The organism is Pleionea sp. WD8-19, from assembly GCF_055326765.1.
In genome coordinates, this window is record NZ_JBUZOU010000013.1 from 1 (window position 1) to 57,671 (window position 57,671).

56 protein-coding genes and 1 rRNA gene (1 of these 57 running past the window's edge) are annotated in these 57,671 nt (G+C 43.4%); 29 read left to right on the forward strand and 28 right to left on the reverse strand.

Annotated features, from left to right (window positions below; genetic code table 11):
- A 16S ribosomal RNA gene (locus tag ACTUJY_RS14655) occupies positions 1-112 on the reverse strand; the annotation flags it as partial.
- A gap of 71 nt (positions 113-183) precedes the next feature.
- Complete coding sequence (locus ACTUJY_RS14660) at positions 184-342, reverse strand: hypothetical protein (protein ID WP_463616857.1); 159 nt, start codon at positions 340-342, stop codon at positions 184-186.
- Positions 343-709: 367 nt separating this feature from the next.
- Here ACTUJY_RS14660 and ACTUJY_RS14665 point away from each other — a divergent pair, with 367 nt between their 5' ends.
- The gene (locus ACTUJY_RS14665; protein WP_463616858.1) at positions 710-1,150 is read left to right on the forward strand and encodes a hypothetical protein; all 441 of its coding nucleotides are present in this window, start codon (positions 710-712) and stop codon (positions 1,148-1,150) included.
- A 1-nt stretch (position 1,151) separates the two neighbouring features.
- On the opposite strand, the gene ACTUJY_RS14670 is transcribed toward ACTUJY_RS14665, so the two are convergent.
- The 3 genes from ACTUJY_RS14670 to ACTUJY_RS14680 form a co-directional block, all read right to left on the reverse strand.
- Complete coding sequence (locus ACTUJY_RS14670; protein ID WP_463616859.1) at positions 1,152-3,086, reverse strand: TonB-dependent receptor; 1,935 nt, start codon at positions 3,084-3,086, stop codon at positions 1,152-1,154.
- A gap of 842 nt (positions 3,087-3,928) precedes the next feature.
- A complete protein-coding gene (locus ACTUJY_RS14675) occupies positions 3,929-6,478 on the reverse strand; it encodes a pre-peptidase C-terminal domain-containing protein (RefSeq protein ID WP_463616860.1) in 2,550 nt (849 codons plus the stop codon).
- Between the two features lie 403 nt (positions 6,479-6,881).
- On the reverse strand, positions 6,882-7,781 hold the full coding sequence (locus ACTUJY_RS14680; protein WP_463616861.1) for a DUF4097 family beta strand repeat-containing protein: 900 nt from the start codon (positions 7,779-7,781) through the stop codon (positions 6,882-6,884).
- Between the two features lie 195 nt (positions 7,782-7,976).
- Here ACTUJY_RS14680 and ACTUJY_RS14685 point away from each other — a divergent pair, with 195 nt between their 5' ends.
- Positions 7,977-8,723 (forward strand): peptidylprolyl isomerase, encoded by a 747-nt coding sequence (locus tag ACTUJY_RS14685; protein WP_463616862.1) that lies wholly within the window; start codon positions 7,977-7,979, stop codon positions 8,721-8,723.
- Between the two features lies 1 nt (position 8,724).
- On the opposite strand, the gene ACTUJY_RS14690 is transcribed toward ACTUJY_RS14685, so the two are convergent.
- Genes ACTUJY_RS14690 through ACTUJY_RS14705 form a run of 4 tightly spaced genes read right to left on the reverse strand, consistent with a single transcriptional unit; the run spans position 8,725 to position 12,500 of the window.
- On the reverse strand, positions 8,725-9,243 hold the full coding sequence (locus ACTUJY_RS14690) for a hypothetical protein (protein ID WP_463616863.1): 519 nt from the start codon (positions 9,241-9,243) through the stop codon (positions 8,725-8,727).
- Positions 9,218-10,597 (reverse strand): sigma 54-interacting transcriptional regulator, encoded by a 1,380-nt coding sequence (locus tag ACTUJY_RS14695; protein WP_463616864.1) that lies wholly within the window; start codon positions 10,595-10,597, stop codon positions 9,218-9,220. The genes ACTUJY_RS14690 and ACTUJY_RS14695 overlap by 26 nt, the downstream gene beginning before the upstream one ends.
- The gene (locus ACTUJY_RS14700) at positions 10,597-11,073 is read right to left on the reverse strand and encodes a hypothetical protein (RefSeq protein ID WP_463616865.1); all 477 of its coding nucleotides are present in this window, start codon (positions 11,071-11,073) and stop codon (positions 10,597-10,599) included. The genes ACTUJY_RS14695 and ACTUJY_RS14700 overlap by 1 nt, the downstream gene beginning before the upstream one ends.
- Positions 11,070-12,500 carry a sensor histidine kinase gene (locus tag ACTUJY_RS14705; protein ID WP_463616866.1) on the reverse strand — a complete coding sequence of 477 codons (1,431 nt, stop codon included), beginning with the start codon at positions 12,498-12,500 and terminating at the stop codon, positions 11,070-11,072. The genes ACTUJY_RS14700 and ACTUJY_RS14705 overlap by 4 nt, the downstream gene beginning before the upstream one ends.
- 285 nt (positions 12,501-12,785) lie before the next feature.
- On the opposite strand from ACTUJY_RS14705, the gene ACTUJY_RS14710 reads away from it, so the two are divergent.
- From ACTUJY_RS14710 to ACTUJY_RS14725, 4 genes are all read left to right on the forward strand, one after another.
- A complete protein-coding gene (locus tag ACTUJY_RS14710) occupies positions 12,786-13,043 on the forward strand; it encodes an EF-hand domain-containing protein (RefSeq protein ID WP_463616867.1) in 258 nt (85 codons plus the stop codon).
- 71 nt (positions 13,044-13,114) lie between these two features.
- Complete coding sequence (locus ACTUJY_RS14715; RefSeq protein ID WP_463616868.1) at positions 13,115-13,462, forward strand: hypothetical protein; 348 nt, start codon at positions 13,115-13,117, stop codon at positions 13,460-13,462.
- A gap of 31 nt (positions 13,463-13,493) precedes the next feature.
- On the forward strand, positions 13,494-14,042 hold the full coding sequence (locus ACTUJY_RS14720; protein ID WP_463616869.1) for an OmpA family protein: 549 nt from the start codon (positions 13,494-13,496) through the stop codon (positions 14,040-14,042).
- A 175-nt stretch (positions 14,043-14,217) separates the two neighbouring features.
- Positions 14,218-15,870, forward strand: coding sequence for an acyl-CoA dehydrogenase family protein (locus tag ACTUJY_RS14725; RefSeq protein WP_463616870.1), 1,653 nt, complete (start codon positions 14,218-14,220; stop codon positions 15,868-15,870).
- Between the two features lie 58 nt (positions 15,871-15,928).
- On the opposite strand, the gene ACTUJY_RS14730 is transcribed toward ACTUJY_RS14725, so the two are convergent.
- Entirely contained in the window at positions 15,929-16,501 is a 573-nt protein-coding gene (locus tag ACTUJY_RS14730; protein WP_463616871.1) for an outer membrane beta-barrel protein, read from the reverse strand.
- Between the two features lie 240 nt (positions 16,502-16,741).
- Here ACTUJY_RS14730 and ACTUJY_RS14735 point away from each other — a divergent pair, with 240 nt between their 5' ends.
- Entirely contained in the window at positions 16,742-17,347 is a 606-nt protein-coding gene (locus tag ACTUJY_RS14735; RefSeq protein WP_463616872.1) for a CC0125/CC1285 family lipoprotein, read from the forward strand.
- 80 nt (positions 17,348-17,427) lie between these two features.
- Here ACTUJY_RS14735 and tyrS read toward each other — a convergent pair whose 3' ends face one another.
- Positions 17,428-18,645, reverse strand: a complete 1,218-nt coding sequence (gene tyrS / locus ACTUJY_RS14740) for a tyrosine--tRNA ligase (RefSeq protein ID WP_463616873.1) — start codon at positions 18,643-18,645, stop codon at positions 17,428-17,430.
- Between the two features lie 207 nt (positions 18,646-18,852).
- On the opposite strand from tyrS, the gene ACTUJY_RS14745 reads away from it, so the two are divergent.
- Together ACTUJY_RS14745 and ACTUJY_RS14750 are read left to right on the forward strand one after the other, a co-directional pair.
- Entirely contained in the window at positions 18,853-20,295 is a 1,443-nt protein-coding gene (locus ACTUJY_RS14745) for a peptidoglycan DD-metalloendopeptidase family protein (RefSeq protein ID WP_463616874.1), read from the forward strand.
- Positions 20,295-21,416, forward strand: a complete 1,122-nt coding sequence (locus tag ACTUJY_RS14750; protein WP_463616875.1) for an anhydro-N-acetylmuramic acid kinase — start codon at positions 20,295-20,297, stop codon at positions 21,414-21,416. The genes ACTUJY_RS14745 and ACTUJY_RS14750 overlap by 1 nt, the downstream gene beginning before the upstream one ends.
- Before the next feature lie 49 nt (positions 21,417-21,465).
- Here ACTUJY_RS14750 and ACTUJY_RS14755 read toward each other — a convergent pair whose 3' ends face one another.
- From ACTUJY_RS14755 to ACTUJY_RS14775, 5 genes are all read right to left on the reverse strand, one after another.
- Positions 21,466-24,615, reverse strand: a complete 3,150-nt coding sequence (locus ACTUJY_RS14755; RefSeq protein WP_463616876.1) for an efflux RND transporter permease subunit — start codon at positions 24,613-24,615, stop codon at positions 21,466-21,468.
- A gap of 18 nt (positions 24,616-24,633) precedes the next feature.
- Complete coding sequence (locus ACTUJY_RS14760; protein ID WP_463616877.1) at positions 24,634-25,782, reverse strand: efflux RND transporter periplasmic adaptor subunit; 1,149 nt, start codon at positions 25,780-25,782, stop codon at positions 24,634-24,636.
- 188 nt (positions 25,783-25,970) lie between these two features.
- Entirely contained in the window at positions 25,971-26,312 is a 342-nt protein-coding gene (gene erpA / locus ACTUJY_RS14765; RefSeq protein ID WP_463616878.1) for an iron-sulfur cluster insertion protein ErpA, read from the reverse strand.
- Positions 26,313-26,511: 199 nt separating this feature from the next.
- Complete coding sequence (locus ACTUJY_RS14770; protein ID WP_463616879.1) at positions 26,512-26,982, reverse strand: bactofilin family protein; 471 nt, start codon at positions 26,980-26,982, stop codon at positions 26,512-26,514.
- A 91-nt stretch (positions 26,983-27,073) separates the two neighbouring features.
- Entirely contained in the window at positions 27,074-27,775 is a 702-nt protein-coding gene (locus tag ACTUJY_RS14775) for a DUF6776 family protein (RefSeq protein ID WP_463616880.1), read from the reverse strand.
- Between the two features lie 504 nt (positions 27,776-28,279).
- Here ACTUJY_RS14775 and ACTUJY_RS14780 point away from each other — a divergent pair.
- From ACTUJY_RS14780 to hemL, 7 genes are all read left to right on the forward strand, one after another.
- Entirely contained in the window at positions 28,280-30,043 is a 1,764-nt protein-coding gene (locus ACTUJY_RS14780) for a chloride channel protein (protein ID WP_463616881.1), read from the forward strand.
- A 20-nt stretch (positions 30,044-30,063) separates the two neighbouring features.
- Positions 30,064-30,486, forward strand: a complete 423-nt coding sequence (gene hemJ / locus ACTUJY_RS14785; RefSeq protein ID WP_463616882.1) for a protoporphyrinogen oxidase HemJ — start codon at positions 30,064-30,066, stop codon at positions 30,484-30,486.
- Positions 30,487-30,561: 75 nt separating this feature from the next.
- Complete coding sequence (locus ACTUJY_RS14790) at positions 30,562-31,623, forward strand: DUF3179 domain-containing protein (RefSeq protein ID WP_463616883.1); 1,062 nt, start codon at positions 30,562-30,564, stop codon at positions 31,621-31,623.
- A gap of 13 nt (positions 31,624-31,636) precedes the next feature.
- Positions 31,637-32,563 carry a transporter family protein gene (locus ACTUJY_RS14795; RefSeq protein ID WP_463616884.1) on the forward strand — a complete coding sequence of 309 codons (927 nt, stop codon included), beginning with the start codon at positions 31,637-31,639 and terminating at the stop codon, positions 32,561-32,563.
- Positions 32,564-32,571: 8 nt separating this feature from the next.
- Positions 32,572-33,087 (forward strand): TlpA family protein disulfide reductase, encoded by a 516-nt coding sequence (locus ACTUJY_RS14800; RefSeq protein ID WP_463616885.1) that lies wholly within the window; start codon positions 32,572-32,574, stop codon positions 33,085-33,087.
- A gap of 45 nt (positions 33,088-33,132) precedes the next feature.
- Positions 33,133-34,155, forward strand: coding sequence for an aspartate carbamoyltransferase (locus ACTUJY_RS14805; protein ID WP_463616886.1), 1,023 nt, complete (start codon positions 33,133-33,135; stop codon positions 34,153-34,155).
- A gap of 136 nt (positions 34,156-34,291) precedes the next feature.
- The gene (hemL, locus tag ACTUJY_RS14810; RefSeq protein ID WP_463616887.1) at positions 34,292-35,572 is read left to right on the forward strand and encodes a glutamate-1-semialdehyde 2,1-aminomutase; all 1,281 of its coding nucleotides are present in this window, start codon (positions 34,292-34,294) and stop codon (positions 35,570-35,572) included.
- Positions 35,573-35,697: 125 nt separating this feature from the next.
- Here the strand turns inward: hemL and ACTUJY_RS14815 are convergent, their stop codons facing one another.
- Positions 35,698-36,138, reverse strand: a complete 441-nt coding sequence (locus ACTUJY_RS14815) for a helix-turn-helix domain-containing protein (protein WP_463616888.1) — start codon at positions 36,136-36,138, stop codon at positions 35,698-35,700.
- A gap of 77 nt (positions 36,139-36,215) precedes the next feature.
- Here ACTUJY_RS14815 and ACTUJY_RS14820 point away from each other — a divergent pair, with 77 nt between their 5' ends.
- From ACTUJY_RS14820 to ACTUJY_RS14830, 3 genes are all read left to right on the forward strand, one after another.
- Positions 36,216-36,707, forward strand: coding sequence for a DUF2938 domain-containing protein (locus tag ACTUJY_RS14820; RefSeq protein WP_463616889.1), 492 nt, complete (start codon positions 36,216-36,218; stop codon positions 36,705-36,707).
- Positions 36,708-36,760: 53 nt separating this feature from the next.
- Entirely contained in the window at positions 36,761-36,982 is a 222-nt protein-coding gene (locus tag ACTUJY_RS14825; protein ID WP_463616890.1) for a DUF2798 domain-containing protein, read from the forward strand.
- A 224-nt stretch (positions 36,983-37,206) separates the two neighbouring features.
- Positions 37,207-38,415: a M12 family metallopeptidase gene (locus ACTUJY_RS14830; RefSeq protein ID WP_463616891.1), complete on the forward strand. Its 1,209-nt coding sequence runs from the start codon at positions 37,207-37,209 to the stop codon at positions 38,413-38,415.
- Positions 38,416-38,755: 340 nt separating this feature from the next.
- On the opposite strand, the gene ACTUJY_RS14835 is transcribed toward ACTUJY_RS14830, so the two are convergent.
- Positions 38,756-39,994 (reverse strand): hypothetical protein, encoded by a 1,239-nt coding sequence (locus ACTUJY_RS14835; RefSeq protein WP_463616892.1) that lies wholly within the window; start codon positions 39,992-39,994, stop codon positions 38,756-38,758.
- Positions 39,995-40,296: 302 nt separating this feature from the next.
- Positions 40,297-40,584 (reverse strand): hypothetical protein, encoded by a 288-nt coding sequence (locus ACTUJY_RS14840; protein ID WP_463616893.1) that lies wholly within the window; start codon positions 40,582-40,584, stop codon positions 40,297-40,299.
- Between the two features lie 348 nt (positions 40,585-40,932).
- Between ACTUJY_RS14840 and ACTUJY_RS14845 the strand changes: the two genes are divergently transcribed.
- The 3 genes from ACTUJY_RS14845 (at position 40,933) to ACTUJY_RS14855 (ending at position 44,528) form a co-directional block, all read left to right on the forward strand.
- Positions 40,933-41,724 (forward strand): SDR family oxidoreductase, encoded by a 792-nt coding sequence (locus tag ACTUJY_RS14845; protein WP_463616894.1) that lies wholly within the window; start codon positions 40,933-40,935, stop codon positions 41,722-41,724.
- A gap of 115 nt (positions 41,725-41,839) precedes the next feature.
- On the forward strand, positions 41,840-43,282 hold the full coding sequence (locus ACTUJY_RS14850) for an aldehyde dehydrogenase (protein WP_463616895.1): 1,443 nt from the start codon (positions 41,840-41,842) through the stop codon (positions 43,280-43,282).
- Between the two features lie 157 nt (positions 43,283-43,439).
- Positions 43,440-44,528, forward strand: coding sequence for a GGDEF domain-containing protein (locus tag ACTUJY_RS14855; protein WP_463616896.1), 1,089 nt, complete (start codon positions 43,440-43,442; stop codon positions 44,526-44,528).
- A 50-nt stretch (positions 44,529-44,578) separates the two neighbouring features.
- Here the strand turns inward: ACTUJY_RS14855 and ACTUJY_RS14860 are convergent, their stop codons facing one another.
- Positions 44,579-46,474, reverse strand: coding sequence for a DUF885 domain-containing protein (locus ACTUJY_RS14860; RefSeq protein ID WP_463616897.1), 1,896 nt, complete (start codon positions 46,472-46,474; stop codon positions 44,579-44,581).
- Positions 46,475-46,662: 188 nt separating this feature from the next.
- Here ACTUJY_RS14860 and ACTUJY_RS14865 point away from each other — a divergent pair, with 188 nt between their 5' ends.
- The 4 genes from ACTUJY_RS14865 to ACTUJY_RS14880 all read left to right on the forward strand — a co-directional run bounded on the left by ACTUJY_RS14865 (position 46,663) and on the right by ACTUJY_RS14880 (position 49,923).
- Positions 46,663-47,145: a YajQ family cyclic di-GMP-binding protein gene (locus tag ACTUJY_RS14865; protein ID WP_463616898.1), complete on the forward strand. Its 483-nt coding sequence runs from the start codon at positions 46,663-46,665 to the stop codon at positions 47,143-47,145.
- 365 nt (positions 47,146-47,510) lie between these two features.
- A complete protein-coding gene (rimK, locus tag ACTUJY_RS14870) occupies positions 47,511-48,416 on the forward strand; it encodes a 30S ribosomal protein S6--L-glutamate ligase (RefSeq protein WP_463616899.1) in 906 nt (301 codons plus the stop codon).
- An 8-nt stretch (positions 48,417-48,424) separates the two neighbouring features.
- Positions 48,425-49,441, forward strand: coding sequence for a succinylglutamate desuccinylase/aspartoacylase family protein (locus tag ACTUJY_RS14875; RefSeq protein ID WP_463616900.1), 1,017 nt, complete (start codon positions 48,425-48,427; stop codon positions 49,439-49,441).
- Positions 49,442-49,485: 44 nt separating this feature from the next.
- Positions 49,486-49,923, forward strand: a complete 438-nt coding sequence (locus tag ACTUJY_RS14880) for an ATP-dependent zinc protease family protein (RefSeq protein WP_463616901.1) — start codon at positions 49,486-49,488, stop codon at positions 49,921-49,923.
- Between the two features lie 46 nt (positions 49,924-49,969).
- Here the strand turns inward: ACTUJY_RS14880 and ACTUJY_RS14885 are convergent, their stop codons facing one another.
- Both ACTUJY_RS14885 and ACTUJY_RS14890 read right to left on the reverse strand, forming a co-directional pair.
- Positions 49,970-50,344, reverse strand: a complete 375-nt coding sequence (locus ACTUJY_RS14885; RefSeq protein WP_463616902.1) for a MaoP family protein — start codon at positions 50,342-50,344, stop codon at positions 49,970-49,972.
- A gap of 133 nt (positions 50,345-50,477) precedes the next feature.
- Entirely contained in the window at positions 50,478-50,816 is a 339-nt protein-coding gene (locus ACTUJY_RS14890; RefSeq protein WP_463616903.1) for a hypothetical protein, read from the reverse strand.
- 100 nt (positions 50,817-50,916) lie between these two features.
- Between ACTUJY_RS14890 and ACTUJY_RS14895 the strand changes: the two genes are divergently transcribed.
- Entirely contained in the window at positions 50,917-51,771 is an 855-nt protein-coding gene (locus ACTUJY_RS14895) for a LysR family transcriptional regulator (RefSeq protein WP_463616904.1), read from the forward strand.
- 7 nt (positions 51,772-51,778) lie between these two features.
- Here the strand turns inward: ACTUJY_RS14895 and ACTUJY_RS14900 are convergent, their stop codons facing one another.
- Genes ACTUJY_RS14900 through ACTUJY_RS14910 form a run of 3 tightly spaced genes read right to left on the reverse strand, consistent with a single transcriptional unit; the run spans position 51,779 to position 53,054 of the window.
- A complete protein-coding gene (locus tag ACTUJY_RS14900) occupies positions 51,779-52,108 on the reverse strand; it encodes a YbjQ family protein (RefSeq protein ID WP_463616905.1) in 330 nt (109 codons plus the stop codon).
- Entirely contained in the window at positions 52,105-52,545 is a 441-nt protein-coding gene (locus ACTUJY_RS14905) for an anti-sigma factor family protein (protein ID WP_463616906.1), read from the reverse strand. Before ACTUJY_RS14905 ends, ACTUJY_RS14900 begins: the two co-directional genes overlap by 4 nt.
- A 2-nt stretch (positions 52,546-52,547) precedes the next feature.
- Positions 52,548-53,054, reverse strand: coding sequence for an RNA polymerase sigma factor (locus ACTUJY_RS14910; protein WP_463616907.1), 507 nt, complete (start codon positions 53,052-53,054; stop codon positions 52,548-52,550).
- Between the two features lie 193 nt (positions 53,055-53,247).
- Here ACTUJY_RS14910 and ACTUJY_RS14915 point away from each other — a divergent pair, with 193 nt between their 5' ends.
- A complete protein-coding gene (locus ACTUJY_RS14915; RefSeq protein ID WP_463616908.1) occupies positions 53,248-53,538 on the forward strand; it encodes a hypothetical protein in 291 nt (96 codons plus the stop codon).
- Between the two features lie 175 nt (positions 53,539-53,713).
- Here ACTUJY_RS14915 and ACTUJY_RS14920 read toward each other — a convergent pair whose 3' ends face one another.
- Positions 53,714-54,154, reverse strand: coding sequence for a nuclear transport factor 2 family protein (locus tag ACTUJY_RS14920; protein ID WP_463616909.1), 441 nt, complete (start codon positions 54,152-54,154; stop codon positions 53,714-53,716).
- 108 nt (positions 54,155-54,262) lie between these two features.
- The gene (locus ACTUJY_RS14925; protein ID WP_463616910.1) at positions 54,263-55,060 is read right to left on the reverse strand and encodes a BPSS1780 family membrane protein; all 798 of its coding nucleotides are present in this window, start codon (positions 55,058-55,060) and stop codon (positions 54,263-54,265) included.
- A gap of 408 nt (positions 55,061-55,468) precedes the next feature.
- On the opposite strand from ACTUJY_RS14925, the gene ACTUJY_RS14930 reads away from it, so the two are divergent.
- On the forward strand, positions 55,469-56,542 hold the full coding sequence (locus tag ACTUJY_RS14930; protein ID WP_463616911.1) for a WD40/YVTN/BNR-like repeat-containing protein: 1,074 nt from the start codon (positions 55,469-55,471) through the stop codon (positions 56,540-56,542).
- 3 nt (positions 56,543-56,545) lie between these two features.
- Here ACTUJY_RS14930 and ACTUJY_RS14935 read toward each other — a convergent pair whose 3' ends face one another.
- A protein-coding gene (locus ACTUJY_RS14935) for a glycosyltransferase family 2 protein (RefSeq protein ID WP_463616912.1) crosses the window boundary here: on the reverse strand, positions 56,546-57,671 show its 3' portion. It continues 224 nt past the right edge of the window; the window shows 1,126 of its 1,350 coding nt (coding positions 225-1,350); its start codon lies off the right edge, out of view; it ends in the stop codon at positions 56,546-56,548.

The window sequence follows — 57,671 nt, forward strand, 5'->3', positions numbered from 1 at the left end:
ACCCGTCCGCCACTCGTCAGCAAAGAGCAAGCTCTTTCTGTTACCGTTCGACTTGCATGTGTTAGGCCTGCCGCCAGCGTTCAATCTGAGCCATGATCAAACTCTTCAGTTCAAAGTGTTTCGCATCCGAAGATACTAAATCTTGCTCGATTGGTTTCGTGAATCAAAGTTCAAAATGAATCTTTAGTTCAGGTCACTCAATCGATAATGTCGTTGATTGACTTTATCGCTCTGAGTGCCCACACAGATTACTTCATCTTTCTTTTTAAAGAACATGTTGCCAGGAACCCGCCTTTGCAACTCAACGTGTTTCTCAACGTTGGGGCGCGAATTATACGCCACTCGATTTCCCTGTCAACACCTTTTCTTAAAAAATCTTTTCGATTTTTGTGAATGAAAAGGTTTCCATTCAAAACAACCAGAAACTCAAAAAGAAATACTTATTTATCAAGTAGTTAGCCATTTTGTTTTCCAGCCTTTACTTCAGTGTTTTGGGCTGTGCCCCTGAAGTGGATGCGCATTATATAGAGGTTTTGATGGTTGGCAAGCATTAATTGAAACTTTTTTACTTTTTTTTTGAACTTAACGCTTAGCTGAATAATTATAGAACAATTTGATTAAAAGTAGACCCGACACTCATTAAAAATGATTGTTTTTCGTTCATTTCACTAAAAATGCTACAGTTAAATAGGTCAGCTTGGGGTAATTTATGACTTTTCGGATTTGGGCCTGTTTAATAGCCCTAATAACAATGGCCTGTACGCAGCAGCAAGAGACCGCCACTGTATCAAAGCCAATAGAGCAACTTACTGAGCTAGAAGCAGAAAGCTTAATCATGAACTGTTTTCAAGAGACACATCAAGAGCAAGAAGTATTCGTTGAAAAAGAAAACGGTCAATTTGGAATCATCGATCGAAACAGTCCCGAAAATTACCGAGCACCACTTGGATCGAAGAGCTATCAAACAATGGATCAAAGACTCAGGTTTTTCAAACGCTATCGGTCGTTAAATTTAAACTTTGGATATTGGGGATCCGTGCCAGATCCCCAAGGTAATTATTATCGATATGTCATTACTCGATATTGTCTAACAAACGGCACTTCAATTACCGGAACTGCAAAATCAAGTTTAATAAAGTTGGCTTTCTGATCTAAAAATCATTCCACTCAAAATTGATACCGATATTACGCCCAGTAGCAAAAGTGTCTAAATCGTCATTTGAGGGAATATAAAGCTCATCCAATACATTGTTTATCGATAAACCGAGTTTCCATTGTGCATTCATCTGCCAAGAGAGTTTTAACGATAGTAAATCAAAACCTGGGCTTTCCACTTCGCCGTTTCCAAACTCTGACTTTGCAAAGCGACGAGACCAATTCCCTTGTAAAGTCCAATCCCCCCAATCTTTAGCGTATCCCAGATTTAATTTTTGAGCGGGAATGTCTGACAGCGAGTTACCTTGTTCGTCATAACCCATATAACGAGTATACGAAGCATCAAAACTGGAGTGGTTAAACCGATAGCGGTAACTCAATTCACTGCCGTTTATTTTTCCTTTATCAAGATTGATATAACTCTGTCTGCCAGAGTCCAGCGTTATGCGTTCAATATAATTTTCCACTTGCATAAAGAAGCGGCGCACACTCAGGTGGTGTCCTTTAAAGTCCCAACGAAAACCAAAATCAATGTTAGAAGAACGTTCCGTATCCAGATCGACTACCGCTTCGACTTCGCCACGTGCCGTAGTGCCAGTAAAAAAACGCTCAGTAAATGAGGGAAACCGAAACCCAGTGGCCAGATTCACAAAACCTCGCCAATTGTCATTAAAGCTCAGTTCCGTACCGGCAAAGCCGCTAAACGCATCATCGGTGACCGCACCACTGGCCATCGCACTTTGTTGTTGCCAGTTATAACGTGCACCCAAATGAATCTTTGCGATACCGGCTTCGATAAGTCCGGATAGAAAAACGCCCACATCATCCAATTCGCCACCAGTCAGGATCAACGAATGCTCGAAACGGTTATCAGCAAAAGTCCATTGCTTTTCATGTGCCTTCACATCGCGACGAGCAAACCAGTCAACACCCCATTGCCAGCTCGCTTGTTTGGTATTTAACCATTGCTGCTGCCAGCTAGCCCCTATATCATTGGAACGATTGAATGTACGATTTAAACGACTGTTGACTCGAATATTATCGCTGGTTAATTGATTAGGATGAAAATACAGCGACCATCTCCAGCCGTTACTGTTTTGTGCAGAAAAATTGAGCAAATGATGCTTTTCTTTTGGGTAAATCGTAATGCGACTGTCCGGGTATCGTAAATTAGACTTGCCTATATCTTTCGCTAGCGAGCCCAACCACGAAATACGGTATTCGGTACCTTGGCTCTGCCACTCATGACTGAAATAAAGGTTAGTCAACTGGAATTCGTCATTCAACTCCTGACCATTTGCCGCCTCAGTTTTCCCCATATTTCTTTGCGAAAACCCAAAATCTGTTTTCTCACTACCCGAGAGCATCGATAAATACTGACCATTTCCTTGAGTTTGAACTCCAAATCGAGCCAAAGACTGCTCACTTCGCGGCAGGTAAATATTAACCACACCGCCAAGTGCACCACTTCCATAAAATGTAGAAACCGGACCACTGACAACATCGATCGATTCGATCAACATAGGATCAATAAAAGATGCCGAGATCCCGGCGCGGCGCTCAGTAACAATAGGAACACCGCTAACCAAAGTCTTGATCCTGTGTTTGGCTACACCGCGGATGGAGTAGGTTTGAAATAATCCACCTTGGCCATTGGCTGAGACACTGGGCGCACTTTCAACCAGACTTAAAATATCGTCGGGCTGTACAGAAGTGTCTTTAATAGAAAGATTGATCGCGGCAATGGTTTCCGGAGCCTGTGTTAAAAAAGGATCTCGATACGCTGAAATCACCATGCGGTTTTCTTTTTCATTGCCTGAACTTTGCGACTCTTTCGATGGTTCGTTTTTGACTTGCAAAACGGCTTCTTCCGATGCGAAAGCCAACGATTGCAATACCAGCAAGCTGCCGGCGATAAAATAAGTTCCCATTAAAATCTTCCCCTAAACTATTTTCGGTACTCATGTCGACCGCAGTGTTTTAACTGAAACGTGCGACTGATTAATATTTGAATACCAAAGTGAACGTGCTCAATGCTGACGCTCGTGTTTAAATGCCCACCAGGCATGTTGTATCACCAATTCAGGTATTAAAGTCTCACTCTCAGATGCAGAATATGACAACGATGCGAACGACTTCGCTTGACAGTAAATACGACGAGTAAACGCCGTTTAATTAAAAGTATCCTGCGCAGTTGACTCATACCTTGCCTACGTAATCGTTTGACTTTCCGATTAGACTCAGAATGATCGCCGTTGGAAGCGGCAATCAAGTCATCCCATAAAAAGTAGCCAAATAAGAATTTAAGCATTCGGTACGGCAACGGGAGCCTGCGGGTGCCACTGTTACCTTGATCCGAGAACCATTGATTAAACCAAGCTCAAAGTATCGATGCTGTATAGCACGTGTTTTACATAGGCTGGATTTTAACTTGAATCAGGTGCAGAACAAGGGATCGCCATTTGTGAATATCACCATGTGACCGCAATATATTAAAGCGGAGCCCATACTCGCTCAATAATGAGCGCGCATCTTCCATCAAACTCACAGCTTTCGTCAATGCGCTAGCGAATACGCAATTGTAAGAAAATGCTGACACACTCACATTATTCTCAGAACCATCTTTTGTTAACAAATGAACAATAGCCAACTCAAGTCCTAAATCAGGAAGAGCTTGATTACTCTCAAGTAGCGCATCCGATGACTAAGTTTATTACAATAAAAAAACCCGGTTTAAACCGGGCTTTTTATTTGATCAGATAAAGAATCGCGATCAGGGCTTCCACTCTGCATTGATATCCACGCCAGAATAAGAGGAGTAGCCTCTTACACTAATATACCAAGTGCCCGCAGTTGGATTACTAAAGCTACAGGACTCATTATTACCGTAACGATAAGGGCGACAGTCATAGCTACCCGTTGTGGGTTGCGCACCTCTGCGTACGTACAAATCAGCGTCACCGCTTCCACCCGACATATTAATCGTAAAAGAAGACATACCGGCAGGAATATCGACGGTGAAATGTTGCCAAGAACGTCGTGAACCGGACAGATCGTTTTGTGTGAAAGTACCACCGATACAATCGGTACAAGGCTCATCAAACGATCCTGTTAAACTCACTCCCGAGTATGAACTGTAAGCACGTAACATGACATGATAGGTGCCTGCCTGGACGTTACTGATGGAACAAGTTTCTTCATTTCCATTCAGATACGGACGGCAATCATAGCTGGAAGTTGTGGGTTGTGATCCAAAACGAACATAAAGATCCGCATCACCCGAACCACCTGTCATAACAAACTTAAGATTCGTTGCGCCCTCTGGAACACTCATCGTAAAGAACTGTGTATCACCAGTGCTACCCGAGAGGCCCGTTTTAGCAACACCATTTTGCAACACATTATCAACAGGCCCACTGACCGTTACCGTTTTCGAAGTGGTACCCGTGGCGCCTTCATTATCGGTTACCGTTAATTGCACGGTGTAACTTCCTGAACTGGCATACGTATGTGAAGCGTTTACACCACTACCAGTATTACCATCACCAAAATTCCAACTGTAACTGGTAATGCTTCCGTTTGAGTCACTACTGGCACTCGCATTGAAACTGCAGCTTAAGTCGGTACAACTTTCAGTGAATGAAGCCGTTGGTGGAGGATTACTCACATCACCACCACAGCTGTCAAATTTAAAGCTGGAAATATGTGTGCCCCATTGACCACTGGACTTACCGTACTCATTAGTAAACCAGAAGGTACAGCCGTCAACTGGATCCAGCGCAAGGTGAGAATAATCACCAAAACGGTTACTGGAAATTCCGGAAGTTCCGTTTACCAAAATGGTTTCTGGTTGCCCCATACTTCCAGAGGCATCGGTGGCCAGACGACCGGTATATCGAAGGCTTGGATAATCAGAGCTGCTGCCCCAACTGTAAGCTAAAGCGATGTTGCCATCTTTATCCATAGCGATGGAACCCATCCAGCGGTTTTTGCTATCGGGTGCGTAGGTTCCTTCTTGATGCAAGGCCCAGTTACCTGAGTTACCACCACTGCGACGAAGTTCGAACCAGCGAATACCACCGCGATCATTACCATTAACATCCGTAACAAAGTTACCGACGATCGTTTCATAACTTCCGAAGTTACGATATTGAGCACGGAACATTACCACTTCACGCAATGGGTCCAAATTAGAAGAAGAACCCGCTTGTGGGAAACAGGAAAATGAGGTTAAACCACACAGTGAAGAATCAAACTCAGCCACCGCAATATCCGCCACTTTGCTGAAACTCGAATTGCTGGTGTTATTGAAATCGGCATTAAACTGCCAAAGCTCAACATAATCTTGAGCAGGATTATTGCTACTAGAATTATGAACTTCGTCGTCCCGATGTCGTAAGAAGTAACCTGGCGTACCCGCTACCGGTGCATTTGCGCCATCGAAATCCGCAGGTGTCATCATTTGGAAACCAAAGCCGCTCAAGTTTGATGTCGTCAATCGAACAAAATTCGCAGAATTACCCGCCAACATCGCCGAACGATTTAATGCGTACATAGTAGGTGAGCTTTCGTTTGTGCCTACGTAGTATGCATCATGCCATACACCGTACTTAGGATAATCTGGAAAAGTCGGAGATTGGAACGCGTAGTTATACCAGCCGCCGGATACCGGATCAGATGTTTTGGAAACGTACACGCAAAGGTAATTACCACTGGATGAAAACTCTGAAAGTAACCAGCGTTGTGCCATTTCATCAAACAGAACGATGGGATCACCTTTACCACTCGCACAATTGCCACTGCCCAAATTATCCATTGCAGTAGGACCGGCTACTTTATTGCCCGTATTTTTATCGTAAATAGAAAAAATAGAACCGCCAGAACCGTTTATCGATTGTATGTAATAGTTCAAACCAACATCACCCGTAGGATCTGGAGGGTTCACACCGGTAAAACCTTCACCATCGAAATTTTGCTCAACAACGCGATTGTTCGTAGTGGCTTTCGACATTACATCCATTTGTTTGGAAACCAAAGGATCGTTTTTATCGAGTACTGCATTTTTGGGTTGCCCAGGTTGGACATAGTTAGGGTTAAATCGTCGACGTGGCATGTCTTTAACATCCATGCCTGGTACCCAATCGTTTACCGTAGGTAGACTGCGTAAATCACCATCGAATTTTTTCGGCGCAATTTTTTGCGAGGCCCAAAGTTGATGGTCGGAAGATTTAGCCAACACGCTGGATGTAATACCTGCGGTAGCCAACAAACAAGAAACAGCAGTCACTTTTTTAAGCGACCACTTGATTGTATTTGTTTTCATATGTTTACCCGTAAATTGTAGTTATTAGAAATTGGGGAAAACGTAATACTTTTGCATCACCCTATCTGTGGTGTGCAACATCGTTCTATTAATACTGCCTTTATCGAACCTTCAAATCAGCAACTCACCGTCGTCACTTTTTTCCGGCTATGTGCCGAACCACTTCCGAAGTTTTTTGATTATTTAATAGCTACCCCGCATGTCGGTATACTACAGAGCGGCTTGAGATATACAGGTAATATTACCAATCTGGATAAACTAACGGTGACTTTCGTATTGAAAATAAGAAGTAACTTCAGCTTTACTAAAAATTATTCTAAAAGTTGTATAACAGTAAATAGGATCTAAAAAAATAAAAAGGCGCGTTTTTCGCGCCTTTTTATTTTAGTCATTCGATATTAAATCATTTATTATTTGTACGTCGGTCTTCTCGTTCAACTATTGGATCGCCAGGCATCCATTTTTTCACAATGGGCAGTTGTCTGATATCAACATCACGGCTAACTGGCTTAACGGATGTCACTAATTCGGGTGGTTTAACCACTTCAATAGCAATACTTCCTTTAATTGAATTAAGCAAAACTTGTGAAGTTTTCTCGCCCTGCAATAATTGAAACGGCTTTTTGTTTACTGATTCTCCCTGACTAAAGAGCTGTCCACCTGTGTCGGCAGTTAAAGTCAGATCCATATCTTCGAACACTTCAGCCTTTATTTTTCCGCTGTGTGTTTTAACAATGGCATTGCCAGCCGATTTAAAACCACGAAGCTTTACCGTTACATTCCCACTTTGCGACTCCGCATGCAATAACCCTGTCGTCGCCAATTTAATATCGCCTGAATTACTGAAAGCAGAAACAACACTCGCCGTTTTATCAATCTTAATTAATCCAAAGTCGGTTTCAGCATAGATCTTGACATCGTCCGGGAATAATATGGCCATATCCACTCGCGCTTTTAATTGCCCGTTTTTACCAACAATGCTTTCCGGGTATTCCACTTCAATAATCAATTCTTGTGCGGTCGTGCGAGTTTTAAACTGCGGTTTGGCTTTAAACTCACCAATGTTTTGAATGGTGGCATGAAATATTACTTTTTCTTCGCTGTGATTACGTGAACGAATGCTGCCATATCGATTTATCAGAATGACTTGGCGACCTTTAGGAATAACGCCACTCCAATCGTAACTGGTAATTTTCACTGGTGTTTCTTTTTTGAGCTCTTGAGTTGTCGGCTCATTTGCCGAAATAGAGAAAGGTATAAAAGTTAAAATGAATATCGCAATGACCGATTGTCTAATAGGCATAAAAAAACTCCTCTTATTCTTTTGTCGTTGAGGTAGTGGGATCAGCAAATTATCACTAAACACCAACAAACGGAAACTGCTCTGGCAATAATACCGAGAATTGACTAAATATCACTCAGCAATAAGCGCTGGATCTGTCTCGTTATTTGCTTTAGTCTTCTTGCTTTATCCGAAAACTACAGCATTAAACTGACCATGAAACCAAGACTGCTTCTCTGTTTGCTCGCATTTACGAGCTCGCTTAGCCTACACGCTACGATTGTTGAGTTTCAAACCACTCAAGGTAACTTTCGTATTAACTTGTTTGATCAAGATACGCCGGAAACTGTGGCTAACTTTCTCGAATATGTGCATAACGGCGCATACAATAACTCGGTCATTCACCGCTCGGTGCCCGGCTTTGTAATTCAAGGGGGTGGTCTTTACCTTGAAAATGACGAGCTCCCCCTTGCTAATATAGTGACCAACCCAGCGGTAAAAAATGAACCTGTTTTCTCCAACGTGCGAGGCACAATTGCCATGGCAAAAATCAGTGGTGATGCAAACAGTGCCACCAGCCAATGGTATATCAACCTGGAAGATAACAGCGAGAGCCTTGATCCTCAAAACGGTGGTTTTACAGTATTTGGTCAAATTATCGAAGATGGTATGTCGAGTGTTGATACGATAGCTGCGCTTGATGTGTTTAACTTTGGTGGTACCGTAAGCGAAATTCCTCTTGATAACTATACGGATGACGACAAAACCAATGAAGTACCCGTAGTTAAAGAAAACCTGGTATTAATCACCAGAGTTGAAATTATAGATGAAGCGGTTGATACAGCAGCCAATCTAAACCCAACGCCCAATACATTAATCAACCAAGATAGCTCGAGTGGCTCACTGTGGCTTTTACTGCCTATACTCGGTTTATTCGGACTGCGCCGAAAAGTCAAAAATTAATTCAGCTTGATGCAGAAGAGGAGTCATCCTCTTCTGCATTTTTCTTTTGCCGCTTTTTCACAATTGTCAACGTTTTTTCCAAAGCCCCTTTTGCTTTTGCAGAAAGCTCTCCATCTTTATATTCCTTAACAATAATATCTTCGACCTGCTCAATTAAAGTGTCTACCGTATGTACACGTGTTCTGCGCCCATCATGTTGATTAAATAAGTTTATACGCCGCTCGGTGCGGCGTCCAAACGCCAGCAGTTTTTCGAAATGCTTTTGCTTCGCAGGATCTTTTTCAAATACATCCATGAATGTCAATAAAATGGATAATGGGCTGAGCAAAATATCGCGCAGTGCATCGATTGCCAGCTTTAACTGAAAGATACCCAATCGCTTTAACTTTTTCACAACGCCTTGACTTCTCACTTGAGGTAACGGATTACCAGGCTTGTCTTCTACATTGAACTTCATAACCGTTAAAAACAATACACGATAAATTTGAGTTAGTTTAACCGTCGCTATAAGAAATTTCACTACTCAAACGATAATGTTCGCTATCAATGTTATGGCGACGAATAATCTTGTGAAAATCCGATCGGTTTCGCTGAGCTAACGCGGCGGCATCGGAAATATTGCCTCCAGTAATTTTAAGCAGATGTTTCACGTAATTTTTTTCAAACTCTTGCTTAGCTTCAGTTAACGGGGTGATGCTTTGCTGCTCACTTGGTAAACTTGAACGAACTAACGATTCAGTGATCATTCTCGTAGGACTCAAAGCCACCACTTTTTCCACCAGGTTTTGTAACTGTCGAATATTACCAGGCCAATGATATTGGGTAACAAGCTTCATTGCTTCTTTCGCGAACCGTTTAGGTTCATGATTGTTTTTTTCGGCGTTTTGCATTAAAAAGTGGTTCACTAATAGGGGAATATCCTCACGTCGTTCTCTCAGTGGCGGCATTTCCAAGCTCACCACATTCAATCGATAATAAAGGTCTTCTCTGAACTCGCCAGCGCTTATAGCGTTTTCAAGTTGCCGATGAGTCGCTGCGATTATGCGAACATCAATATCCCGAGATTCAGTGGCACCGAGTTGTCGAATTGTCCCTTCTTGCAATACTCTGAGCAACTTAACTTGTAAAGCCAACGGCATGTCACCAATTTCATCCAAAAATAATGTTCCAGAATCGGCGGAAAGAAAAAGCCCTTTAAAATCATGATTGGCTCCAGTAAATGCGCCCTTTTTAAAACCAAACAATTCGGATTCCAGTAAGTCGGGTGGTATCGCTCCGCAATTAATGGGTACAAAAGCATTTTTACTGCGTTCACTCGCATTGTGAATGGCCTGAGCCATAAGCTCCTTCCCGGTACCGCTTTCACCTAATATCAATACACTCACATTACTTTTAGCGACCATTTTTGCTCGCTCTAACAATTCGTACATCGCCGCACTACGCGTTAAAATAGGTTCCGCCCAATTCAAGCTTTCTACATGTGCAATATTGCTTAATTCACACGCTCTTTCTAATGTTGCGAACAACTCTTGTTTATTAATGGGCTTCGTTAAGAAGGCAAATACACCTTGCTGTGCAGCGAGTACCGCATCCGGAATGGAACCATGAGCAGTTAATATAATCACAGGTAAAGTTGGACGAAGACGATGAATCTTTTGTAATAACTCCAATCCATCCATTCCATCCATTTTTAAATCCGAAATGACCGCTTGAGGAGACAATTGCTCAAGCAATTCAATGGCCCGTTTTCCAGACTCTGCACAATGTGCTCGATAACCTTGAGCTTCTAATCGCATTGCAATAAGCTGAAGTAGATCTTTATCATCATCGACCACTAAAACAGATGGTGTTTTACTCTTAATTCGTTCAGACATTATTGAGCTCTCGAATCTAATGCGTGTTCAATTCTGGTTAATGCTTCAATTGAGCGATTCAGCTCATCTATTATTTTCTGTTGATGAAAGCTTACTCGTTCCATTGCTCGGAGCTGATCCTCCACCAAATGCAGAAGTGCCAAGTAGCTTTTTGGCCAAACCGGGTTGGCTTTCATCAATTGAATCTCATTTTTTAATACCCCGGGTGTTTTGCTTGGTTCGCAAGTCGATAAAATAAATCGTTCTAATTGAATGGCGTTATTCAGCGTGCTTTTATACTTTACTAACAGTTGGTGACGTATTTCCAACGTTTGAGAGCACATAAATTGACGATGCGTCAATAAACGTTCCAAACTTGGAGGATGCTCCTCCATTATCGGACTTAAAGACGCCGGCCTTTCTTTTGGCTCGTTGTTTCGATGCCCCCCACAAGCTTGCAATATCAAAAAACTCAGGACCATACTAAAAATCTTCATTTTGCTCCCCGAACATCGTTAAACTCGATATTAAATCGTGTCCCCTTATTAACGTGGGAAAGGACTGAAATATTCCCATTTAACGATGCAACACTCTGCTTCACAATCGCTAATCCAATTCCGCTGCCTTTAATCGCGCCATTGCGCTTTATCCTTCCCTGATAAAATGGCTCAAAAATACTGCCTATATCGTTTGACTCAATTCCGAAACCATTATCTTCAATAAACAATAACCAGCCATTATCGATGGACTCCCAACCAACCTCTATTGTGACTTCTTCTCGCGAATAATGAATGGCATTAGTTAACAAGTTTTTTAAAACCATCGATAAACGTGACGGATCACTCATTACTTGCAACGGAGACTTACACAATATCCAGTGAACTTTCTTAGTATCCAGAGAAAATTCGTCAATAATTTGACTCACAAAGGTACGAACTTCAACCCTTTGTAAAAGTAAAGGGGGTTTTACAAGCAATGTATTAAAACTTAACATTTGCTGGATCAACTCGTTTAAATTATCCGCATTGGTTTGCAAAATAGTTAATACACGTTGTTGTTGTGGGTTCACTTTGCCTGGCACTTGATCCAGCAGCAACGAACAAGCTTCCATAATGGCAGCCAAAGGCGTTTTAAGTTCATGCGTCACATGCTGTAAAAACACCTTTTTTTGCTCTTCTCCACTGCTCAATTTTTTTCGCATCCATTCCAACCGCTTTCCCAAAAGCGTTAAATCTGCAGGACCTTCTATTTTGATCGGCTTTTCCCATAAACCTCGTCCGAGCTGATTGATCGCTAAACTCAAAGAACTCAATGGTGCAGTAATGGTTCGTATACTTATCAAGATTAAAATAGCAGAAAGAGGAATGACCAGTCCTCCGAGCGACAATAGCAGGAGCTCGGCATCTTTCAATTGTTGCTTGCTTTGACTTAAACCAGTCTCTATGGTTTTGTCGATCGACAAATTAATTTGTTCAAAGAGTGAATAACTTTCATTCAAGTGTTGTTCAATGGTCTGATCGTTTTGCACCGCTTTCCGAATCTCAGCAATATTTTGATTGATGCGGCCGAATAAAATCGAGACTTGACTTAACGAGGTAACATCGAATACAGCATTGAGCAATAACCGACTTTGTTGATCTTTAAATTGGGATATTCGCCGGTCAAAAAGCTTGATTAACTCATTGTCTTTTAATATTTGAATTTGTCGGGCCACTCGTTCCAGACCACTCAAACTTTGACGTAATACCAAACTGTTTTGATTTAAAGCCAACGCTTGTTGCGCTGTTTGATACTGGTGACGACTTTGTTTATTCATCGTCCATATCGCGAATACAACCGATATCAATAATGGCAACAAAGAAAGGGCGAACGAAATCATCCATCGTTGCAAAATAGACAACCGTTTGAACTTGCTTTTATTCATAGCCCCCTCTTAATTTAAATGGCGTTTTAGCCAGTGAATGTTTCCATTTGGCAACACCCTATCACACTGAATTCAATAGTTTTTTTAATAAACAAACAAAAGGCGTTGCTAATTTGCAACACTTTTTAAGTTTGAGAATGAGTATTTTCGTAGTTCTCACTAAAACGTGCGTTGACCTACGTCTAACTATTTGATTTAAATCAAATTTAATAACTTGGCACGAAAAGTGTCTTTATTATCGTGAACCACTTAATACAACCAATCTTAAATCCTAAGGAGAAAGACATGAAAAAACTAGTGATCAGTACATTGTTCTTAACGGCTGCAGTAGGTATATCCGCAGGAGATAAAGTTGCAAAGCTGGATGAAAAAAAGCAAACAATAGACTTTGCTCAAGCCGATAAAAATACCGATGGATTTATTAGCGCCGACGAAGCCATCGAATTCCCAACATTAAAGTCCAACTTTGCAAAAATTGACACGGACAGGAATTCTAAAATAGACAAAAACGAACTTCAGGCATTTTTAAAAGAAGCTCAATAATCGAAAACCGAATAGGGAGGCAAAGCTCGTCTCCCATTCTTTAAAGTCATTCTGTTTTGGGTAATTCAGTGATGCACCAAGCCAATTTAACCAGTCAATACAATTGTCACGTTCAGGTACATATTAAAGGCCATTTGGCTATTGTCATTGGCGTCGTTGAAAATGAGCAGCAAAAAGACCAAATTATAGAATCCATTTTACGATTAAACGGCATTTGCTCAATTAAAAACTATTTATGTGTCATCACACGTTTCAACTCTTTGTCTGTCGTTTCGATAAAAAATAGAGCCTTCGATGCCTCTAAAGATGTGCTGGTAACGGTGACACAATTTATGCATCCAGAGGACGAACACGGACACGTTGTATTTCACGATTCACTGGGAAATGCTGCGGACTATTTCGAACAGACACACAATTAATCAAGAAACGATAAGCAATAGGAGCAGTTAGATGTATAAACACACTTTAATCCTTATAACAACATTTAGCATTTTGACCGGTTGTTCTTCGCTAACCACTCACGAATCAGCAAGCGAATTGTCAGCACCAATTGCAAACGACACGCCTTCCAACCCGGAAGTCATTGTTGAAATGCCAAAAGAAAATATCCACTTTGAATTTGATTCCTACGCCATCGATCAACAACAACGTCAAGTACTGCAACAGTGGGCTGATTATTTCAATGCCATCAACGCAAAACAGGTAGCACTACACGCTCATACCGATAAAGTTGGTAGTGAAACCTACAACTTTGAACTCTCAAAAAAGCGGGCTCAATCGGTGCTAACCACTTTGAAAAATTACCTGTCAACAAATACCGATATTCAACTGCACGCTTACGGTGAGACGCGCCCACTAAACAATAATGAAAATGAGATACAAAGACGCTTGAATCGCCGCGTCGAAATCGAATTAAAAACAGCTGAGCCAATTGAGGAGGTTTCGAGCCTTATCGATTCATCAATACCAACAGATAACTCAAGCGCACCCAAACGATAGGATGTCAAACCGCCTCGTACGCGGCCTCTTATCAAATGACTCAAGGATGAGTCGACCTTCAAATATTTCAAAGCCTTATTGAACCATCGATTAAATGCTCAAACAAATGCCGTGTTTCTACTATTTGCTAAAACGATGATATAGTCATCGTACCAGTGAGATAAAGAGAGCGAACATGATTGAGCTACCCAAGAATCAAGAGACGCATACCGTGTTCAACCAGCCTACACCTTTGGAAAACTACAATGCATTTACCAGCAACTTAGTGCTGCAACATTATGTTGTCCGTTTTAACGGAGAGTGGGGACACTCACATTTGATGAATTACGGAAACCAGGTAGGACACGAATTGCTTACTGCCGGATTCGATGCCAATCATTTTAAGCCAGAGTTTGATACGCACGATCGATTTGGTTATCGCATTGATCAGGTCAATTATCATCCGAGTTACCATCAATTGCTGAAAGCCGCTATCGAAGCCCGTCATCACAATTTACCTTGGGTAGAATCACAAAAAGGCGCGCATGTGGTTCGTGCCGGTATCGAGTACTTACACACACAAGCGGATCCGGGCAGTGGGTGTCCGTTAACCATGACATTTGCTTCTGTTCCGGCATTGAAACATCAACCCGACGTTGCTGCAGAATGGTTACCGAAAATACTCAGCAACGAATATGATCACCGAAACATTCCTTACTTTGAGAAAAATGGCTTGACTATTGGCATGGCGATGACTGAAAAACAGGGAGGTTCCGATGTTCGCGCCAATACTACGCGAGCCACCCCTGTCGGCGTCGGTGGTCCCGGAAAAGAATACGCAATAACGGGGCATAAATGGTTTTGTTCCGCCCCCATGTGCGATGCGTTTCTGGTGTTAGCTTATACCGACGGTGGTTTATCTTGCTTTTTGTTACCTCGCTGGCGACCCGACGGCACTAAAAATGCCATGTACATTCAGCGCATTAAAAACAAAATGGGGAATGTGTCTAATGCTTCATCCGAAGTGGAGTATCGCGATGCTTTCGCCTGGATGATTGGAGAAGAAGGCCGCGGTGTTCGCACCATTTTAGAAATGGTGGCCATGACTCGTTTTGATTGCATGATTGGCTCGTCATCTCTGATGGGGTTGGCTACCGCACAGGCGATTCACCATACCGGTGGTCGAGAAGTGTTCGGCAAAAACTTACATCAGCAACCGCTAATGCAAAATGTGTTGGCGGATTTGGCTCTGGAGTCGGAAGCCGCAATAGCAATCAGTATGCGACTTGCCAACTCGCTCGATAATTTTGAAAGCGACTCTGAAAAACTTCTGTTTCGATTAGGTACCGCAATCGGAAAATACTGGGTTTGCAAACGCACCGCAGCACATACCGTAGAAGCGATGGAATGCATCGGTGGCGTGGCCGTCGTAGAAGACAACGTACTGCCACGTTTATATCGTGAAGCACCCGTCAATGCGATTTGGGAAGGTTCGGGTAACGTGCAATGCTTAGATGTCGCCCGCGCCATGACCAAAGAACCGCAAGTCGTCGACGCCTTTTTACAAGAATTGAATCAGTCAAAAGGAGAGTACTCCATTTACGATCAGCAACTCAAACAACTGACACAAGTTCTTGCATCAGGCAACTTACCAGAATCACAATTACGACGATTGGTTGAAAATATGGCATTGCTCTGGCAGGCATCTACTTTGATTCAACATTCAACGAGTGAAATCGCCGATGCGTTTATTGACAGTCGACTAGCCGACCGACATTTGATGTTTGGTTCGCTTGGTGAGCGTATGAAGCTGGACTTTATAATTCAACGGAGTGGTCCGAATATTTGAAGAATGCTGTGATCAGGGATCTGCATTTTATTGCAGCCCCTGACATGAACATGATGATTTAGAAATTTGTACCTAGTGACAACATAATTAAATCAGAGTCATAACTGGTATTTGCAAAAAGAGGATCATCTGCTTCAGGAAATACCATGTAATTTAACTCAAGTGTAAACCCTTCGACTTTCATGCCTGCTCCTGCTCCATACGAAAGCCCCATTGAACTTTTGGTTTCATCTTCGTAACCACCCGAAGTATATGTAAATCGAGAAGACGCGAATCCAATGCGTCCTTTCGCATAAAACTCACCTGATGATTGTGCCGTGAAATAAGCACCAAGAGCACTGAATTCTGTTTCTACTTTTTGCCCCATGTAGTTAGACATTATTTCATCCCTGTCTCCATTGGTAGAAAACGACATGAAAAGTTCACTCGCAAAGTTCTCGGTGAATTTATAACCAAAAGCTATCCCCATTGATAAATAGGAAAATTCTTGAGACCCTTGGTTCAAGCTGGTATTGGTTTGTCCGGTATGAAGCTCTCCGTACCATTTAGGTTGAAATAGAGTGCTTTCTTCTGCAAACGCTAAAGATGATAATAAAGCGGAAATGGCTAAAACCGACTTAATTGCTTTCATAATGATCCCCTAATAAAATTAATTTCATGTTTACACCTAAAAATAAAGGCGAGCAATCCTATCAAAATTTAGATAACAAATTAAGCAATTTAGATACTTGTATTTTACTCTTTTTACGCTGGTAAATATGACACAAACTGGCGCTTCTTTTATCGCGTCTCTTTGAAGTTCAGATCAAATTGATATAATCGCGCCTTTTTTAAAAAACACATTTTGGAACTAATACTCCTGGGAAACAGCATGAAAAAAACACTCATCATTTTTGCAACTCTACTACTTTCCGCGTGCGCAACAAGTTATGGTCCCTACGGGTTTACAGGTGGTTATAAAGAACGAAAACTAAGTGATAATAGTTATATCGTTTCATTTTTTGGCAATGGCAATACTCATGAGCAAATCGTATGGAATTACTGGATGTATCGTTGTGCAGAGCTCACTGTTTTAAAAGGCTATACTTACTTTGAACTGGCACCTTCTGCTGAACATGCAGAAAAGACTCACTCTATAGAAGAAAAACCTTTTCAGTTCGAAATGTTACCGCATGTGCAGGATGAGCAGCCTGCTTTCACTCCGGCTTACTACTACTATACAACGGTAACAACTTACTCTTCAAAAGCCATCGTTAACATGTTTAACGACCCTGTTCCCGACAGTGCCGGTATGATTTTAGATGCTAAAACGATTCTTGAAACTCTTAAACATTATGTAGTGAGTCGAGGAAAAGACAAAATCGAAAACCGCCAGGATCTGATGCTTAGAAGTGCTATTGAAGCAGCGATTCGATCAAAGCGAATCAAAGACAGTCAGGCTGATGCTTTTCGAGATTTTCTGAAAACCAAAATTTAAGTGATCAATCAAAGAAGCCCTTTTGAACGGGCCTCTCTGAATTTACATATCTTTAACTTGAAGCTCATCGATTTCTACTATTATGCACAAATACTAACGCGAGCAATTTTCTTTTTACCCGCTTGTATCACATATTCACCAGCAGGTAACATCAATGAAGGCTCCACGACTTTCCAGTCCACTTTTACACGTCCATTTTTCAACATGTCTTTCGCCTGTGCGGAATTTGTCGCAAGGTTTGATTGATTCAAAATACGTCCGATGGGTAATGAATCCACGCCATCAAGTGCAATTGAAACCTCGGGACAGTCTTCAGGAATTTCGCCATCTTTTACGATATTGCCAGCGCCTTTGTGCGCACTGGCAGCCGCTTCTTCACCATGAAAACGCGCGACGATTTCCTTTGCGAATTCAATTTTCACATCGCGAGGGTTGGCGCCGTTTTCAACGTCGGTTTTTAATTGCTCTATTTCAGAGAACGGTCGGAACGATAACAACTCAAAATAACGCCACATGAGCGAGTCGGGTATGGAAACCAACTTCTGGAACATGGCACCGGGAGCGTCTGTAATTCCAATATAATTACCCAAAGACTTCGACATTTTTTGAACGCCGTCTAAACCTTCTAGCAGTGGCATGGTGATCACAACTTGTGGTTTCTGGCCGTGATCTTTTTGCAGCTCGCGTCCCATTAACAGGTTGAATTTTTGATCGGTTCCACCCAGCTCTACATCACATTCTAATGCGACAGAATCATACCCTTGCACTAACGGATACATAAATTCATGGATGGCAATTGATTGGCCGTTAGCGTAACGCTTTTTGAAATCGTCACGCTCCAACATACGCGCCACCGTTTGATGCGAAGCCAGCTTTAACATGCCCGCCGCACCAAGTTTTTCACACCATTCCGAGTTAAAAGCGATGGTTGTTTTTTGCGGGTCGAGAATTTTAAAAATTTGGTCTTTGTACGTTTTGGCGTTCTCTTCAATTTGCTCACGAGTGAGAGGGGGTCTTGTCGCGCTTTTTCCAGTAGGGTCACCTATCATGCCGGTAAAGTCACCTATCAGAAACACGACCTGATGCCCCATTTGTTGAAATTGGCGCATTTTGTTAATGAGTACAGTGTGCCCTAAATGAAGATCGGGTGCGGTCGGATCGAAACCGGCTTTAATTTTTAACGGCCGGTCGAGTTTCAACAGCTCTTCCAGCTCGTGCTCTACCAAAATTTCATCGGTTCCACGTTTTAATTCCGCCACCGCTTCGCTGTGGCTCAGTGGTTGACCAGTTTCACTCATTGTATTCTCCACACACTTCACTTTCTGCTGAAAAAAACACCAGCAACAAGTTGAAATCTTTAGTATTTACCGAGGTCCAAGTTATCCATTATCGACCAATTTAGGTTACACTTAGCAATAACTTGCCTCGAAGGGCTAACAAAAGCCGCTATTTTAACGGCAAGTAAGGCAAAGTTGTATTCCCAAAAGGCTGTAACACCAAAAACCATGATTAGACAGGACTATAAACCCGCCAAACAGCAGCGGTATCAACAAATAGCGCAGCTTATCCACCATTTGAAATTACGATGGGGGGAAATGCTGGCAGTCGCACTCGGTGTCACACTTTTGGCATTTGCGTTGTCAACGGGAGATGATACCGAGCTTGAAACCACTGCTACAGCCCACCGTGGCGAAATCATTTTAGGTGAAGTCACAAATGACGAAGCGATAACCTCCAAGCCTCAAGTGTTCGATCCGGATAGCACTCGTTATAGATTACCACTGGAATGGGAAAGCGAAGCGACAACACTGGAATCAGAATTGCCACCTCCTTCTATCTCCGAGTCTTCGATTAATCGTGAAATGACCATCAAATCAGGCGATACCCTCTCTTCAATATTTAAAAAACAGGGGTTCAGCGCCCGCGATGTGTTTCAAGTCACTCAGGATAAAACCGCAGCTGAAATCCTTCGCAATATTCGGCCAGGCAAACAACTGATATTTAAAGTCGATGAACAGCAACGTCTTATTGGCCTGCATTACGAAATTGCCGTAAATCAGACGCTTCAAGTTAAAAAGTTAGGAGATAAGTTTCAAGCGGAAGTGTTCGAACGCCCCATTGAAGTTCGACAAGCTTTTGCGTCGGGCACTATTCAGGACTCCTTGTTTAATGCAGGAAAAGCCGCTGGTCTTACCGACAACTTGATCGTTAAACTGGCCAATATTTTCGGGTGGGATATCGACTTTGTACTCGATGTACGCGAAAACGACAGTTTTGCCCTGATTTTTGAAGAAAAATACTTAGATGGTGACTTTATTGGTCATGGTGAAATTCTTGCGGCACAGTTTATTAATCAGGGAGAAGTGTTTGAGGCCGTACGATACAGCGATATCAATGGAAACGAGAATTTTTATACTCCCAAAGGCGACAGCATGCGGAAAGCCTTTTTACGCGCGCCATTAAATTTTATGTACATCAGCTCTAACTTTAATCCGCGCCGATTTCACCCTATTTTAAAGCGCTATAAAGCGCACCGAGGCATCGACTATCGCGCACCGACCGGCACACCTGTGTTCGCGGCGGGTGATGGTAAAGTAATTGCCTCTTCCTACAACAAATACAATGGCAAATACGTTTATATTCAACACGGCAATAATATCGTTACGAAATACCTGCACCTTTCGCGCCGCGCCACCAGCTACGGCAAACGGGTGAAGCAAGGCCAAGTCATTGGCTATGTCGGCTCCACAGGCATGTCTGAAGCACCGCATTTACATTACGAATTTTTGGTCGGCGGCGTGCATCGCAATCCACGCACCGTGAAGTTACCGCAAGCGCAACCGATAAATACAAACGAACGCGAGCGATTTATGCAGCAGACCTCACCCTTGCTGGCCAGCTTGCAGGCTCGTCAAAAGTTCTCAACCTTTACTGTAGGTGGGCATTAATGAGCGAACTTTATATCGGATTGATCTCCGGTACCTCTGCTGATGGTATTGATGCCGTTGTGATGGACTTTTCCGAAGCAAAACCAAGCGTATTGGCCGAGCAGACGTTCCCCTATGATGTAACTGTACGTGACGAAATTTTAAGTCTGTCACAGCCGCTTCAGGATAACGGTGCTCATCGCATCGATCGACTCGGCCATCTTGACCACCGCATTGGGCAGCTTTTCGCAGAAGCAGCCGATGCCATATGCCGGGCAGCCAAAATTACTTATCAAGACATACGCGCAATTGGCAGTCACGGTCAGACCATTCGACACCGGCCGCAAACTTCCACGCATTTTTCATTGCAGATTGGCGATCCCAATGTCATTGCGTTTAACACTGGCTGCACAACGGTGGCCGACTTTCGTCGCATGGACATAGCCGCTGGCGGGCAGGGAGCCCCTTTGGTGCCTCTGTTCCATCAGCAACTGTTTCAAAGCAACGACTTCAATCGAGTGATATTAAACCTGGGTGGTATTGCCAATGTCAGTTGGCTGCCTAAAGACAGCTCTCGCGTGATTGGTTTTGATACAGGCCCGGCTAATGCCTTAAGTGATCATTGGATCAAACAACAACGAAACTTGAGTTACGACAAAAACGGTGAATGGGCAGCGAATGGACGTGTAAGTGAAGAGTTATTGAAACACATGATGGCTGATCCCTATTTTACGCTCGCTCCACCCAAAAGTACTGGGCGCGAATATTTCGATGCGCAATGGTTGCAACAAAAATTAAAAGGTGTCGACCCGTTATCTCCTGAGGATGTGCAAGCCACTCTGGTAGAGCTCACGGCTAAATCTATTGCACAACAGTTAAACAAGTTACCGCAAAATTGCGAACAAGTATTCGTTTGTGGTGGCGGAGCACATAACGGCTATTTGCTACAACGGTTACAACACTTTCTCCCAAGTAATATCCCGTTAAAGCCACTCCGTTCGCTCGGCTTTAACAGTGACTTTATTGAAGCCGCCACATTTGCCTGGTTAGCAAAACAGCGACTGGATAGAAACCGCGTCGATTATTCATCGGTAACCGGAGCCCGTACTGCCGTATTACTGGGTGGAATTTATCAGAAATAGTTGGCGGGATAACGTTCTCCCGTCAGCTATCTCTTCAAATATTTACCTGCTATCCAGTCAACTCCCCCTCAACCAATCGATTAACGGACTTCACCTGTTTACGCGTTCGCCAACGTAAACTCACCTTTTCACCAATCATCAACATACTGGGGGTTACTACCAAGGTCAGCAACGTGGCAAAAGTTAATCCACCAGCAACCGCAGTTGCCAATTGTACCCACCAGGCGGTAGAAGGTGCTCCATAAGAAACGGAGCGCGCCATTAGATCAATATTAAGCTGCAATACCATGGGCATTAACCCCAGAATCGTGGTCACAGTGGTTAACAATACCGGCCTTAATCGCTGCGCACCGGTGCGAATAATAGCTTCTTGCACCGCCATCCCTTGTTTACGCAAATGATTGTAGGTATCGATTAGAACAATGTTGTTATTAACAACGATTCCTGCGAGAGAGATAACCCCAATTCCCGACATCACAATGCCAAAGGGTTGTTGCAGTACCAACAGACCGATAAACACACCCGTGGTGGAAAACACAATGGCGGTTAGAATAAGAGAAGCTTGGTAGAGGCTATTGAATTGCGCTACCAATATAATAAAAATGATTGCCGCTGCCACCTTAAACGCCTGCTGTAAAAAGTCTTCCGATTGTTGCTGCTCTTCTTTTTGACCTTTGAATTGGAAGTTAACGCGTGGATCTAAATTAAGCTCTGGCAAACGCGATTGAATCGCCGTTAACTTTTCAACAAAATTAACACCTGGTTCCATCGAGGCCGAAAGTACATTCGCTCTTTGTCCTTCTATACGACGGATCACATCCACTTTTTGCGCCGGCACCCGCTTCACAAAGTTTGACACCGGTATCAGTCCTTTCGCGGTATTAATACGCAATTGATCCAATTGTGCCAAGTTACGCATTTCCAACGGATAACGAATACGAATATCAACTTCTTCATCTGTATCATCTGGGCGATATTCTGCTACTTTAATACCATTGGTAACCAATTGAACCACCGAACCGACAGACGCAACATCGGCACCAAACCGAGCAGCTTGTTCGCGATCAACCTCCAGTCGCCACTCAATCCCCGGCAGCGATCGATCATCGGAAATATCCATAAACCCTCCCTCTGCTTCCATCGCCGCCCGAATTTTATCGATCGAGTCTCCCACCAATTCCGGAAAGCGAGAGCTCACTTGCAACTGAAAAGGCTTTCCGCCGCCACCGGGACCGTTTTGATCTTGTCGAATAGTTACTTTAATGCCAGAGATATCCTGCGTCAGACGATTGATATCCTGATAAATATCACGAGCTGGCCGACGCTTATCCCAGTCTTTAAACGTTAACCGGATCGAGCCAATACGCTCACCATTGCCGCCGACGTTGGTACGAAAAGTTTTTACATCAGCACTCAGTTGAAAGAGCCGGTTTTCAACTTGGCGCACCAGTTGATCTTTTTCATAAACAGAAAGATCACCACGAGCTAAAACCTGAACGGTCGTTCCCATCGGTTCAGTATCCGGGAAAAACTCCACACCTTTGCCATAAATGCTGTATCCGGCAATGGAAGCGACTAACAACATCAAGGCGCCGCAAGCCACTTTTAAAGGGTGCAGAGTAGCCCAGCGCACCAATTTAATATAACGTCCGGTAAACCCAGTTACCTTATCCAAATCGCCGTTTTCCGCTTCAAGCATATTAGCGCGCGTTTTCTCACTGACGTATCGCGATTTACCAAAAACGCCCCCCAGAGTAGGCACAAATATCAACGCCATAAATAAGGATGCGCCCAACACGGCTATCAATGTCATCGGCAAATATTTCATAAACTCGCCCATGATATCTGGCCAAAACAACAGCGGTGCAAACGCAGCTAAAGTGGTTAAGGTGGAAGCAATAATTGGCCAGGCCATGCGTTTAGCCGCTTCGCTGTAAGCCTGTTTTTTATCGTCACCTTCACTCATACGGCGGTCAGCAAACTCCGTAATAACGATTGCACCATCGACCAGCATGCCAACAGCCATGATAAGGGCAAATAACACAACGTTGTTCAACGTCACACCAATGAGTGCCAACCCCATAATACCGGCCAAAAAGGCTCCTGGAATTGCAATGCCAACCAAACCGGCGCTGCGTAAACCCAAAGCCGCAACCACAACGATAGTGACTAAAAGAATGGCGCTGAGTACGTTATTACCCAATTCCGACAACATATCTTTTACCCACACTGAAGAGTCTCCAGTGAAAGTCACTTTAATATTGAGTGGCAATGCCTGATGCAACTGCTCTACTTTGGCGCGTACCTTCTCCACCGTTTCGATGGTGTTTTCGCCAGGGCGTTTGATCACCTGCAAACTGATCGCAGGTTCACCGTTGAGTCGGGCAAATGAAGTCGCATCTTTGTAAGTACGACGAACACTGGCGAGATCGCCAAATGTAATGACTTTGTCGTCCACCACTTTCACAGGAACCGTCATCATGTCGGACAAATCTTGAATCACTCCGGGTACCTTTACCGCAAAACGACCGGCTCCAGTATCGAGCGTACCCGCAGCCACCAACCGATTATTATTACTGACTAACGTAAACAGCTCGTTAGGAGATATCTGATAGCTTTCCATGAGTTGCGGGTCAACCACGACTTCCAGAAGATCTTCACGAACACCGCTCACTTTGACTTCGAGCACTTCGCTGAAACTTTCCAACTCATCGCGAATTTGTCGCGCTACCGTCGCCAGCGCATACTCCGGAGCTTCACCCGACAACATGATCGTAATTGCGGGTTCTTCTTCCGCCATGGTCACTTCATGAATGGTTGGTTCTTCCGTTTCCGAAGGCAGTTTCGCTTTCGCAAGCGTCACGCTGTCTCGTACATCGGCGAGCGCCGTTTCCGCATCAATTTCAGGATAAAACTCCATGGTCACCGAGGCATGACCTTCCGAGGCGTTAGAGGTCATGCGTTTGATACCTTCAATGGCGCGCAGCTCTTTTTCCATCGGACGCAAAAGCATCCGTTCGGCATCTTCCGGAGCAATGCCTTCGTGTACGATCGAGACATAAATAAAAGGGATCGGAACGTCCGGATTATTCTCTTTGGGGATCGTATTTAACTGATACCAGCCAGCCCCCAGAATCAGGGCAAAAATCAATAACACTGCACGCGAACGATCCAGAGCACCACTAATCATGCTTTTCATAGGTCAACTCCTTTTGAATTAATGCAAGCGAACAACGGTATTGGAAGATTTGGGCTCCTCGCCAGCAATGCGCTGTTCAGACTGACCAACCAAGTTGACATCCACTTTATCGCCATCGCGTACAAATCCTTGCCCTACGGTTATCAATTGCACATCGTTCTCTAAGCCTGCTACCCAGACTCCATCACTTTCAGTTTTAATCACCTGAACAGGTAAAAAGCGCACTTTGCTTTCTTCGGTAACCAGCTTCACACCGAGGTTTCCACTATCACTTAGAGACAGAAGTGCCGGTGAGATCTTATGCGCCATTGCTTCCGTTGCAATCAAGGAGACAGAACTGCTGATACCTACCGGTATCACGCCATTCGGATTATCAATCGCTAGCTCAACCCGAAAGGTATGGGTCGCATCATTTGATTCTTTTGATAAATATCGGACTTTACCGCTGTACTCTTTACCGGTTATCAATTGGGCTTTTCCAGTTTGCCCAAGGCGTACTTTCGCCATTTCCAACTCTGGGACATCAACGCGCACAACAATTGGGTCCAAATCGAGTACGACACCAATTCGCTGGCCGACCGATACATAATCACCCAACTCCACATTGCGCTCATTAAAAACACCAGCGAATGGTGCTTTTATTTCAGTAAATTGCAAATCGAGACGTTGTCGTTCAACGTCAACCTTTGCAGACTCTAACAACTGCCGGGCTTCCGCTAACTTGGCTTGTGCATTAAAGCCGCGATCATTAAGCTTCTGTGCACCTTGATACTCCAGCTCTCTTTGCTCTAAAAGTGCTTCCGTCTGCCGTAGTTTTAGCTCACGCTCCTGCTTTGCCAATCGAACCAGTATTTGTCCCTGGGCGACAACTTGTCCCCGCTCCACCAGAATTTCCGCAATTCGACCGGAAGTTTCCGCGGTTAACGTGGCCTTTCGAGCAGCTTCGGTTTTACCGTGCAATTCGACTTCTTCACTCACATTCGAAGCGCGCCGTTGCTCCACTCTTACTAAGGTCAACTTTTCCTTAGTTAAGGTATCCTGTACTTCAGTCGATACTTGTGCGTCTTTTCCGGATACGACACCACTCAACATCCAAAGCATCAACAATGTGACGATCAATAACGCCAAGATCCAAGGCTTTCGGTATAAAGTAGATGAAACAGACATATTGCCCCCAAATGCAATCAAGATGGATACTTCTTAAGGAAAAGTTTAATTTTTAGATGCAAATGAAGTGCGTCCGAAATGTTACACGGTGTAAATTTAATGTCTGAAATTCAGAAAGTTAATGCACAATACTCGCGTTTATCTCAGGTATTTATAAAAAAAAGGCGTTCGATGCAAAACTTGAGGGTTTACATCGAAAAAGAAGAGCCGCAACCACAAGTTGCTGTGGCATTTGGGTTATTTACAACGAAACGCGCACCTTCCAATCCATCGATATAATCTACGGTCGAGCCAGCCAGGTATTGAATGCTTAACGGATCCACTAACAAAATAACACCGTCTTTTTCAATGCGGGTATCGTCCGGTGTGCTGTTTTCATCAAACTTAAAACCGTACTGAAACCCAGAGCAGCCACCACCGGTGACATACACGCGCAAATGCAAGGTTTGATTGTCTTCGTCTTCCAGCAGTTCTTTCACCTTGGCGCTGGCAGCTTCGGTAACTACTAAAGGAGCGGGAAAGTCGGACATGGTATGTAAACTCGTATTACTTCTTAGGCTGCTTATTATCTCAGCGATTGCTCAGTAGGCGCAAGGGGCAGAAAACAAGGTGCAAGTTGCGAAAAGAATTTAAAACTTCGCTCTTTTCAGTTCAGTGAAGCCCAACTTTATTTACTCGAAACTGCCCTTTACCCTTCGCTCCTCGAATCCAGAGCCTCGCTCCTTTGTTTTACCCTTCTGCTTTAGCGGTGAACTTCTTTTTTTGTTCTGGCTCACCATCCGGAATAATAGGGTCTTTATGGTGATTTAAAAGCTTTGGCTTTTCTTCCCGGTGTACCATTTTACCATTCACTTCCGAGCCCATCGCCATTTCAATCAACTTATAATAAACATCGCCTTCAATATGGGCCGAGCTTTCCAGTTCCACATGTTCGCTGGCGTGCACATCACCATTCACACGTCCGAGAATGACGACATGAGGAACTTCCACATGTCCTTCAATGACACCGTGTTTACCTATGGTTAATAACGACATTTCCTGTTCATCGGCTTTCACATCACCGATTACATTACCATCAATATACAACACGCCTTTAAATTTGATATTACCCGTAATGGTCGTATCTCGAGTAATTAATGTATCTGCAGCACCAGCTTTAGCACGTACGCGAGATTTATTTTTCTTACTTTTTCCGAACATGATTGAAACCTATAACGTTTAAGGATCTACTACAAAGATTAACACAAACTACCCAACAGACCGCGAGGAATGTCTCTATTTATGGCAAAGATTACGAAACTGTCCAGGGAAAACTCTGTTGCACGGTTTTCGAGTTTCGCCCACTGGTCGTTGCCGTTACATCCACTTTATTTGGCTCAAACCCTTCGGGCAGCGTTAAATCGCCTTTAATGTGTTGAAAGTATTTAAAAGTAAAATTGAGCTCTTTGTTATCGATGTTGCTCAGTTCCGTAAGGTTATGTTGCGTCGGCTTCCCATTCAGCAAACCTTGAATCACGATGGATACATTGCCCTTTAAAAACACTTTATGTGTTTTTACTTGAGTGAGCGCTAGTTGAAACCGATAACGACGATCTATACTGGTTTTTACCACCGTGAAGTCGGAAACATACAACCCTTTTACGTCTTTTTCCGGTGCCATAATACCACGATAAAATGAGAGTTCGGTTTCCAAAGATTCGATGGTTTGTTGTAAAGTATTAATGGTTTCCATAATTTCTTCACTGGCTTGGGCATCGACTTGCGCCGAACTTTCTAACCGAATGGTTTGTTCTTCCAGTTCAGCAATGAGTTGCTCGTTGTCATTTACCTGATGCTGTAAGGTGTCTCTTTCAGCGATGAGCTGAAGCCTTTCATCGCGACCATCCAATCGTCCAAAATAAAACACCGCCACCAGCAACAACAGCGCCACGAAAACCCAAAAAGCGTACCAACCGATACCTCGACGCTGGGTTATGATCAATTCATCTGACATTTTTTACTCTTGTAATTTTTTGTTGCGCAACTCAAACCTGGGGCGGAATCTGAAAATCGAGCGATTAATCGTAGATTAAAGAATCACCCAACTCGATTATTTTGACGTCGTTTTTGAGTCCTGCAATACTGACTATATAAATTCGAAAATTGACTTGGTGAGAAATTCTACTCAACAAATCAAGGTGTTGCCTACTATAATGAAGATTAGAAGTATTCCTCAAGTAAAACCAGAACTTTGAGCGGATATCGAACTGGAATTCGTCGACTCATTAACCAAACCACTCGAATTTCGAGTCATCGATACCCGAAGCGTTTAAGTTTTAGATGTTAAAAATTGACTCAGTTTTCACTTCTGGCGAAGTGTGACGACTCTGAATGACCGCCTGTTAGCAGGAGCAACTACGCCATAAGCGAAAAGGCGTGAACCGAAAAGGCTTAACATTTAAACACTTCGGGTAAATTACAGTCGGCTAACAATAAACAAAAAGGCTCTGTATCCTACATGTCATTAATTGACTCCCTTAGGCTGCGACTCGGAGGGTTCGACGCACTCATGCTACTGGCCATTGTTGGCCTTGCCAGCGGTATATTAGCCGGTGCCAGCAACGTGTTGTTTCGGCTTTTTACCGAAAGTGGGATCGTACTCTGGCATCCAAAAACCGATGCCGGAGATTTCGAAGGTTTGCCCTGGGAGATTCGATTGATCATGCCAATCATTGGCGGCTTAATGGTTGGCTTATTTTTGCAACGATTGAGTAAACATCGGCGATCAGTGGGTGTTGGTCATACCTTAGAACGCATGGTGTTTCATCAGGGCTATTTGCCATGGAAAAACGCGGTGGTCCAGTTTTTTGTCGGAGGCCTTTCACTTGCCTCCGGTATGTCGGTTGGTCGTGAAGGCCCTGGTATACACTTGGGTGCAGCCAGTGGTAGCTGGTTAGGACAACGCTTAAAACTTCCCAACAACAGCATTCGAGTACTGGTAGGTTGTGGCTCTGCCGCTGCCATAAGCGCCAGCTTCAATACACCTCTGGCTGGTGTGATATTCGCGATGGAAGTCATTATGATGGAGTACACCATCTCCAGCTTTATCCCGGTGATTCTAGCCTCCGTATCCGGCGCCGTTTTATCGCGATTGGTGTTCGGCGACAAAGTGGCGTTCGATGTCCCCTCACTCAATCTGACTTCTCTCTGGGAAATGCCGTACTTTTTACTGATGGGAATTGTGATTGGCTGTTTGGCAGCACTGTTTATTTATGGGACAACTTTTGTTACCCGCAAGACCCTCGAGTGGCCCGTCTGGATTAAGTGCGGCTTGTCCGGAATTGTCGTAGGCACCATCGCAATCGGTATCCCGCAAATTATGGGGATTGGTTACGACTCGGTAAACGCCACTTTGCACGGTCAATACGGCCTGATGCTTATTCTGCTATGCCTGGTAGGTAAGTTTTTCGCCACCATAGCTTGTTCCGGTTTGTCGATGCCGGGCGGTGTTATTGGCCCCACTTTATTTATCGGTGCAATGATAGGCGCTTCATTAGGCATTATCGGCCAGCAGTTTTTTCCAGAATACGCTTCCACGTATCCTTTTTACGCCATGGTGGGTATGGCCGCAATGATGAGCGCAGTTTTACAAGCACCGCTGGCGGCCTTAATGGCATTACTGGAACTCACCGCCAATCCTGGCATTATTTTGCCCGGAATGTTCGCCGTGGTTGTTGCAAATTTGATGGTCACGCAAGTGTTCAAACAAAAATCGATATTCCAAAGCCTGATGACCGCTAGAGGCATGGAAATCAAATTTAACCCACTTACCCAGTTTTTAAGGCGTGTGGGTGTGGCAGGCGCCATGGAGCGTTCTATCGGTGTGCATGATCGACATATTCGACTGCTAGATGCGGCGCAAATTCTGGAAAACACACCGCGTTGGATTTTGATCCGAGAAGACAATGTCCCCATTTCGCTCATGGCTGCAAATGACTTGGCGCGTTATATGGTCACTTTGGAATCATCGGAAGAGTCTATGCCGGAAACCATCGACTTACTGAAAATCCCGGCTGATCGACAAAACGTATCTTCGGTCTATCTTCAGGCAACGCTAGAAGAAGTGTTAGACACCCTAGAACGCGATCAAAACAACGCGGCTTACGTGTTTCGTACTACAGCACCCATGACCGAGAAAATTTACGGAGTGATCACGCGCGAGGCCATCGAGTCTTACTACAGTTACAAACCCAATCCCGTGGCACAAACCGTTTCACAATAATATTAATTGAAAGGAAAGTTATGTACCTTTGGCTGAAAGCGTTTCATCTTATTTTTGTGATCAGTTGGTTTGCCGGTATTTTTTATTTGCCACGTCTGTTTATTAATATTCAGCTCAGCGACCAGCCTGAAGTCAAACAGCAACTGAACATAATGGCGCGAAAACTCTATCGCTTTATCACCCCTTTTATGTTTTTAACCCTAATTTTTGGCACTTGGATGGCTGTTTTAAACTGGGAGTATTTTAAATCAGCAGGCTGGTTTCACGCCAAAATCGCACTCATTGTGTTGCTGATCGGATACCACTTCACTTGCGGTTATTTTCGCAAACAACTGGAACGCGGTGAGTGCCATAAAAGCCATGTGTTTTTTCGCTATTTTAACGAAGCCCCTGTCATCATTTTGTTCGCGGCGGTTATTCTCGCTGTAATAAAACCTTTTTAAACCTCTGAATTTTCGTGTAACAAGCCGGGCGCTCAATCGTCTCCTTAATAGTTGCTAGCGACCATGGAGGCAACTATGAAGTGGTTACTTACTATTCTCATAACGTTAATGATAATAGCTTGTGGCGGTTCCAGCTCCAGTTCCAGCTCAAACGCGAGTCCACAAAACAACTCGGATAACCTTTGGTTGATCCCCATCGATGAAGTGTTGGATGGCGGCCCAGGAAAAGACGGAATACCGGCACTCTCCGCCCCTTTTCTTCTCGCTGCCGATGAAGCCAGTTATCTTCTGGGTAGCGAGCTGGTTGTGGGTGTAAAAATTGGCAATGAAGCGCGTGCTTACCCACACCGTATTCTCGATTGGCATGAAATTGTGAACGACACCTTTGGTGATCTTTCTTATGCTATAAATTATTGCCCGTTAACTGGCTCTGCATTGCTTTGGGAAGGTTTAAATACGTACAGTAATCCTACTTTTGGCGTATCTGGCCTCCTGTATAACTCCAATCTGATACTCTATGACAGAGCAACCGACAGTCATTGGTCACAGATGCTGATACAGTCGGTCAATGGTTTATTGATTGAAACCTTTCCAACGACTTTGCCGGTTGTTGAAACAACTTGGGATACTTGGAAATCGATGTATCCTAATACTTTGGTTTTAAGTTTGAATACAGGCTATTCACGCGACTATACCCGTTATCCCTATGGCAGTTACCGCACGAATAGCAACCTGCTGTTTAGCGTCAATAACTCCGATGACGATCGACTGCACCGCAAAGAAAGAGTACTGGGTATTAAACTTACCTCGGTCAATAAAGTTTACTCACTCGCAGCTTTCGGCACCGGAGTCAACCTATTGAATGAAGCGGACGGAGCGTATGTCGTGATTGGCAGTCAAGATCTCAATTTCGCGGTTGCCTACTCGGCACTCACTTCCGACAATACCCATCTCACTTTCACACCCGTACAAAATGAGCTACCCATTATTATGGAAGATGATGAAGGCAATCGATGGAACGTTTTTGGAGAGGCGATATCGGGACCTCGAACAGGGGAGAAGTTAGAGTACTTGAATAGCTTTATTGCTTACTGGTTCGCTTGGACAGCTTTTTATCCAGGGGCCATCATTAATTGATGGGGCATGTTCTATGCTGCAACCAACCATAGGGAATATCGGATTAGGGGTGTTACTACTTATGTTACCTCTTAAATCCATTGCTGCTACTTGCAGTTGTGCCAACGTCCCTTTAACCAATGGTACGCAATTATTGATCAAAGATGCTGGAAAGTGGCAACTCGACGTTAATTACACTTATTTTGATCTCAGTGACCTTGTTGCAGGTAGCAACAGTATCAACGACGAAACCGGACGAAAACGAGAGTCACGATCGATGACCACTCAACTCAGCTACGGTATTCATGATCATTGGACAGTGAGCGTTATTTCTTCCTACGTTGAACACCGCCGCAATATTGCGTTGAGTCGTCAGCCCGATGAAGTTTCACGTGGTTTCGGTGACAGTATGTTGCTTGTCAACTTTAGCCCATTGCGCATTGACCCATTTACTCGCGATCAGCTTTCAATCGGTCTTGGAATTCGTCTACCTACTGGCGAAGACAGTAATGGAACACCGGTTTTTATCGAAGACATGCAACCCAGCCAAGGAGCCAAGGGTATATCAACATGGGTGCGTTGGGATCATGCTCTTAATCAACAAGCCAGCTGGGTATGGTCAGCATCGGCAAGCTTTAACAGTAACCAGACCAACGATCGCCACTATTCGTTTGAAGACGAATGGAGTATTCATTCCGGTATTTCATATCACCATTTCAATCCGTGGTCCTTTAACACATCCCTCAATTGGCGTCATGCGGATCCTCACACACGATTTGGAGGCAAACTTCCCAATACCGGCGGTGAGTGGCTCGATCTATCGCTCGCTCTGCAGTACTCACTGAGCACTTCGTTAGCGCTTAGCGTGAATACGACCTTACCTTTATATCGAAAGCTGAATGGCGCCTTGCAATTCACAACCCGAAGAAGTGTCGGGCTGCAGCTCTCTTATCAATGGTAAAGCTTACTATGCGAATGGTAATCCCCCTCCTATTCATGGTATTTAATCTCACACTTCACGCACAAGAACTGGGTAATTTTGTTGGCATCCGATTCAATACATCAGAACCCGTTGAACTGGCGCAACTTAAAGGAAAGTTCGTGTACATGGACTTTTGGGCCTCTTGGTGCTCTCCTTGTCGAGAATCCTTACCTTTTTTGGAGCAACTATCGCGCTCGCCGGAGTACTCCCATGTTACGTTTATTGGAGTGAACATCGATGAGCACAAGTCTCAAGCCAAATCGTTTTTGCTTCAATATCCCGTTAGTTTCACGCAATTTTATGATCCAAACGGAAAATTAGGAAAGCCATTGAAAGTGAAAACGATGCCAACGGCCTTTGTTTTTTCACCCACTGGCGAGCTTATTTATCGACACACAGGTTTTAAAACATCGGATAAGCAAAAGTTAAAATCGCTATTAAAAGAATTAGTGAAGCAGCACCAACCACTAAACAGCGAAGACAAACCCTCTGAAAAACACTAAAATACGACCCAGCATTGAAACTCATCTAATTGAGGCTGAATTATCGTGATCTTAAAAGGCCAACACATTCTATCGGTCAAAGACTTTTCGCTCGATTTAATCCATCAGCTTTTTGAAGTTGCGGAACAAATGCGTCCTTATGCCACCCGACAAAAAGTCACTCGGGTATTAGAGGGCGCTATTTTAGGTAATATGTTTTTTGAGCCCAGTACACGAACCCGAGTCAGCTTTGGTTGTGCCTTTAACCTGCTCGGTGGCGAAGTGAGAGAAACGACCGGATTGTCGTCATCTGCTTTAGCAAAAGGTGAGTCGCTATATGATACTGCACAAGTACTTTCCGGTTACAGTGATATCATCTGTATGCGTCATCCCGATGCCGGTTCCGCGGCCGAGTTTGCTACCGGCAGCCGAGTCCCGGTAGTTAATGGCGGTGATGGGCCAAACGAGCACCCGACTCAAGCACTGCTCGATCTTTTTACCATGCATAAAGAGCTGGCTGCGCAACAAAAAACCATCAATGACCTAAGCCTAACCATGCTTGGCGACTTAAAACACGGTCGTACCGTTCATTCCTTGTGCCAATTGTTGTCACTCTATCGAGGATTAAAAATTCAACTCGTCTCACCAAAAGCTTTGGCCATGCCTGCTGCATACATCGATTTGTTGGAAAATGCTGGACACCAAGTTTATATCAGCGACCGATTAGACGACAGCTTGCCTCAAGCCAACGTGATTTATCAAACTCGAATTCAAGAAGAACGATTCGCTTCACAACAAGAAGCCAATCGGTATCGCGGTTACTTCCGGCTCAACAAACAAATTTATTCGGAACATTGTCAACCCAACGCTACCATCATGCATCCCTTACCGCGTGACTCAAGAAACGATGCCAACGAGTTGGACAATGATTTAAACCAAGAGCCTGGGCTGGCAATATTTCGTCAAACCGACAACGGTATTTTAGTGCGTATGGCACTCTTCGCTTGCATTCTCGGTGTCGAAAATCAACTGCAAAAATTCGAACGCCCGGTGAACTGGTTTACTGGACTTTCAGGCTCTAAGTCATAAACCGTAAGGTGTGCCTAGCAAAGCACGACTTATATAGAAATAGGAAGTGCCGTGAGCTGTATGGAACAGCTACGGCTAACCCACTCAGTGTTATTCGGGTTTTACCCGAGCAAATACATCAGCTTTTGGAAATGCCATGACCCATTCACACAACCTCTATCAAAAAGCCCAACAATTTATTCCTGGCGGTGTTAACTCACCGGTGCGAGCTTTTAACGGTGTCGGTGGAGAGCCGGTTTTTATAGAAAAAGCCAATGGTGCTTATGTCTTCGATGCCGATGGTAACGCCTACATTGATTATGTGCTTTCCTGGGGCCCCATGATCCACGGTCATAATCATCAGGCAATCCGAGAGGCCGTCATCAAAGCAACCGAAAATGGACTCAGTTTTGGCGCACCTACCGCATTGGAAATTGAAATGGCCGAACGCGTTTGCGAAATGCTCCCATCCATGGATCAGGTACGTATGGTCAATTCGGGTACCGAAGCCACGATGTCAGCCATTCGGTTAGCGCGCGGTTATACCAATAAAAATAAAATCATCAAGTTTGAAGGTTGTTACCACGGTCATGCAGACTGTTTGTTGGTGAAAGCCGGTAGCGGTATGCTTACTCTTGGCGAACCCACTTCACCGGGTGTTCCCGCTGATTTTGCCAAACATACCCTCACCGCAACCTTTAACGATCTCGACAGTGTTAACGCTTTAATGGCTGCCAATGCCGATGATATAGCCGCCATTATCGTGGAGCCCATCGCCGGTAACATGAACTGTATTCCTCCAGCTCCCGGCTTTTTAGAAGGTTTACGCCAACTTTGCGACGAATACAAAGCAGTGTTGATTTTTGATGAGGTCATGTGCGGCTTTCGCGTTGGCCCAGGTAGCGCACAGCAGTTATACAATGTCACACCGGATTTAACCACGCTCGGAAAAGTCATAGGTGGTGGCATGCCAGTAGGTGCCTTTGGCGGTAAACGCGAAATCATGCAACACCTGGCACCCGCAGGACCGGTTTACCAAGCCGGTACGTTGTCGGGAAACCCAGTTGCGATGAGTGCCGGATTGGCTTCTTTAAAGTTAATGCAACACCCCGACTTTTTTAAGCCGATTTATCAATACACGGAAAATCTGGTTAACGGTTTACGAGAGTTAGCCAAGGCAGCAGCTATTCCATTTACCACCAGCCACGTTGGCAGTATGTTTGGAATTTTCTTCACAGAACTAGAGCAGGTAACCGGTTACCAACAAGTGGCGGATGGCAATATTGAACGCTTCCAAAAGTTTTTCCACTTGATGCTGGAACAAGGCGTTTACTTAGCACCTTCGGCGTTTGAAGCGGGCTTTGTTTCTTCGGCGCATAATCAGGAAACGTTAGACAAAACGCTTTCTGCTGCAAAAGAGGCATTTGCTAAACTTTAATTCACGACTGAATGAATTTAGCTGCCCTTTTTGGGCAGCTCAACTTTCTTAGCGAATAGAAATCTTAGCGAATAGAAATTCCTAACTCGATCGTGTTTATCTTTCTTTTATCATCACTGTTGCGTCTAAAACTTCCCAAATCTAGAGATTTTTTTAAATGGCTTCTTTTTGTCACAGCCAATAACACCAGATGCAGCTAACCCCATTAAACGGCGAAATTTCGGACACTCCATATGAACAGGCGCCGAACAAACTGCCGCGTGTAGTAACCCATTTCGCATGGACGTTAATTTTCGAATGGTTTTATCAAGCTCTTCTGCCTTGTTCACTAATAATTGACGATCTATTTTTGGACGACCATCTGCCCCTAGCATTTGTGCTATTTCATCCAACGAAAATCCCGCTGCGCGACCTAATGCAATTAAAGCCAACCGCTCTAATACCGAGCTGTTAAATATTCTACGTATACCACGCCTGCCAATCGAGGTGATGAGCCCTTTTCCTTCATAAAAACGCAATGTATGTGCAGGAACACCGGACTGTTTTGCAACTTCGGATATATCCATACAAGCCCTTGACTTAAAGTTAACTTTAAGTTGTAAGCTAACACCCGTTTTAGAAAAAAACAACTTTGGAGAACTTAATGGACACTATCGTATTCACATTTATTATCGGAGTAGGCGCCACAGCCCTAATGGATCTTTGGGCAGTTATTCGTAGGGCACTACTACAAGTTGCGCCGCCAAATTACGCTCTTGTTGGTCGCTGGATTGGACACATGATGCATGGAATCTTTCGTCATGATGCCATTGCAAAAGCGCAACCAATACATGGAGAACTTTTTTTAGGCTGGTTTTTCCATTATCTGATCGGTATCGGTTTTGCCGCCCTGCTCATCATTACTTGGGGTAAACTCTGGATCGCGCAACCAACCCTTGGGCCTGCAATCACTGTTGGTCTTGGAACAGTGGTCGCCCCTTTTTTCTTGATGCAACCAGGTATGGGCTTGGGCATAGCGGCTTCTCGCACACCAATGCCAGCGTCGGCACGAATTCAAAGCCTAATATCGCATGCTGTTTTCGGATTCGGACTTTTTTTATCGGCATGGATTACACAGTTTATATATCCAGCATAAAAAACACTTTTTCAAATTAATTACTGCACTATTTGAAACATAAGAGAAAAAACATGCGTTTCCCGGCTCGTTTTGCACCACTAATTTTTAGCGCCTTACTGTCTGCAACCATGGTTTGTGTCGTCTCCGCATTCGTACTGTTTTTTTCGCAGGAAGTTCATTCCGGATTTGTTACACAGTGGCTTAAAAGCTGTATCTCAACATGGTCCTTAGCGATTTCATTCTATGCTTTTCGTCAAACTTTTCTTAAAATTATTTCAATACCAAATTTTTAATACGCAACCTGTTTGATCAATGCTGCACTTTCTCCTTTTCTCTCATTCATTTGTGCATTATTTACTTTACATAAAATATAAAATATTACACTTTGTGTATACCTAGACTGTCACGTAGTGGTAAAGGAAGTAATAAATGCCGATGGTTTATGTGCTCTAAAAAACCAGGTACTGTTGAATTATGGAGTATCAACAGGCTCTACGAAAAAATTAATGGAGGCATTATGAGATACTCATTGTTAATTGGGTTACTGATGATCTTTGGCAGTTTTTCATCATCACTCCTTGCAGAAAAAAACTCACTCACTGAACATCACTCGTTTGAAAAAAGAAAAACTTCCGACTCCCTTTGGGGGTTTAACAGTCACGGCCGAGAGTTATTTGATGTTGTAACCAATACTGGAGAAGTCATTAAAGCCGTTGATGTCGATGGCTTAGCGTATTCCGGTGATATGATTTTGGGAAAAACGGAAGACTTAAAAGCTTACGGCCTAAAAATTGTTACCGGACAAGAGTTTCCAGAAAGTGAAGAGTATGGCACTCGCGCTGCTATTCGATATCCATCTTCGGGTTATAAATGGACAAACGGTGTTGTACCTTATGTTTACGCATCTAACCTTGGAAGTCGCGCACGCAGTGCAATGAACTACGCGATAAACCATTGGAACACAAAAACAAATGTAAAATTTGTTCCTCGAACCAATCAATCCGATTATCTTTTAATTCAAGGTGGTGGAGGATGCAGCTCCTGGATCGGTCGTCAGGGTGGTCAACAGGTTGTAACTCTGGCAGAAGGTTGCGGTAACGGTGCTGCGGTTCACGAGCTGGGACATGCGGTTGGATTTTTCCACGAACAAACTCGCACCGATCGTGACAATTACGTGACCATTTATTGGAACAATATTCAGAGTGGAATGGCCTATAATTTTTACAAAATGTCGACCAGCGACGGGCAAGATCATGGCCAGTACGATTATTATTCCATAATGCATTATCGAACCACGGCATTTGGTATTAATGGCGCGATAACCATATGGCCTAAACAAAGTGGAGTCGATACCAACTCTATGGGTAACGGCACCGTACTTTCTAATGGCGACATCGCAGCAGCAGCCGCTATTTATGGTTCAGGCAATGGTGGCACACAATATTCTGGATATTTATCCGGAACCAACGATTACGATATTCAACCGGACGGTAACTGGTTTCAATACAGTGGTGGAAGCATTCAAGCATCATTACAAGGTCCTTCAAATGCAGACTTCGATATGAAACTCTATCGATGGAATGGCTCTTCGTGGACTGAAGTGGCTAGATCGGAATCACCAACGTCTACCGAATCGATCAACTACTCGGCGTCCTCTGGTTACTATTACTTTAGAATTTACTCTTACAGTGGCTACGGAAATTATACGTTTACTTTGAGCAAATAAATTTGTTTCATGCGGTAATAAAACGGTCGTGAAATATTAAGTTTTGCGACCGTTCATTTTTATAAAACACAACAATAGCTTAATACACTACAGTTAAACAAACCCACAGTAAAAAGTCGTTCCTTTCCAACTCGTAGGATGCGGTGAAGCGCAGCGCAACCCATCAAAAAAACTATTCCCGCGAATGTGCATTAATGTTTGGAGTAATTAAATTTTAATATGAAATAGGTTACCTTCTATCCGAACGCTTGACTTTCTTTGAGAAACACGGCAAAAAAAATGTTGAATGCTTTCATCAAAATACTCATTTTAATCAATAAATAGGCTTTTTGTGACTGTATTAACGTTCTCCGCTTAACTTTACTCTCAGGCACCGTAATGATCTTTTATCTTCTAATGGACCACTTAAACACAAGTTACCGTTAGCTTCCTTAGGCACTTCATCCCCATAATAGGGGTTCTTCAAGTTCTCAGACTTAAGCTTTAAATGATGAACCTGATTAAAAAGCGCCAGTTTAGCGTCAAAGTCGTTGAATCTAGCGACATACTTTTCATACCTAGGCGTATCAGCTATTAACACGCCGCCTGCATAGTTTCTAAGCTTTGACGTACTAAGTGTGATGCTATCCCGAGCTTCGATCTGCTTTGCAAAAGCAGAAGGCGTTAACCGTGCCTGTTGCTCTAACATGTGGTATATAGGCGCAACCGAATTTAGGGTCATGTTCGGTTTATACACAATTCGTGTAATCCAACCGGGAAAATTCCCGCCTATTTCAAAGAACTCTGGATGTTTATCCAGGCTCTTAAAAACGTAGTAAGACATTCCAAATTCTCTTGCCGCAATCATGTAAAAGCTTTTCTCCGATTGACTTAAGCTCGGTATCCTTTCGGATTGGGTATCAGAATTAAAAAGAATGATGCTCATAACATCGATAATTTCCGATAATTTCATAAGTAAAACCAATTTGCCTATTAGATTATCCTGCAACCCCATTGTTCTTCTTAGTTTGGAAAATTGAAGAGATAAAGAATGAATAGCTTCTTTCGCATCTCCCTTTTTATAGGTTGATATTGCATTCAGTACTTTTATTCGCTCGGCAGCAGCAATATATTGGTAAGAAGGGTAACGCTCTTGAAACGTCGGCTTAATTAGCGTTTTGTACTCATTAAATTCAAGAAATCGATTTGATCGAGTAATTAGCAAACTGTGTTCTGTCGTTAAGTGTTCAATATCGAACTGAGAAGAAAATAGGTACTCTAGACAGTCATTTTCCCAAGCCCTACAAAACGCATCCCCTGTTGGCATAAGCAATTTTTTAGATTCTGGGTAACCTGAAAAGTCATTTGACGACTCATCTTCCAGTTTTTCATACTTCTCTAACAGTTCTCTACCAACACGAATCGGATCATCTTCATCTGCTGCAAATATCCCACTGAGGAAAAGGTATGACTCACTCGTTCCTTGAGTATTCACTCGATTAATAAGGCTTGTGGCCTCTTCGCTCAAATTATCATCAACTTGAGTCATCACCCCAACAAAGGCAATAACAGGTATAAAAATATAAAGGAATTTTTTCATAAGAAAATACAATGTTTATAATTGACGCTACAAATCCGTAATCTTTCCCGTGATCAATAAAGCATCCATAATTTAAAATCAATAATTTCTGGTTTCGTCCTGACCAGAAAATACTCGCACTAAAATAACAATTCGCCTTAAAATGCTCTACTAGTTTTCTTTCGCTCATTATAGCGCGGTGTGACTCATGCCTAAACCACGCTATCTAATGTATTTAAGCCCAATAAATATCAAATTTCAATACCATAAGTGCAATCAAAAAAAATAAATACAGAGCATACAAGTGAGTCAAAACGCGTTAATCATCTTTGCGTTCTTCGCATCATCTGGATTTTTTGGTTAGCAGAAATAAATAGATAAATACCGCAAATAACAAACCAAATAAATGTTGAAATTGAAAAGTATTCCGATACTGCTATGTTCCCTATCATCATTGTAGAGCCGTCCTGAAAAGTTGCATCTATTCTCGTCGTAACTATAGTGGCTGGCCCTAAAACAATAGCAGGAACAGTAATCCAAAGTGCATGTTTTTCTAAATACATTCCAATACCAATTAATGTTATAGATATCCAATTTATCCATATCCACATTCTACCGAATCCTTGCTCGAGGACATGCCAAAGAGCTTGGATAATTATTATTTGACTTTCTTTGTTACTACCTCTAGTTATTCCCCATTTCTCTATTAGATAAGGAACGGTCACACTATCAAGTGTACGATAGGCGTAATAAACACAGTTGCTACTACGAGACCAAAAATCCCATATGAATTAATGCGCCACTTTAACCTTTGTTGCTAAACGCCTTAATGGATGTAAACCCAAACATGATCAGATCGCGTAATATCATTGTGAAAGCCTTACAACAGATTCCAACTGGATTTCTATTCCTCATTGCTCCAAAATACCAAGCATTCCAAGATCAACCAAAGAAAAACGATGATGAATCTCAACTTAAACGGTAAAAACGCTCTGGTGTGCGGCAGCAGTCAGGGCATTGGTAAGGCCATTGCTATTCAGTTGGCCAAACAAGGGGCTAACATCACGTTATTTGCCCGAAACCTTGAGAAGCTCAAACAAGTGAAAACTGAATTAGACACCAGCCAAGGGCAGGAGCATTTTGCCATTTGTGCCGATTTTAGTGATCCGGATTACGTGGCTCGCGCTTTGGATGAGCATCTCACAGTAGTGCCGGAGTTTCACATCGCAATCAATAATACCGGCGGACCGGCACCGGGCCCAGCACACGAAGCCAATGCCGATGCTTTTTTAGCTGCATTTAAACAGCACTTAATTAACAATCAAAACATCGCTCAGCGCTTGATCCCGGCAATGAAAAGTACAGGTTATGGCCGAATCATAAATGTGATTTCAACTTCCGTTAAACAGCCTTTACCCAACCTCGGCGTTTCAAATACGGTACGTGGCGCAGTCGCTAATTGGGCAAAAACGCTGGCAAACGAATTAGGCCCATTTAATATCACTGTAAACAATGTGTTGCCCGGTGCAACCAATACCGTAAGGCTGGAAGCGATCATCCAAAACAAAGCCAACAAGTTGGGTAAAACCATTAAAGAAGTTGAAGCGATGGAAAAATCGATCATTCCCCTGCGTCGATTTGGTGAAGCCGAAGAGTTTGCCAACGCGGTAGGATTTCTTGCATCGCCGGCCGCAGCTTATATTACGGGTGTGAATTTACCGGTAGATGGCGGTCGTACCACTTGCCTTTAACGAGAGTTTCGAGTTTCGAGTTTCGAGTTTCGAGTTTCGAGTTTCGAGTTTCGAGTTTCGAGTTTCGAGTTTCGAGTTTCGAGTTTCGAAAAAACTTAAACATGACGAATAGACCATGCAAATCATAGAAAACTACATCAACGGCGAGTTTTGTGCTCCTGCCAGCGGCGAATATCTCGATAATGTCGAACCGGCAACGGGCAAAGTCTACTCCCAAATTCCGGAATCGAACGAAGACGATTTAGCTCGCGCCGTATCAGCGGCGAAAGACGCGTTTCCCAAGTGGGCAGCCACATCACTAGAAGATCGTGCACGAATTTTGATGAAAATTGCCGATGCGGTAGAAGCAGCCAGCGACGAGCTGGCACGTGCCGAAGCCATCGACAACGGCAAGCCAGTCACTTTTGCCAAAGCGGTAGACAGCTATCGAGCTTCTGCCAATATTCGTTTTTTCGCCAACGCCTGTACCCAGTTTGCCAGTGAAAGTCATAGCATGGGTTCACTCGCCGTGAATTACACGTTGCGCGATCCCATAGGTGTAGTAGGTACTATATCGCCCTGGAACTTTCCTCTGTACCTCTTTACTTGGAAAGTTGCTCCCGCACTAGCGGCAGGCAATACCGTGATCGCAAAACCCTCAGAAGTAACGCCAATGACAGCTTACTTGTTCGCGAAAATTTGCCACGAAGCAGGTTTACCTCCTGGCGTGCTCAATATTTTGCATGGCAGTGGCCGACAAATCGGCCAACAGATTGTCGAGCACCCCGACATTAAAGCCATCAGCTTTACCGGAGGTACAGCAACCGGCAAACAATTAGCAGCCACTGCGGCACCCATGTTTAAAAAGTTATCGCTGGAACTGGGCGGGAAAAATCCGACGTTAGTGTTTGCCGATTGCGACTTCGATCATACCGTTAACGAAGTGGTACGAGCTGCTTTTTCAAATCAAGGACAAATCTGTTTATGTGGTTCACGTATTTATATTGAACGCCCCATTTACGATAAATTCAAACAAGCCTTTGTTGAACGGGTGAAACAACTGGCCATCGGCGATCCGCTGGAAAAAGAAACTCAACACGGTGCACTGGTTTCTGAAGCACATATGCGCAAAGTACTTTCCTATATCGATTTAGCCAAGCAAGAAGGTGGCCAACTCCTTACCGGTGGTGAACAAGTTAAACTTACTGGTCGCTGCGAAAACGGTTATTTTGTTGCACCCACCGTATTCGAAGGCTTACCGCTGAATTGTCGTACGAACCAAGAAGAAATATTTGGCCCAGTGTGTACACTGCAACCGTTCGACAATGACGACGAAGCATTGCAATTAGCCAATGGTACAAGCTACGGTTTAGCGACATCCGTATGGAGCAACAACTTACAGCGTTGCCACAAGTTAGCCAAACATCTCGACTTTGGAATCGTCTGGATCAACGCCTGGTTATTGCGCGATTTACGCACACCGTTTGGCGGCATGAAAGCATCCGGCGTGGGACGAGAAGGCGGTTACGAAGCAATGAAATTTTTTACAGAGCCGAAAAACGTTTGCATAAAGTATTGAGCATACAATGTATAAAGAAGTCTCGAACACCGAGTGTAAAATTAAAATAGGATAATTTACGTCTATAATTGTATAACTCTTCAGACAACAGGACGCTAACATCGACCTCGAATCCACCGAAGTAAAATATCGCGTTGCGCGTGATTTAGCTGCACGTATGTTTGCAGGGGTCTTTATTTATCCACTTATCTGGATGATCGTTGGACTTGGCAGTAATTTACACAACACACAACCAGTATTTTTCTGGTCTGTTTTTCTTGTACTTTTAGTTATCACCTTGGTTAGAGCTTTTCACCTAAAATCCTTAAAACGTATTGCGCAAGAAAACGCCGTAAAATGGATTACGCAACTACGATTTCTCCTTTTTCCTCATTCCCTTTTATGGGGCTGCCTACTCGGTTACGCATTAATGCACCCTAACAATACCTTCGTTTTATTAATGACCTTCAGTTCAGCAGGCATTGTACCAGGTGGCCTTTATAACTTTGCTCCGGATTTAAAACTGGGTATAACCTTTGTCCTTTCCGTGATGATACCGGCCATTACGGCAACCGTTTATACCGAGCAGTGGTTTCTTTTTATTCTGCTCATTGTCTACACGTTCTACGTACTCTATATGGCGCACGGACAGAAAGGTGATTACTGGCGATTGCTTGAAAACAAATTACTGCTCGAAAAACAAAGCCGTACTGATGCGTTAACCCAGCTTGAAAATCGCCGCTACTTTGACGAGAAGCTCAATGAATTTTGTCATTTGTCATCACGCAATCACGAATTGTTAACCGTTATGCTGATCGACTGCGATCACTTTAAACAAATTAACGATAATCACGGACACGATGTGGGTGATTTGTGCTTACAACAATTAGCCAAAACATTAAAAAACGCACTCCCTCGAACAACCGATGTTTGCGCGAGGTTTGGAGGTGAAGAGTTCAGCGTAATATTGCCAGGAACGGATTTAGGAGGAGCGCAACAAGTTGCTGAACGCATCCGCTCTATGGTTGAAAACACGCCCATCTCACACGAACAAAAAACACTTCACTTAACGGTAAGCATTGGCAGTGTTTCTCGTAGAATTAATGCGTTTAAACCAGGTCTGCCGGATGAGCTTTTTAAACAAGCCGATCTCGCATTATATCGAGCCAAAGGAAACGGTCGAAATCAATGCTGCTTTGTGTATTTCGACGCTAATCTCGGCGGCTATCAGCTTCAGCCACTTACAAGAAAAGAAAAAGCAGAATAAGAGACGAGCTGAACTCGAAACTTATTCTGCCTATTATCATTTAAAATGGACTAAAGGGTTTGCCCATTCATCCAACGTTTAACTTTTGCTTCCAGTACCGTCATCGGTACAGCACCTCCGAGTAAAACCAAATCGTGAAACGCTGCAATATCAAATTTGTCTCCTAATACTTTTTGCGCTTTTTCGCGAAGCTCTACGATTTTTAACATTCCGAGTTTATAACCCAGAGCTTGTCCTGGCCACGCCATATATCGTTCAATTTCTGACACCACATCCGACTCTGCTGAACCCGTTGTTTTCGCCATATACTCAATGGCTTGCTCACGCGTCCAACGCTTATGATGCAAACCAGTATCAACAACCAAGCGTACTGCCCGGAATAATTCGGCCTGCAATCGTCCTAAGTCGCTGAATGGATCGTCTTTATACAAACCAAGTTCTTTAGCGGTAAGTTCAGAATATAATGCCCAACCTTCAACATAAGCATTATAAGGTGCGATACGACGTAAAAACGGTAAGTCTTCTTGCGCCATATTTAACGAGATTTGCCAATGATGACCAGGATTTGCCTCATGATAGGTCAATGTTTTTAATGAAAACGTCGGGTTGGCTTTCATATCTCGTAAATTGATCCAGTAAATACCTGGCTTGCTTCCATCGACGGCAGGCGGAGTGTATTGCCCGCCAGGAGCACCGTCTTGAATTTCCACCGGAAACGCTCTTACTTCTACTTGATATGGCGGTTTCGTTTTAAACCAAGGTGCCATTTTTTCATTCATTTCATCGATGTAGCCGTTTATATCTTTCAATAATGCCTCTCGACCGGCTTTACTGTCTTCGTAAACAAAACGTGCCTCATCCGATAAGCGATTCATGCGCTCCCCGACACTGCCTTTGCTATAACCTTGCGCTTTCAATATTTGATCCATCGATTGGCTGATTCGCGACACTTCGTCCAATCCAATTTTATGAATCTGCTCTGCTGTTAAATGACTGTCACCTAATTGACGAATGGCATCTTGATAATAAACGGCACCATTCGGTTGTGCCCAAATACCGTGATCATCAGGTGCTTTATCAAGCATCGCTTTTGTTTGATTAGCAATAGAGCGATAGGCAGGATAAACCACTTCTTCAACTTGACGTTGAGCTTCAGAAATTAACGCTTGCTTTTTATCTTGTGTAAGGCCATCAATTTTATCAAGCTTCTCCTCAAAACTAACAACCAAAGGATGTTTCGCAGGTTCAGGCTTTAAAAAATTATCGAAGTAACGAATGGCTCCGTTTAAAATCACCTTTGGCGCAATCCAGTTTCGCTTGGCATCACTCGTAAATTTTTGCTCTATCGAATGAACAAACTGATCAAATTGCGCTAAACGTTCAATATAGATTAAAGCGTCTTGTTCGTTTTCAACTTTTTGATCGCTTTGCATGGTGCGAGGGGTATCAATTAATGGCCCGTTAATTTGATTCACGATAAAAGGAGACAATCCCATCCAAGTGTCAATGTAGCCTATGGAAAAATCCGGATGGCCAGAAAAATATCGACAAATATTCGCCATAACCTGTTGTGTTTCACGCGCTTCCGGTGTGAGTGTATCTGCAGGGTAATCTTTAATTTTTTGCGACAGTTGTGCGAGTCTTTTTCGAAGTTGCGACTCACTGTCTGGTGAGTAATTTTCTAATTGATTATTCACCAATTGACCCACATCGTCCTGATTTAAGCCGTATAAAGTTGCCGACATTTGACGAAATTGAAATAAAATTTGTTTCGCTTCAAGGTACAGTTCTGCTAACGATTGCTCAGCAACATTTTCAGCGACATTCTCGGATACTTCTGTTGTTGGCGGTGTAGGCGTCGAACTTGGATTATCGGATTTCGTTCGATCACACGCCGATAATAATAGTACCGAACAAATCGCAGAGTAAATCAATGTATTTTTCATAAAGCAATTTCCAGTTTTTTGGTAATTTAATGGCCAGAGTCTGACATATTACTTGAGATAATTCGAGCGCTAAGATCCAAGTTCTAAGCTCCTTGAGAATTTTAAACTCGCCGCCGGAAACAGGCTACTCGAAACGGTTTTTATGATAATATGGTGAAACGACGATAAAAAAACAGGAAACCCGTCACATGCCTTCGTTTGATATAGTCACCGAAGTAGAAGTTACTGAAATCCGTAATGCAGTCGATAATGCCAACAGAGAGTTAGCGACACGTTACGATTTTAAAAATGTAGAAGCCAGTTTTGAATTGAAAGATGATGCAGTAAAAGCCAGTTCAGAGAGCGACTTTCAGGTACAACAAATGATGGACATTTTGCGCAACAATTGTACCAAACGTAATATCGATCCGCGCTCACTCAAAACCGGTGATATGCAACATTCAGGAAAAACCTATTTTAAAACCGTTTCATTCATACAAGGGATCGATAAAGAAACCGCCAAAAAACTTGTTAAATTAATCAAAGATTCTAAAATCAAAGTGCAGCCTTCCATTCAGGGAGAAAAAGTGCGGGTTACAGGAAAAAAGCGCGATGACCTGCAGTCCATAATGGCATTGGTACGCGAGCAAGATTTGGGGCAACCTTTTCAGTTCGATAATTTTCGCGACTAGAGCCTGTTTATCTTTCATTTATCGTCACTGCTGGGGCTATTTTTTCGTCCAGCAAGGCGGAGCTAGTGGTTAATAGTTATCCTATTAACACGACCGACAACGCGGCTGGACGGAAAAATAGCCCCAGCCCTTCGGGTTGTGTCTAAAATTCCGCCACTCGTTGTTGCCTACATGGATGCAGGTAAGGGGCGTGAGCAGGATGCGGAAGCTTTGTTCGTCGAATATTTGGAACGACCAAACCGCGCTCCTCACGTCGGGATGCCGCATCACTAGACTGACAAAATTTTAGACACAACAGTGATGATAAATGAAAGATAAACAGGCTCTATGTCTTACGAATTAACACAACAAGGCCACGATAACTTATGAGAGTAGCCATACTATCTCGCAATAAGTCTCTGTACTCTACTAAACGATTAAAAGAAGCCGGAGAGGCAGTCGGACATCAAGTAGATATCATTGACACGCTGCACTGCTATATGGACATTACCAGCAGCCGACCATCGGTTCGTTACATGGGTGAGCCACTCCCCAAATACGATGCTGTGATCCCTCGTATTGGCGCGTCCATCACGTTTTATGGTACTGCGGTCGTTCGTCAGTTTGAAATGATGGGTACGTTTTGCGTGAACGAATCCGTCGCGATTAGCCGCTCACGCGACAAATTACGTTCGCTGCAATTATTATCCCGTAAAGGTATAGGCTTGCCTCGAACAGGGTATGCCCATTACCCGGATAAAATCGACGATTTACTGAAAAACATTGGCGGCGCGCCCGTTGTGATTAAACTGCTCGAAGGCACTCAGGGCATAGGCGTAGTGTTAGCAGAAACCAAAAAGACAGCCGAAAGTATTATTGAGGCCTTTATGGGTTTAAAAGCCAACATTTTGGTGCAGGAATACATTAAAGAAGCCGGTGGTGCTGATATTCGTTGTCTGGTGATTGGGGGGAAAGTGGTTGCTGCGATGAAGCGTCAAGCCGCGCCTGGAGAATTTCGTTCTAATTTGCACCGCGGTGGTACTGCTGAACTGGTAAAATTGTCACCCGCCGAACGAAAAACAGCGGTTGATGCGGCAAGAATTATGGGCTTGAATATGGCTGGTGTAGACATTCTCCGCTCAAATAACGGGCCGGTTGTGATGGAAGTCAATTCTTCTCCAGGGCTCGAGGGCATTGAAGCAGCAACAAAAAAAGACGTTGCTAAAATGGTATTCGACTTTATCGTTAAAGAAGCCAAACCCAACAAAACCCGTACCAAAGGCAAAGGATAACCTCTTTCGTGGCATCTGAACTGATCATTGGTGAAGAAACAATTCTACCGGGTGAATCTCGAAAAATAGAGCTCCCGATAGGACGACTATACACCGACACCAGTATGTTTCTGCCAGTTTATGTTAAACGTGGCCGAAAAAGCGGGCCGACTTTTTTTGTCAGTGCCGCCATACACGGTGATGAACTGAATGGCGTTGAAATTATTGGTCGATTGATAAAAAGCAAAAGCCTAAAAAATCTGAAAGGCACTTTGATCGCCGTACCACTTGTTAACGCTTACGGCGTATTAAATCACAGCCGTTATTTACCTGACCGACGTGACTTAAACCGCACATTTCCCGGTACACGCAAAGGCTCTTTGGCCAGTCGAATAGCCTTTATATTTATGAACGAAATTGTCAGTAAGTGCCAGTATGGTATCGATCTTCACACTGGCGCTTTACATCGCAGCAACCTACCACAAATTCGCGCCAACCTGGACGATCAAAAAACCTTAGAGCTGGCAAAGTCCTTTGGTGTTCCGGTGCTTATCAATTCCAACCTGCGAGATGGCTCGCTTCGTCAAAGTGCCAGTGAAAAAGGCATCAAAATCTTATTGTACGAAGCGGGTGAAGCCCTTAGGTTTGATGAATTAAGTATACGAGCAGGTTACCGCGGTATAATTAATGTCATGCGTCAGCTTGGCATGCTGGCAAAGCGTATCTCTAAAAAACCACCGATAGAGCCCTTTGTCGCTCGCGAAAGCGGCTGGGTACGAGCCCCGGAGAGTGGCTTTGTGTTTCATAAGCATCAGCTAGGCGATATGGTCACCAAAGGAGAAGTGCTTGCCACGATTAAAGATCCTTTTGGTGAAGTGATTGATGAAGTAAAAAGTAATGCCGATGGCATCATTATTGGTAAGCAGAATATTCCTCTGGTACACGAAGGTGAAGCCATATACCACATTGCCTATTTTCGTCGTCCGGATGATGTGGTTGAAAGCATTGAGCAGCTACAAGATAATCTGGTACCAATAGATGATTAAACGTCCTAAATGCCTGATCGCAGGCCTGCTAAGAGAGCAATCATGTGAGTAAGCAACACAAAAAGCAGATTGTCGGAATGACCGAGTTATGCAACCTACCGGAACTTGAAATTACCGGGTTGCATGTGCGTGTAGATACCGGAGCAAAAACGTCATCTCTTCACGTTGACAACCTGCAGGAATTTAAAAAAAACAACAAACTTTGGGTAAGCTTCGACATCCATCCGGATTATCACAACGTCGATTATATTGTACGTCGTGAGGCTAAAGTAAAAGACATTCGAACCATAAAAAGCTCTAATGCTCTAAAGGAACACCGTTATGTAATTGATACGCCAATTCAAATGGGTGATGACGAATGGACTATTGAATTGACATTAACCGATCGCTCAGGAATGACCTACCTGATGCTGTTGGGGCGAGAAGCGATGTCAGGTCGCTTATTGGTAGACCCAGAAAAAGAATACGTACTCGGACAATAATGAAAGGAGCGGCAACCAGCGCTCCTTTCATTAGACGGCAACAGCTTTAAGCTTCGAGCGCGTCTTCAAAATCGTCGCCGACAGATTCGTCACTGTCGCTATCGAAATCATCGTCCATATCATTCGCAGCTCGGCGTGTGGTTAACCAGACAGGCGAACGATTACAACGTTTCAAGTATTTCAACCAGGCTTTCTCGCCAACGGATTCCGCAGCAACCTCACCTCGCAAAACTTGAATAAAGCGCTCGTCTTCCGCGGTGGGGTCAGCGACCTGACCTTCACTCAACGCCTTAAACAACAACCCAAATTTTTCCAAATGATTCACTTCGGAAATAGTAAAATCACCGGAGCGCGCAAACCCGTAAGGAAAATGTCGGTCATCAAAATAACGCTTGCTGAGAAAGTAGTCTCTTGATTGCATGGCCAGTACCTTCTTGCTGATCAATTTGAGCGACTTTTACCAAAAAAATCGCTCAATGTTTAACAAAAAATATCTATCGATACAATCAATGTTTGCGATAGCTTTAAGTTTATTTATTTTAGATGAATAAACTCTATGCTGCCTGCTCAGACAGTGTTTTAATAGCCTGATTAATCAAGCATTGTTCGTACACTTGATCGAACTTGTCTTCTTCGACATTTAACGCTTCTTCGGAACAGCTTTCTTCGATTCGTTGAGCATCATCATAAGTCAGTACATCGGTGTGATGGAACATGCTTCCATTCAATCGGTCATCACATTGAATCACCAAACGGCTATGAGCAGGATCGGCTAACCCCAACACATCAGCCGCCGAACTGCATACCTGTTTCACTTCTACCACATCTTCTGCCTGTAGATTAAGCGCAAGAAGTGAACAAAAGATGACAGTGATTGATTTTAACGATTTCATTCAGTTTCTCTCTCCGTAATATAAAAGGAATCGGTTGGAATATTGGATGAGGACTGATATAAGATAAAACGAATTTTTTAACTCCTGTCGAGAAATAAAAGTGTATAACCTAGACATCAGTCTGCTGAGAACGTTTTTGGAATTGAACAAGACGCGACACTTCGGTAAAACGGCTGAAAATCTTTATTTAACGCAGTCTGCGGTCAGTTCTAGAATTAAGCAGCTGGAAGATATATTGGGCGTATCACTATTCCAACGGTATCGCAATAATATTCAGCTTACCCCTCAAGGGGAGCGACTCATTCCCCATGCTGAACTTATGCTAAATAATTGGACACAAGCCATGCAAGAAGTCTCCCTACCCGATTCAGGGGTACAACTGGTTATGGCTGCGCCACAGTCGGTTTGGGAAGCTCGATTATCAACGTTGCCGTTGCAGTTATTGCAACAAAATCCCAACCTGCACGCCCGCGCTGAGTCACTTGACAGTCAAACGATACTGCGTCGATTGCAGGAGCACACTGTCGATATTGGTTTTTCCTTTGATCCGTCTAAAGTGGATGAAATCAATTGCCGTAAATTGTTAGACATTGAGCTTAAACTTTACAGCTCCGAGAAAGATCAAAACTTCGGACAGATCAGTGACGATCGTTACGTGCTGGTGGATTGGGGACAAAGTTTTTCAGCTTTACATGCTCGAGCACTCCCGAAAATCCGTTCGCCGCGATTACACGCGAGTGACTGGTTAATGGCAGCTGACTACCTCACTCAATTGGGAGGCAGTGCCTTTTTACCTACAACCTTGGTCGAGTCTAACAAATACCCATTACATCCCGTTGTGGATTCGCCGTCAATGAGCCGTGAAGTTTACTTGTGTTATCACTCATCGAAACAAAAACAGGACGATTGGAACGTCCTGCTTAAGTCGATCGATGACATTTTCAGCGTTCGCTGAAAAAGCCTTAGTGGTCCGCTAATTTAACGGCCGTTCCATAGGCGAGCAGCTCTGCTGCCCCCTGCGCCATTAGACTCGTGCTAAACCGGGTACAGACGACGGCATCTGCACCCATTCGCTTGGCTTCTTCTACCATACGATCTAAGGCTTGTTCTCGACTTTCAGCCAACAACTTGGTGTATTCATGCACTTCGCCTCCAACCAAGCCTCGTAACCCTGCCATAATGTCGCGGCCGAGGTGCCTTGCTCGTATGGTATTACCTCGAACCAGCCCTAAAGTACTGACAATTTTTTTCCCCGGAATATCGTCCCCGGTTACCACTAAAATATGACTCATAGATCCACTCCTTTATAGCGATCGGTTTTTCTTGCGATCAGTCGTTGTCGTAATACCGTTAAAAACAAAAAGGCAATGCCACCGTAAATGGCGCTAATGGTCAGCTTTAACCACAGTTCCGTTGTATCTTGAACAAAGAACTGATAAGCCACAAAGCCAACAATGATGGATAGCCCGATAATGAGTAGCACCCATCCAATCCATTGCATACCACGTGCCGGCTTATCCGACATCAGCTGCTGTAACTCTTTTTCACTCATGGTTTGCACCTCCAGCTGCGCAACTTGATGCTGCATGGCTTTCAAGTCGTTATACACCTTACGGCAATCATTGCACTGCTCAAGATGCAGATGCACCAGTTGCGATTGCTGCTGGGTTAGTTCGCCATCTAAGTATCCGCTAATTTGCTCGGCAACCTGTTCACAATTAAGACTCATGTTCATTCACCTTCGTCTTCTGTCATAAGTTTTCGCAGCGCCAACCGGGCGCGATGCAATCGAGACATGACCGTACCCACCTCCACTTCGAGTATGTTAGCAATTTCTGCGTAGCTGAAACTTTGCCAGTCTTTTAACAAGATAATATCTCTGTGCTCTTCGGAAAGCTTTGCTAGCGCCTTATGCAATCGAGCTCGCGCTTGCTTAGCCTGCCATAACTCTTGCGGGTCATCTTCACTATTCGAAGCCAGGGTTTGCTCATTAATTGGCTCGGCTTTTCGGAACTTTTGTGCACGAATGCGATCGATCACCTTATTGCGTACCACTTTAAACAACAGCATCCGAAACTGATTGGAGTCGTCTGGCAGCTGGCTTAGCTTCAACAACGAGTAGCAGGCATCCTGAAGAGCATCGTGGGCGTCGTCACGGCAACGTAGCATTTGAAATGCCATTGCGAATGCGCTTTGTGAATGTTGTTGTATGTACTGATTGAACACCTGATGTCTCATTGTTTACGCCTGTTTAGGGGTATAACGACTGATCGCTGATTTTATTTCGTATAAACCCAAAATTTTTTTAAGTTTGATTTTACTTGAATGCAGCCCAGATCCAGTCCACAATTTTGCGTCAATAAAATCATAGACTTAAAAACAAATGGAAATCTTTCTCCTCTTCAGCATTTTAGTAGTCCCGGTATTACTGTTGTCCTCTCCAATTGTATTATTTACCTTAAAAGGCCGTCCCGATATCAGCCGCTGGTATCTGTTAGCAATGGCTTTGGTGCAAATCGCGATTCTTGTGACTCATTGGCAAAAACTGGTGGCTGCGGCGGCCTGGGTTATGATTTTAGTGGGAATATCACAAGTTCTCGGATGTATCTTTACTTGGTATAAATCCAGAGACGCTCTATGGCTGAACTTATTGATCAGTTGCCTATGCTTTAATGGCATTTTAATCTACATTGGCTATCAGTATGCAGGAATGGTGCTTTAGCGCTTTTTAAAGGCAATGAAAATCACTTTTTTATAAGTAACCAATAATATTAAAAAGGTGGGTTACGCTATCGCTCGACATCTGATTCCGTATCACCTAAAGCGCCGACATCTGGTGCACTTCCTCCTACATCCATACGGTCGAAACCCGCCTTTCAACAAGCTTTCTCGAAAGTTTAAAACATCGTGTTTTCGTTTTTCGAAGTTTCAGGAATGGCCTGGATCACATCCCAGTGTTCAACAATTTTTCCATTTTCCACGCGAAAAATATCAACAATGGCGCCACCTCTGGGTTGTGGCCAGTTGTAATTTTTTACATGCAGTACGACCAAATCTCCTTCTGCAACAACACGAACAATTTCACCGGAAGCTTCTTTTCTTTTAGGAAGACGCTTAATCAAGGCGCGTAAAGCTTCTTTACCGTCGGCTACATTTGGATTGTGTTGTATGTATTTATCGCCGATATAGTCATCAATAGCCTCGGCATGACGGTGAAACAATACTTCGGTGTAAAAATCTGTTACAAGTTTTTTGTTCGCTTCTAGTGATTCTTGATTCGCACTCGCATGAACAGAAAGAGAGAAAAGAATCATCGTGAACATTAATTTAATTTTCATTGCGTTCCTTAACTTTACCAGTGAATAAAATCGTTTATTTGAAAATGTACGGCTCGAAAACCGGGGAGTCTTGCGTTATTCCCAGGCTACGGTAAAAAAGAAACAACTCTAAACAATCAGGGTATTATTTACCACATGTGATTTTGTAAAAATATCTTTATACGCTACAAAAATTGCAGCTATGTATGTTGGAAATAAAATAATCCATCCAAGAAATATTGGCATTGTTGCAAATACACTCAATACAGACATAACCACAAAAAAAATAGAAAAAGCAGGTATGTTTCTTAAGCAACCTAAAAAACTATATTGAACAGCTTTAAATATTGAAACTCTATGAATGGCTATTAATGCAGGAGCAAATATTGTTGCCATATTGACCGGTATCATTGATAAAACTGCGAAAATGACAGCTTTTATAAATGCTGGATCCTGAATTAGTTTAATGAGTTCTTCCGACTTTAATCCCGGAGCATAAAGCTTTTCACTTAATTCATAAAATGCGATATAAGATACTAACGAACCAATTATTGAAGATATGATAGATAAAAGAATTAAAACCGAAATATTGGACTTAAACCCCTCGAACAAGTAACTAACCGAAAACTCCCCACCTTCATATTGAGCCTTACAGCCTAAAATTAAACCAGCCACCCAAACAAGTGAAGTTATCGATAAAAATAATTGCCCTATTACTGGAACTAGCCCACTTCCCAAAAAAATTGCAAGGCCAATAAATAATGTGATTATCCAAGGACCAGGTGATTTAGCGAAATATCTAAATCCTTCAACAAGCCATTCGAAACCTCGTACTGCAGAAACAGACTTTGGTAAATCGAGCTCCAGCATCAATTCTTTGTTTTCACGAGACTCGTCTGGTGACTGATTTGGAATATTTTCCGACACGTTATCTCCAATTGGTATATTTATTAATTTCGCAAACATTTTTACACAGAAAACAGAGGAAGAGAATCTTAGCGGCTACTATGCTTACTGCTCAAGCAATCGTTTATTAAAAGTGGCTTAGTTTCAATGCCAATCGTTGTCTTCACCGAGAATTTAAAACGCCATATTGATTGCCCGTCACTTCAAGTAAAAGGGTTAAGGGTAATCGACGCTTTAAACGAGGTATTTCTAGCGAATCCGGCCCTGAAAAGTTATGTCTTAGACGACCAAGGGAGGCTGCGCAAGCATATGTTGATCGCTGTAGACGGTCAAACAATAAGCGACCGAACTAATCTCACCGACTCAGTGAAGGAAGACTCCGAAATATTCGTGATGCAAGCATTATCAGGCGGCTAAGGGAGAAATTTGATGAATACACTGGCTCTTATTGCAACTCGTAAAGGCTTATATCAACTGACCGATCACTTATCTTTACTGCCTGTTGAGTTCGCTGGAGTTCCGGTAACCATGACGTTGGCCTCAGCCGCTCACACTACCTGGTATGCTGCGCTTGACCACGGTCACTTCGGCGTTAAATTGCATCGGTCCAACGATGCCGGTCGCAGTTGGCAAGAAGTGAACGCACCGAGTTACCCAGAAGATAAAGACAAAGAAAAAGGTGCCAGTTTAAAACTCATATGGTCCATGGAATTTGCTGAATCAGGGCAAAACGATAAGCTTTGGGCAGGCACCATTCCTGGCGGTTTATTTTATTCGGAAGATGGGGGTGAAAGTTGGCGATTGAATGAACCGCTTTGGAAGTTTAAGCAACAACAAGAATGGTTTGGCGGCGGATTCGATGAGGCAGGCATTCATTCCATTTCTGTGCATCCCAACGATTCAAAGCAGGTACTTATAGCGGTTTCCTGTGCCGGCGTTTGGGGAACTCGGGATCACGGAGAAAACTGGGAGAACTTATCCAAAGGAATGCGCGCCGCTTATATGCCTCCGGAACAACAGTTCGACCCTTTAATTCAAGATCCACACCGTATGGTGCAGTGTCCAACAGCGCCTGATCATTTATGGGTACAACACCATAATGGTATTTTTCATTCTACTGACGGTTCAAAAAGTTGGCAGGAAATTGAAAATGTAAAGCCTTCCAATTTCGGATTTGCTGTAGCCGTGCATCCTGACGATCCCAAAAGTGCCTGGTTTGTTCCCGGGGTAAAAGACGAATGCCGTATTCCTGTTGATGGCAAATTAGTAGTCAATCGCACCCGCGATGGCGGCGAAACTTTCGAACAACTCTCGGAAGGGCTTCCTCAAAGCAATTGTTTCGATGTGGTGTTTCGTCACGCTTTGGATATTGACCAAAGTGGCCATCGATTGTTAATGGGCTCCACTACGGGTAATTTATGGCTCAGTCAGGATCAAGGTGACAGTTGGGTGTGCTTGACGAACTACTTGCCGCCAATTTATTCGGTGCGTTTTATTAAGTAACAGTCACTTTATCGCAGATGACATCAACCCCACTCGCTGCCACTTCTGCCACTGCAATGTTTCGCGATTTTTCAATCGCTTTAAACTACGAAATAATGCCTGAAACTCTACAATATCGACGATGTAAAATACCACCCACGCAACCGGTGCCAAAAGTAACAGGTTTAAATGAAAACGTGACTGACTGTCACTGATCACCTGATACCCTACCAGCGATGTAATAAATAAAATAACAAACACTAAAGGCAAATAGTCTGCAGTAAAAATAGTGTATCCATAAAAAATACTGAGTAATACACCTTCCATCAATAACAAAATTTCCGAGTACACAGCAAGTGGCAGTATTAAACAAGAAAGATACTTGGAATGTTGAGGCTGCAAACTAAAAAATAATTTACCATGCTTTAAAAAGGTTAATATACGCCCATACTTCCAGCGTAACCGTTGCCGACACAACGCTTTCCAATCGGAAGGTCCCTCAGTATAAACAACCGCGTCAGCGGCATATCGAGTTTTGTAGCCGTGGTGTAAAAGTCTTGTCGACATTTCAATGTCTTCTGTAATGATATTTTCATCAAAGCCACCTACATCCATTAATGCTGTTTTACGATAAGCCGCGGCAGCGCCACCAATGATATATACCGACCCAAATAGCGAGTCAGCGCGCTTAAAAAAGAAACCATACAGATACTCAAGTTGTTGCAAAATTTCAATGGGTTTACGTCGGTTTCCAATCACGACATTTCCGGCCACGGCTGCAACATCTTTAGAGCTGAATCGTTGTACCAAACGCGTAATCGCCATTGAGTCCATAACGCTGTCAGCATCAATCGTAACAATAAACTCACCATCGGCGACTTTTAAAGCTTCATTCATCGCTTTTGCTTTTCCACCGTTAGGTAAACGCAAGTATTTAATACTCACCGGAAGTTTTTTTCGTTCGTGGCTAGCAATAAAACGAGAAACCAATTGATGCGTATTATCCGTTGAACCGTCATTTACCACGATAATTTCTAAATTAACGTATTGCGCATTGACGACAGAGCGTAGTGTTTTGATAATCCCAACTTCTTCGTTCCATGCGGGAATTAATACCGAAACTTTAGGTTGCCGAGCAAGTTCCAGTCGC

Bases quoted from the DNA above. Each gene is read 5' to 3' on its own strand.
- ACTUJY_RS14750 (WP_463616875.1), top strand. From the start codon at position 20,295: ATGAGCGAACTTTATATCGGATTGATCTCCGGTACCTCTGCTGATGGT.
- ACTUJY_RS14720 (WP_463616869.1), top strand. From the start codon at position 13,494: ATGTATAAACACACTTTAATCCTTATAACAACATTTAGCATTTTGACC.
- ACTUJY_RS14780 (WP_463616881.1), top strand. From the start codon at position 28,280: ATGTCATTAATTGACTCCCTTAGGCTGCGACTCGGAGGGTTCGACGCA.
- rimK (WP_463616899.1), top strand. From the start codon at position 47,511: ATGAGAGTAGCCATACTATCTCGCAATAAGTCTCTGTACTCTACTAAA.
- ACTUJY_RS14760 (WP_463616877.1), bottom strand. From the start codon at position 25,782: ATGTCTGTTTCATCTACTTTATACCGAAAGCCTTGGATCTTGGCGTTA.
- ACTUJY_RS14930 (WP_463616911.1), top strand. From the start codon at position 55,469: ATGAATACACTGGCTCTTATTGCAACTCGTAAAGGCTTATATCAACTG.
- ACTUJY_RS14920 (WP_463616909.1), bottom strand. From the start codon at position 54,154: ATGAAAATTAAATTAATGTTCACGATGATTCTTTTCTCTCTTTCTGTT.
- hemL (WP_463616887.1), top strand. From the start codon at position 34,292: ATGACCCATTCACACAACCTCTATCAAAAAGCCCAACAATTTATTCCT.
- ACTUJY_RS14695 (WP_463616864.1), bottom strand. From the start codon at position 10,597: ATGTCTGAACGAATTAAGAGTAAAACACCATCTGTTTTAGTGGTCGAT.
- ACTUJY_RS14675 (WP_463616860.1), bottom strand. From the start codon at position 6,478: ATGAAAACAAATACAATCAAGTGGTCGCTTAAAAAAGTGACTGCTGTT.
- ACTUJY_RS14795 (WP_463616884.1), top strand. From the start codon at position 31,637: ATGCTGCAACCAACCATAGGGAATATCGGATTAGGGGTGTTACTACTT.
- ACTUJY_RS14905 (WP_463616906.1), bottom strand. From the start codon at position 52,545: ATGAGTCTTAATTGTGAACAGGTTGCCGAGCAAATTAGCGGATACTTA.
- ACTUJY_RS14770 (WP_463616879.1), bottom strand. From the start codon at position 26,982: ATGTTCGGAAAAAGTAAGAAAAATAAATCTCGCGTACGTGCTAAAGCT.
- ACTUJY_RS14850 (WP_463616895.1), top strand. From the start codon at position 41,840: ATGCAAATCATAGAAAACTACATCAACGGCGAGTTTTGTGCTCCTGCC.
- ACTUJY_RS14830 (WP_463616891.1), top strand. From the start codon at position 37,207: ATGAGATACTCATTGTTAATTGGGTTACTGATGATCTTTGGCAGTTTT.
- ACTUJY_RS14725 (WP_463616870.1), top strand. From the start codon at position 14,218: ATGATTGAGCTACCCAAGAATCAAGAGACGCATACCGTGTTCAACCAG.
- ACTUJY_RS14900 (WP_463616905.1), bottom strand. From the start codon at position 52,108: ATGAGTCATATTTTAGTGGTAACCGGGGACGATATTCCGGGGAAAAAA.
- erpA (WP_463616878.1), bottom strand. From the start codon at position 26,312: ATGTCCGACTTTCCCGCTCCTTTAGTAGTTACCGAAGCTGCCAGCGCC.
- ACTUJY_RS14840 (WP_463616893.1), bottom strand. From the start codon at position 40,584: ATGTGGATATGGATAAATTGGATATCTATAACATTAATTGGTATTGGA.
- ACTUJY_RS14745 (WP_463616874.1), top strand. From the start codon at position 18,853: ATGATTAGACAGGACTATAAACCCGCCAAACAGCAGCGGTATCAACAA.
- ACTUJY_RS14775 (WP_463616880.1), bottom strand. From the start codon at position 27,775: ATGTCAGATGAATTGATCATAACCCAGCGTCGAGGTATCGGTTGGTAC.
- ACTUJY_RS14705 (WP_463616866.1), bottom strand. From the start codon at position 12,500: ATGAATAAAAGCAAGTTCAAACGGTTGTCTATTTTGCAACGATGGATG.
- ACTUJY_RS14845 (WP_463616894.1), top strand. From the start codon at position 40,933: ATGATGAATCTCAACTTAAACGGTAAAAACGCTCTGGTGTGCGGCAGC.
- ACTUJY_RS14910 (WP_463616907.1), bottom strand. From the start codon at position 53,054: ATGAGACATCAGGTGTTCAATCAGTACATACAACAACATTCACAAAGC.
- ACTUJY_RS14820 (WP_463616889.1), top strand. From the start codon at position 36,216: ATGGACACTATCGTATTCACATTTATTATCGGAGTAGGCGCCACAGCC.
- ACTUJY_RS14800 (WP_463616885.1), top strand. From the start codon at position 32,572: ATGCGAATGGTAATCCCCCTCCTATTCATGGTATTTAATCTCACACTT.
- ACTUJY_RS14700 (WP_463616865.1), bottom strand. From the start codon at position 11,073: ATGAAGATTTTTAGTATGGTCCTGAGTTTTTTGATATTGCAAGCTTGT.
- ACTUJY_RS14665 (WP_463616858.1), top strand. From the start codon at position 710: ATGACTTTTCGGATTTGGGCCTGTTTAATAGCCCTAATAACAATGGCC.
- ACTUJY_RS14865 (WP_463616898.1), top strand. From the start codon at position 46,663: ATGCCTTCGTTTGATATAGTCACCGAAGTAGAAGTTACTGAAATCCGT.
- hemJ (WP_463616882.1), top strand. From the start codon at position 30,064: ATGTACCTTTGGCTGAAAGCGTTTCATCTTATTTTTGTGATCAGTTGG.
- ACTUJY_RS14730 (WP_463616871.1), bottom strand. From the start codon at position 16,501: ATGAAAGCAATTAAGTCGGTTTTAGCCATTTCCGCTTTATTATCATCT.
- ACTUJY_RS14715 (WP_463616868.1), top strand. From the start codon at position 13,115: ATGCACCAAGCCAATTTAACCAGTCAATACAATTGTCACGTTCAGGTA.
- ACTUJY_RS14670 (WP_463616859.1), bottom strand. From the start codon at position 3,086: ATGGGAACTTATTTTATCGCCGGCAGCTTGCTGGTATTGCAATCGTTG.
- ACTUJY_RS14890 (WP_463616903.1), bottom strand. From the start codon at position 50,816: ATGAAATCGTTAAAATCAATCACTGTCATCTTTTGTTCACTTCTTGCG.
- ACTUJY_RS14885 (WP_463616902.1), bottom strand. From the start codon at position 50,344: ATGCAATCAAGAGACTACTTTCTCAGCAAGCGTTATTTTGATGACCGA.
- ACTUJY_RS14680 (WP_463616861.1), bottom strand. From the start codon at position 7,781: ATGCCTATTAGACAATCGGTCATTGCGATATTCATTTTAACTTTTATA.
- ACTUJY_RS14685 (WP_463616862.1), top strand. From the start codon at position 7,977: ATGAAACCAAGACTGCTTCTCTGTTTGCTCGCATTTACGAGCTCGCTT.
- ACTUJY_RS14755 (WP_463616876.1), bottom strand. From the start codon at position 24,615: ATGAAAAGCATGATTAGTGGTGCTCTGGATCGTTCGCGTGCAGTGTTA.
- ACTUJY_RS14790 (WP_463616883.1), top strand. From the start codon at position 30,562: ATGAAGTGGTTACTTACTATTCTCATAACGTTAATGATAATAGCTTGT.
- ACTUJY_RS14815 (WP_463616888.1), bottom strand. From the start codon at position 36,138: ATGGATATATCCGAAGTTGCAAAACAGTCCGGTGTTCCTGCACATACA.
- ACTUJY_RS14860 (WP_463616897.1), bottom strand. From the start codon at position 46,474: ATGAAAAATACATTGATTTACTCTGCGATTTGTTCGGTACTATTATTA.
- ACTUJY_RS14710 (WP_463616867.1), top strand. From the start codon at position 12,786: ATGAAAAAACTAGTGATCAGTACATTGTTCTTAACGGCTGCAGTAGGT.
- ACTUJY_RS14825 (WP_463616890.1), top strand. From the start codon at position 36,761: ATGCGTTTCCCGGCTCGTTTTGCACCACTAATTTTTAGCGCCTTACTG.
- ACTUJY_RS14855 (WP_463616896.1), top strand. From the start codon at position 43,440: ATGTTTGCAGGGGTCTTTATTTATCCACTTATCTGGATGATCGTTGGA.
- ACTUJY_RS14735 (WP_463616872.1), top strand. From the start codon at position 16,742: ATGAAAAAAACACTCATCATTTTTGCAACTCTACTACTTTCCGCGTGC.
- ACTUJY_RS14835 (WP_463616892.1), bottom strand. From the start codon at position 39,994: ATGAAAAAATTCCTTTATATTTTTATACCTGTTATTGCCTTTGTTGGG.
- tyrS (WP_463616873.1), bottom strand. From the start codon at position 18,645: ATGAGTGAAACTGGTCAACCACTGAGCCACAGCGAAGCGGTGGCGGAA.